The sequence below is a fragment of the Pedobacter nutrimenti genome (assembly GCF_032678445.1).
Classification (GTDB): domain Bacteria; phylum Bacteroidota; class Bacteroidia; order Sphingobacteriales; family Sphingobacteriaceae; genus Pedobacter; species Pedobacter nutrimenti_A.
The window spans coordinates 1-57,671 of the sequence record NZ_JAVTSQ010000013.1; the positions used below are offsets into that span (position 1 = coordinate 1).

31 protein-coding genes (1 of these 31 running past the window's edge) are annotated in these 57,671 nt (G+C 41.7%); 21 read left to right on the plus strand and 10 right to left on the minus strand.

Annotated features, from left to right (window positions below):
• Window positions 1-29: 29 nt before the first annotated feature.
• Window positions 30-2,408 carry a hypothetical protein gene (locus R2S08_RS22620; RefSeq protein ID WP_316837275.1) on the plus strand — a complete coding sequence of 793 codons (2,379 nt, stop codon included), beginning with the start codon at window positions 30-32 and terminating at the stop codon, window positions 2,406-2,408.
• 46 nt (window positions 2,409-2,454) lie between these two features.
• Here R2S08_RS22620 and R2S08_RS22625 read toward each other — a convergent pair whose 3' ends face one another.
• Window positions 2,455-3,261 (minus strand): hypothetical protein, encoded by an 807-nt coding sequence (locus tag R2S08_RS22625; protein ID WP_316837276.1) that lies wholly within the window; start codon window positions 3,259-3,261, stop codon window positions 2,455-2,457.
• Between the two features lie 536 nt (window positions 3,262-3,797).
• On the opposite strand from R2S08_RS22625, the gene R2S08_RS22630 reads away from it, so the two are divergent.
• A complete protein-coding gene (locus tag R2S08_RS22630) occupies window positions 3,798-4,604 on the plus strand; it encodes a carbon-nitrogen hydrolase family protein (protein ID WP_316837277.1) in 807 nt (268 codons plus the stop codon).
• Between the two features lie 290 nt (window positions 4,605-4,894).
• The gene (locus tag R2S08_RS22635) at window positions 4,895-6,145 is read left to right on the plus strand and encodes a hypothetical protein (protein ID WP_316837278.1); all 1,251 of its coding nucleotides are present in this window, start codon (window positions 4,895-4,897) and stop codon (window positions 6,143-6,145) included.
• 246 nt (window positions 6,146-6,391) lie between these two features.
• On the opposite strand, the gene R2S08_RS22640 is transcribed toward R2S08_RS22635, so the two are convergent.
• From R2S08_RS22640 to R2S08_RS22655, 4 genes are all read right to left on the minus strand, one after another.
• Window positions 6,392-8,077, minus strand: coding sequence for a sodium:solute symporter family protein (locus tag R2S08_RS22640; protein ID WP_316837279.1), 1,686 nt, complete (start codon window positions 8,075-8,077; stop codon window positions 6,392-6,394).
• A gap of 36 nt (window positions 8,078-8,113) precedes the next feature.
• Window positions 8,114-10,396 (minus strand): FAD-dependent oxidoreductase, encoded by a 2,283-nt coding sequence (locus R2S08_RS22645; protein ID WP_316837280.1) that lies wholly within the window; start codon window positions 10,394-10,396, stop codon window positions 8,114-8,116.
• A gap of 111 nt (window positions 10,397-10,507) precedes the next feature.
• Complete coding sequence (locus R2S08_RS22650; RefSeq protein WP_316837281.1) at window positions 10,508-12,604, minus strand: RagB/SusD family nutrient uptake outer membrane protein; 2,097 nt, start codon at window positions 12,602-12,604, stop codon at window positions 10,508-10,510.
• A gap of 21 nt (window positions 12,605-12,625) precedes the next feature.
• Entirely contained in the window at window positions 12,626-15,859 is a 3,234-nt protein-coding gene (locus R2S08_RS22655) for a TonB-dependent receptor (protein WP_316837282.1), read from the minus strand.
• A 215-nt stretch (window positions 15,860-16,074) separates the two neighbouring features.
• Between R2S08_RS22655 and R2S08_RS22660 the strand changes: the two genes are divergently transcribed.
• From R2S08_RS22660 to R2S08_RS22680, 5 genes are all read left to right on the plus strand, one after another.
• On the plus strand, window positions 16,075-17,088 hold the full coding sequence (locus R2S08_RS22660) for a LacI family DNA-binding transcriptional regulator (RefSeq protein ID WP_316837283.1): 1,014 nt from the start codon (window positions 16,075-16,077) through the stop codon (window positions 17,086-17,088).
• Between the two features lie 78 nt (window positions 17,089-17,166).
• Complete coding sequence (locus tag R2S08_RS22665; RefSeq protein ID WP_316837284.1) at window positions 17,167-18,465, plus strand: glycoside hydrolase family 16 protein; 1,299 nt, start codon at window positions 17,167-17,169, stop codon at window positions 18,463-18,465.
• A 41-nt stretch (window positions 18,466-18,506) separates the two neighbouring features.
• The gene (locus tag R2S08_RS22670) at window positions 18,507-20,810 is read left to right on the plus strand and encodes a glycoside hydrolase family 95 protein (protein WP_316837285.1); all 2,304 of its coding nucleotides are present in this window, start codon (window positions 18,507-18,509) and stop codon (window positions 20,808-20,810) included.
• A 178-nt stretch (window positions 20,811-20,988) separates the two neighbouring features.
• Window positions 20,989-22,827 (plus strand): hypothetical protein, encoded by a 1,839-nt coding sequence (locus R2S08_RS22675; protein ID WP_316837286.1) that lies wholly within the window; start codon window positions 20,989-20,991, stop codon window positions 22,825-22,827.
• Window positions 22,828-22,855: 28 nt separating this feature from the next.
• Window positions 22,856-24,655 (plus strand): hypothetical protein, encoded by a 1,800-nt coding sequence (locus R2S08_RS22680; RefSeq protein WP_316837287.1) that lies wholly within the window; start codon window positions 22,856-22,858, stop codon window positions 24,653-24,655.
• Window positions 24,656-24,849: 194 nt separating this feature from the next.
• Here the strand turns inward: R2S08_RS22680 and R2S08_RS22685 are convergent, their stop codons facing one another.
• Window positions 24,850-26,163, minus strand: coding sequence for a hypothetical protein (locus R2S08_RS22685; protein WP_316837288.1), 1,314 nt, complete (start codon window positions 26,161-26,163; stop codon window positions 24,850-24,852).
• A 127-nt stretch (window positions 26,164-26,290) separates the two neighbouring features.
• Between R2S08_RS22685 and R2S08_RS22690 the strand changes: the two genes are divergently transcribed.
• The 3 genes from R2S08_RS22690 to R2S08_RS22700 all read left to right on the plus strand — a co-directional run bounded on the left by R2S08_RS22690 (window position 26,291) and on the right by R2S08_RS22700 (window position 33,652).
• Entirely contained in the window at window positions 26,291-29,401 is a 3,111-nt protein-coding gene (locus tag R2S08_RS22690; RefSeq protein ID WP_316837289.1) for a TonB-dependent receptor, read from the plus strand.
• A 105-nt stretch (window positions 29,402-29,506) separates the two neighbouring features.
• A complete protein-coding gene (locus R2S08_RS22695) occupies window positions 29,507-31,204 on the plus strand; it encodes a RagB/SusD family nutrient uptake outer membrane protein (protein WP_316837290.1) in 1,698 nt (565 codons plus the stop codon).
• A gap of 45 nt (window positions 31,205-31,249) precedes the next feature.
• The gene (locus tag R2S08_RS22700) at window positions 31,250-33,652 is read left to right on the plus strand and encodes a hypothetical protein (RefSeq protein ID WP_316837291.1); all 2,403 of its coding nucleotides are present in this window, start codon (window positions 31,250-31,252) and stop codon (window positions 33,650-33,652) included.
• A gap of 65 nt (window positions 33,653-33,717) precedes the next feature.
• Here R2S08_RS22700 and R2S08_RS22705 read toward each other — a convergent pair whose 3' ends face one another.
• The 4 genes from R2S08_RS22705 to R2S08_RS22720 form a co-directional block, all read right to left on the minus strand.
• Window positions 33,718-35,088, minus strand: coding sequence for an alpha-L-fucosidase (locus R2S08_RS22705; RefSeq protein ID WP_316837292.1), 1,371 nt, complete (start codon window positions 35,086-35,088; stop codon window positions 33,718-33,720).
• Between the two features lie 117 nt (window positions 35,089-35,205).
• On the minus strand, window positions 35,206-37,182 hold the full coding sequence (gene hepC, locus R2S08_RS22710; protein ID WP_316837293.1) for a heparin-sulfate lyase HepC: 1,977 nt from the start codon (window positions 37,180-37,182) through the stop codon (window positions 35,206-35,208).
• 54 nt (window positions 37,183-37,236) lie between these two features.
• Window positions 37,237-38,118, minus strand: a complete 882-nt coding sequence (locus tag R2S08_RS22715; RefSeq protein ID WP_316837294.1) for a heparin lyase I family protein — start codon at window positions 38,116-38,118, stop codon at window positions 37,237-37,239.
• A gap of 15 nt (window positions 38,119-38,133) precedes the next feature.
• Entirely contained in the window at window positions 38,134-39,336 is a 1,203-nt protein-coding gene (locus R2S08_RS22720; RefSeq protein WP_316837295.1) for a glycoside hydrolase family 88 protein, read from the minus strand.
• A 278-nt stretch (window positions 39,337-39,614) separates the two neighbouring features.
• Here R2S08_RS22720 and R2S08_RS22725 point away from each other — a divergent pair, with 278 nt between their 5' ends.
• The 10 genes from R2S08_RS22725 to R2S08_RS22770 all read left to right on the plus strand — a co-directional run.
• A complete protein-coding gene (locus R2S08_RS22725; RefSeq protein ID WP_316837296.1) occupies window positions 39,615-40,562 on the plus strand; it encodes an ROK family protein in 948 nt (315 codons plus the stop codon).
• A gap of 209 nt (window positions 40,563-40,771) precedes the next feature.
• Window positions 40,772-41,302, plus strand: coding sequence for a hypothetical protein (locus R2S08_RS22730; RefSeq protein WP_316837297.1), 531 nt, complete (start codon window positions 40,772-40,774; stop codon window positions 41,300-41,302).
• A complete protein-coding gene (locus R2S08_RS22735; RefSeq protein ID WP_316837298.1) occupies window positions 41,302-41,565 on the plus strand; it encodes a hypothetical protein in 264 nt (87 codons plus the stop codon). Before R2S08_RS22730 ends, R2S08_RS22735 begins: the two co-directional genes overlap by 1 nt.
• 219 nt (window positions 41,566-41,784) lie before the next feature.
• Window positions 41,785-44,952, plus strand: coding sequence for a TonB-dependent receptor (locus R2S08_RS22740; protein ID WP_316837299.1), 3,168 nt, complete (start codon window positions 41,785-41,787; stop codon window positions 44,950-44,952).
• A gap of 11 nt (window positions 44,953-44,963) precedes the next feature.
• Window positions 44,964-46,850, plus strand: coding sequence for a RagB/SusD family nutrient uptake outer membrane protein (locus R2S08_RS22745; RefSeq protein ID WP_316837300.1), 1,887 nt, complete (start codon window positions 44,964-44,966; stop codon window positions 46,848-46,850).
• 12 nt (window positions 46,851-46,862) lie between these two features.
• Window positions 46,863-48,227 carry a sulfatase gene (locus R2S08_RS22750; RefSeq protein ID WP_316837301.1) on the plus strand — a complete coding sequence of 455 codons (1,365 nt, stop codon included), beginning with the start codon at window positions 46,863-46,865 and terminating at the stop codon, window positions 48,225-48,227.
• 3 nt (window positions 48,228-48,230) lie between these two features.
• Entirely contained in the window at window positions 48,231-50,912 is a 2,682-nt protein-coding gene (locus R2S08_RS22755) for a DUF4962 domain-containing protein (RefSeq protein ID WP_316837302.1), read from the plus strand.
• Window positions 50,913-50,964: 52 nt separating this feature from the next.
• Window positions 50,965-55,014, plus strand: coding sequence for a two-component regulator propeller domain-containing protein (locus tag R2S08_RS22760; protein WP_316837303.1), 4,050 nt, complete (start codon window positions 50,965-50,967; stop codon window positions 55,012-55,014).
• A gap of 8 nt (window positions 55,015-55,022) precedes the next feature.
• The gene (locus tag R2S08_RS22765; protein WP_316837304.1) at window positions 55,023-56,051 is read left to right on the plus strand and encodes a LacI family DNA-binding transcriptional regulator; all 1,029 of its coding nucleotides are present in this window, start codon (window positions 55,023-55,025) and stop codon (window positions 56,049-56,051) included.
• A 244-nt stretch (window positions 56,052-56,295) separates the two neighbouring features.
• A protein-coding gene (locus tag R2S08_RS22770) for a SusC/RagA family TonB-linked outer membrane protein (protein WP_316837305.1) crosses the window boundary here: on the plus strand, window positions 56,296-57,671 show its start. 1,894 nt of this gene lie beyond the right edge of the window; the window shows 1,376 of its 3,270 coding nt (coding positions 1-1,376); its start codon is at window positions 56,296-56,298; its stop codon lies off the right edge, out of view.

Consider the following 57,671-nt stretch of genomic DNA (forward strand, 5'->3'; position numbering starts at 1 on the left):
ACCTAGGGAAATATAATTTATAAAAATAAATGAAGAAATTACTTACAGTTACCATGGCATTGATCACTTTTTTAGTGATCAATGCCTATCCAGTATCCATAAAACACCCCGGCGGGGATAAATTTGCCCGTCCCCTTAAAAATAACAGCATCAGTAATCAGCTTTTAACAGTAACCTATAATTCAGCATTAAAAGCGTTTGAAGTAACGGCTCAATCTGCTCAAAAGGCATTCCTGAAAAATATGATTCCAAACGGCGTGATCGAAACTGTTGAACAGAAAACAGTAGTTAGTGCTGCTTTTGGTAGAGGGACTGCACTATTGGTCCGTACAGCTGAGGGGAATTTATTTTCGTTTGCATTATATTCTAAGCAACCTTTTTTATTTGTAAGCCACACTGTCAAAAACGGAGGCAGTACAAATATTGATATTCCAAAACTTAATCCTGTTTCCTTCTCTGTTGACCTGGGTAAACCTGCAGATCAGTTGAAAACAATGGGTACGGGGGGATTGCTGGCACCCGATAAAAACCCAGGCAGCTATGTTTTTCTGACAACGGTTGATCCCAGCTCTCGTCATGGGGTAGTTGCAGGTTGGATCACCAATGAGAAAGGTAGCGGGGTTTTGTTTTCAAACATAGAAAATGGTTTGGTCAATATAAAAACGCAAATAGATTATGGACATTTTCTGTTGCCTGCCGGAAGAAATGAAGAAGTCGAAACACTGGCAATTGGCTATTTTAACGATGCGCGTTTAGGTGAAGAACAATTTGCAGATGCTATTGCAAAACAACAGAACATTAAGATGAAGGCCCGCAGTGCGGTATATTGCACATGGTATTCAGAAAAAAACGGAGGGGCGGGCAGTGAAGCCTCCAACATTGAACTGGCAAAGTTTATTGAAGAGAAAAACCTAAAATCCTTTGGATTAGGCGTGATTCAGATAGATGACGAATGGCAGGCAGGTGGTAGCTACAACGGACCCCGTCGTGGTTTTGATCGTGTAGACCCAAAAGGAGGTTATCCCAATGGGATGTCTGCTTCTACCAAAGCGGTTAAAGCTGCCGGTTTGGAGAATGGAATATGGTGGATGCCTTTTGCCCGGAACTTTCAAGATCCTGAATACAAAGATCGCCAACACTGGTTTGCAAAGCGTACAAATGGCAAGCCTTTCGATACGAAATGGGGGGCAACATCTCTTGACCTGACCCAACCGGAAGTGCAAACTCATATTGCGGAGCTTGCTAAAACAATGAAAAACTGGGGGTATAATTATTTCAAAATGGATGGCCTTTATACTGGGACGGTCACCAACCTGGTTTACATTAATGATGGGTACAAAAATGACAGTATTGGCAATGCTGAACCCTTGTTCAACCCACTTAAAACACAAATCGAAGCTTTTAGGGATGGGTTGAGAATTTTAAGGAAAGCCGTTGGCCAGGATGTGTTTTTTTCGGGATGCAGTGCAAGCCAGAACATGCGTTCCTTTGGAGCCTCTATGGGCCTGGTTAACTCCATGCGGATCGGGCCTGATTTTAACCACGATGGGCAAACCATACGCACAGGTGCCATACGTGCTTCAAGACTTTATTTTTTGAATGGGAAAGTATGGTGGAATGATCCTGATCCATCAATGTTGAGGGAAAAGGGTTTGTCTACAGCAGATCCAGGTGCCGGTGGAATTGGCAGTTTGACCAGGGCCCGTTTGCTGCCTTCGTTTGTTGCGATCACGAGCCAATTTTTTCTCAGCAGCGATTGGCTTCCTGATTTGCCGGAGGAACGCCTGGAGATTATGAAACGTTGTATGGCTTCTCACAATGGTATAGCCCGGCCTGTTGATCTGTTTGATAAATTTTTACCATCTATCTGGCGTGCAACTGATAAAAAAACAGGTACTGAACGAAATGTAATTGGCTTATTTAATTGGGAAACTACTACTCATAAAATAAGCACCACGTTGGACTGGGCAGGATTGAGTAGTGAAAAAACGTACTATGCTTTTGATTTTTGGGCGAATAAGCCAATGACTACTATCTCCAATGCCATCTCGGAAGAGCTACCTGCCGAATCGTGTCAAATGATTGCTGTCCGTGCCAGGGCCAATCATCCGGTGGTCGTTTCTACTTCCCAGCATGTTACCCAGGGGATGATTGACCTGCTTAAGGAAGAATGGAAAGACGGAGTTTTATCGGGTACATCCAAAATAATTGCTGGAGATGCCTATGAACTGCGTATCGCGGGTATCAATGATGGTGCAGCCTGGAAGTTAGACAAAGTAAAAATAATTGGTGATGCAAAAAATGTAACGATAGAGGCTTTACCTCAAGCAGAAAAGGGATGGTTAAGGGTGGTTATTAAAAGCAAAGAAAACCAGATGATTAACTGGCAGCTTGTTTTTAGAAAATAAAATCTCTTGGAACCAGATCAATGGCGTTTGGTTCCAATAAAAACATTTACAAGGTTAGATTAAAAATAGGGCTCCATGGAGAGGCTATGGTCTTGTTTCCAATTCTTACCGGTGGAGGAAGGACAAATGTTCCCGGGCTGATCACAGCACCAATAATTCCCGCAGGATTAAAAGCCTTACTGTTGAACGTAGTTCTGATGGAATTGTGTACGGAAAAGTATTTTAGTCCTATCCCGGCAATACATAAACAGCCCTGTGGAACTTCAAAATCAAATTGTCTGGCTGGAACTGTGGTTTCAATTTTGCTAATCTCCAGGGTTTGGAAAGCAGATGGCTTTCGCAGGCATTGTTCCAGAGAGGTAAAACTGACGATGACCATCAATGTGCAGATATTGGCGGCCAGGGGAAATTTTAACTGGGCAGGGATTTCAATTTCAGGCAGGCTTATGGTTAGAATATTTCCATTCAGCTGCATTTCAGGGCTTACCCAAAGGCTGTTGATCAGCGGAGATTTAATGTTGAATTCAAAACCGGCAAGCCGGCTGAAACTGTCTTCTGAAAAATTAAATTTTTGGGTTTCCGGATCGTAGCATTGTCTCAGTACCGCTTTTATCGGGGTATTGAAGCGGTTTACCATTTCACCGTCCTGATTGGAACTGATGATGAGGTTCAGTTCATGCCGAAGCGCAGAAGCTAAAATACTGCCTTTTCCAAAGAGACTTGATTCTTGCTTTGTTGCCTTGGTTTGTTTATATTTACGAGGTGCACTTTGCACAATCGGGCCTTTTTTACCTTTTCGAAGTACAATGTTGCCAACCAGGCCTCTGATCTGTTTTCCATCAAATTTTCCCATATTTTCTTTAGTTTAAGTTGATATCTGGTTCATGTTATGTTCAGTATTGATTTAGTATGCTTGCGGAATGACAGGATCTTCTTAGCGCCATGAGTGCGCCTTTTTACTGAAAAAAGGCGCACTCATGGCGCACTCATTGCGTACTCATGGCGCAAGCATACCAAAGGAATATAGAGCCATTACCTAACCGTTTGGCTCCTCATTCTCAGGGTTTTTATGCTTAAGTGTATTTTTGTGTTTAAATGTTAATCTAAGTTATGTATTTTATTTTAACTATTTGATGATTAGTGTTATGTGTGTTTTTGTTTTTAATTTTAAATTAATTTCAACTGACAATTTGACTGAAGTTTAGAATATAATTTCGTTTTATAGCCATGCTGTAGGGCTCGTTGCAAATAAAGTTCTGTAAAGAGGATGTTCTTCTTTAAATTTTATTGAAATACAGGGGAGGGGTTGATCCTAAGGGTTGATTTTTGAATTTTAGATAAAATGTTAGTTCTTTACTCCTTAAATTGAAATCTGTAAATCAAAATGATATGAAAGTTGCATTAGCCTCACCTCCAATCCCTAGATCTTTAAAGGAAGGTCTGTTCAATTTGGAATATTTGGTTAAAGAAGCTTACGGTCTCCATGCTGAAATCATTTGCTTTCCAGAGTCATATTTACCTGGGTACCCAGGAATGGGATACACATTGCAGGACCGAAGTCCTGAATCTTTAAAAACCGCCTTAGATGAGGTATGCGAGATCGCCCGGAAATATTCCATAGCGGTCATTGTACCGATGGACTGGCATGGTTCATCAGGTTTGCAAAACCTAGCCTTTGTCATATCGCCTGATGGTGAAATCCTTGGACATCAGACAAAAAATCAACTGGATCCGTCTGAGGACGACTTTTGGATTCCGGGTACCGAGCGACAAATATTTGAGGTAAATGGAGTAAAGTTTGGCATTACTATTTGTCATGAAGGTTTTAGATACCCTGAGTCAGTGCGATGGGCAGCACAGAATGGCGCGTCTATTGTGTTTCATCCGCACTTTACTGAAAATAGAGAAAATGGAAAGATACTTACCGAATGGGGTAGTATGGATAATCCATACTATGAAAAAGCGATGATGATGCGGTCTATTGAAAATACAATCTATTTCGCGAGTGTAAACTATGCATCGGAGTATATGGAATCAGCAACATCGATCATTAATACAGATGGAACGCTTAATGTTTATCAGGAGTACAGAAAGAGCGGGATCATCGTAGCGGAGATCGATATGAATAAGGCTACAGGACTGCTTGCTAAACGATTTAATCATCAACTGTATGATAAGTCAAACAGCAAATTATAAAACGTTCCATATGTATTTGCCCTAACGATTACAGATTTATTAGTCTGTGTATTGGTTTTTGTTCCGCTACTTCAATAAGATAAATCGACAATCCTCAGTATTTTGTAATTTTTTATTAAATATTATTCCTTTTGACTCTTTTTAATTTCTTTTTGGAATAATATTTTGTTTCTGAGGTTTTTGATAGCTAATTCAGAATATAATAGCGTCAGACCTGGTAAAGGAATAAAAGTTTATGGATTTTTAGCCTATGGATTGATTTTGAGGTCTGGATGTGAGAGGTTTGCGTCATGAAATCAGTTTTGTTTGTATTGATCATTGCAGCTTTTATTTGCGCCCACGTATCTGCTCAAAGCGTACTTAGAAAAGGGAGTATAGTTTTAGAGGGGGGTGAAAAAAAGACGGGTTGGATTAATTATAAGTCCTGGAACCGCAATCCGGTTAAAATTACGTTCAGGTCGGATTCTTTATCCAAAGAAACCAGCATATATGGGATCAAAGAGATTTTTTCTTTTGAGGTTAACGGGCTGGATTCCTACCGGAAAGCTATTGTTTTGAAAGATATTGCTCCTGTTGATTTGGGGAAGTTGTGGCCGGCAGGGCAGGATTCAGTAGTGAGGGATACGGTGCTGCTCCGGGCAATTGTTAAAGGATCGAAGATCGGGTTGTACAGTTTGGTTGACGAAAAGAACCATTTCTATGTGGAGGAATCCGGAAGTTATAAGGAATTGAACTATAGAGTGGCTTTGGATCGTTACAGTGGTTCAAGAGTAGTGAAAGAGGAGGGCTATAAAACGGAGCTAATCAGTCTGGCTATAAAGTACGGTGTTCTTAACGATTCGTTGGAAAGGGAGATGAACTCCGCTTCTTATACCGACGATAGCCTGGAGAAAATTATTCTTGCTATGAATGGCCGCGAAATTTCTTTTGTGTCGCAGAAATCTAAGCGTAATGTTTTCCGCTTTTTTGCGGGAGCCGGATTCTCTTCGGCCAAATTGGACGTAAGTGGTGAAAATACGACGTTAAATGGGATTTCTTTTAAAAATAGAACAACGTTTTTTCCGATTATAGGTGTGGATTTTAGCGGATCGAGGAATTTGCAGTATCTGATGATCAGGATAGAGCTGAGTTATAAAAGGATCAGATACTCGGGCGTTCCAATAGAGCGGCCTTATTCTACCGGTGGGTATAGTTATGATTTGAAAGGAAGCAGTATTTCGCCTTATTTGTCAATATTGTATAGTTTTTTACGAAAAGAACATTTTAGAATTTATGCGGGAGGAGGTTTAGGGATTAATATATCTTCCTATCAGCAAAATGAGCTTCAATACCATTATGGTTTCGAAGCTCCGCCTGTGCTAGTTTCTGATTATGTGGCTTTGAATAAAGCTTGGTTATCCGGTCATGTGAAAATAGGGGCATTGCTCTATGATCACTGGGATATGAGTGTTACCAAAGGGTTCTTTGGAAAGTTAAATAATAATGCCGGATATGGTTTGGATATGAATGCGCTTTCCTGTGCGCTGGGCTATAGATTTTGATCTTAGGTAACGTAAAGTATGGAAACCAAGCTAAAACATATATTACATAAGGCCCTTATGTAATATATGTGCCAGCCAGGTAATTTTGTTTTCGACTTGCGGAAACCGGGCACTAAGGACCTCTGTTTTATTCTTAAAACAATGACATAATGAGGGAAAACAGGCATTTGAAACCTTTATGTACAATGTTCAGGATTGCCAGGAAACTGATTATTTTAAAGACTTGGAGGCAAGTTCGATCATATCCTAAACCATCACCTTTCGGGATGCCCGGTAAGGAATAAGAGCACAGATTAAAATAATAGCGGAGATGCCGGCCACCATTCCAGAAGCTTTTGTGGTTAGCATACTTAAAATAAATAGCAATAAAGCAATGAAACAGAGTGAAAAGGAGATCATTTGCAGGCCAAAGCGATTTTGTTTTTTTATAGCCATTTGCTCTTCTGGATCAATAGCTATGGTGGCCTCTGCTTTACGTTTTGCATTGCTGGCCTTCATTTCAAGGTATTCTTCACTGACCTTATTTTTTGAGGCCGCAATAATCTCATAGATCAGTAAAAGCAGAAACGGTAAGCCTACACCAAGCAGCATCTCATTTGCCCTACTTAATTTGAATGCAAATAAAGCAGGACCTACAATTTTAAACAACAGGTTTGCAGACAGAGAAATCAGGGTTATGGTTAACGTTGCTTTGCCTGTTAATCTTTTACTGAACAGAGACCAGATGGGCGGTGCCAGCAGCGGGCCGCCTGTTATGGCACCAACAGTTAAGGTGAACTCTACAAGCCCTCCGATCAAAGGCACGATCAAAGCAACGACAATCATACCTATACCGATTACCCAGGATGAAGTTCTCGCGATTCTCATCAGCTTTTTATCAGAAGCGCCCGGATTGATTTTCTCTTTGTAAATGTCGTTGGTAAATACAGCTGAAACTACATTCAGTGCGGTATTGGCAGATGCCGATGTAGAGAAATACATCCCCGTTAACATTAAGCCCATCAGGCCCGCGGGCAATACTTTCTGACATACCATTAAATAAGCATTTTCGGTTTCGATACCGGAAAGGGAGGGGTTTATTGTCCTGTACAACATTGGCGGCAACATCCACAGGACCGGACTGATAATGTACAATGCCGCAAATAAATAAGCTACTTTAGAGGCAGATTTAGGGGAGTCTACACTGGTATACCGTTGGACAAATGTCCAGTTTCCCCCGATATAAAAAATATGATAAACTGCAAAGGCAGCAATAAATGTCCAGGTGTACTCGCCGTTCACTGGCTTGAAAAAATCAGCTGGGACATTTTTGATGAAATTGGGAAAACCTCCAGCCTCGTTCAATGCCAGGGGAATAATCAATAACACTGCTGCGGTAAGGATAACAAATTGCAGAATATCGGTTACCATTACAGCCCACAGGCCGCCCACCGCAGTATAAGCAATCATTAAAATCCCCAGCACGATGGTAACGGGTATCAACGGGAAATCAAGAGAACTGCCCACCAGCCGGGACACGGCATACAATACGGAACCCTTGATGAACAGAGACACGATCATGAAAATGTAAATGTAGCTCTGCTGAACCTTACCGCCAAGCCGTTCGCGTATAAATTCTGCTGCAGTAAGGTTACCCGTGGCCTTCCATTTCGGTGCGAGATAATATCCTGTTATCAGCGCACCGATACACATGGTCCATTGAATGGTAACCGCCACCCAGCCATATTTGTAAGCAATAGACCCCCAGGCGACAAATGTGCCAGAGGAAAAGAAACTCATGAATAATGATAGACCACCGATAGTCCAGGGCACCGCCTCTCCGCCGGCAAAAAAAGACTTCAGGTTGCGTCCGGTTCTGGAAAAGGAGATGCCGATGATCATGATAAATACTGAAAAAATAACAATTACTGAAGTATCAATATGTTTGTCCATTATATAATGCTGATTTATTTTGTTTAGCTATATTACTTAGTTCTCATATGCCCTGATTTCAAAAATTGAAGCAGGTGTCTGTTCCGAGGGGTGCTCCACTTCTATTCTAATAGACGAAGTGTATACTGAATCCTCGAAAATTATTTCATTCCGTGTTTGATGATTACCTGTCTTTTTATACAGTAAATGGCCAGCCTCATCATAAACCCTGTAGTTTCGTACACAAAATGGCATGATGTTTTCGGGATGGGTCATCAATACGGATTCCATGGGATGATCAAAGTCTGAATCGAAGCTAAGGACAAGTCTTTTTATTTTCTTCTTTTCGCTCCAATTTATTTTAAGTGATGGTAACTGATCATCGATATCTGCGACCCATGCATTTACACTGGTGGTTGGACGCGCAATTCCATTTTTAATGTTTGTGGCGCAAAATGCCTCAATTGCACCGTCTAGCCGCATAGCAATATTTTGTCCACCCGGACGGCGCTGCGGACACCAAAATTCAAAACTGTCCATGCCGATTCCCTCAGGAGCTTCCTGTTTGCCAAAATTGGATACTGCGGGATTCACGGTGTTGAAGAGCGATAAAATTCCAGTGATACGCCGATCTGTTCTTTGGATTTTAACGACCGGATTTTTATGGATCAGGATGAATATATATTGGTCTTCGGTTATCGAGGAATTTAGGGGTAGGGTAATTTGATTTTCTCCTACTTGTAAATCAAAATCAAAATGGGCAATTGTTTCATCTGGGGTATAATTTCCCAGTTTGGAAGAAATTCTGATCTCCGTTTCTAAAGTAGTCGCCGTTTCAGCGAATGCTTTAAAGTGAATTTCTGGAAGAATACCCGCTTTAAAGGGCAACATTTGGGCCACCGCAATATCCAGTAGTTGCAGGTCTCCGGCTCCTGGCATTTCTGTCAACCTCAATTCACTGCTCGCAGTGACTTCTGATTGTTGTACTAAATCACTTTCTTCCCTGGCCCGAATATCCGGAATATACTGTCCCGATGCAATCAGCTTTTGTTGCAGGTATTTGATCTTGGGTTCTTCTGTTACATCCGCTGGAAGGCAGTTTTCTGTCTTGCATATAGATGCAGCCATTGCCACCGCCTGGCCAACATAAGCGCTGGTCGCCATTACCCGTGTAGAACCGAACGCAACATGAGATGTGCTGATGATACGGCCCGCTAAAAATAGATTGCTGATGTTCTTCGAATACAGGCAGCGATAAGGTATTTGATAAATACCTTTACTATGCCATTGATTACATCCGGGCAGGGCAGAGTAGATACCATCTGAAGGATGCAGGTCTACGCTCCAGCCACCAAAAGCTACCGCATCTTTGTGCTGGTGCTGTTCGATGATATCTTGCTGTATCAGCATGTAATCCCCCTCAAACCTGCGGCTTTCCCTTTTTCCGGGGATCATGCCAACCCATTCCAATGTTAGGTTTTCGGCATCTGGAAACAGGCCGGAGTTCTTAATATGATTCCAAACGCCATAGACGATTTTCCATAATTCCCATTTGATATCTTCTGTATCATGGACAGTATCCTTTCGGCCGCCATATTCTATCCACCAGAGCTTACATCCGTATTCTTTTGAGTTGAAACTCTTAAAACGGGGAATCTTTGTAATGTCATCCAAAGCGAAAGAAGGTGGGACAAACTTAACTGCTTTACCCGTATCCTTAGTGTAAAAATAGAGCGAGTGACCCAAAAGTTCACCATAGCTCTGATCGGGAGCGAACAGTTCCCCGAATTCAAGCTTATCCTCTGCGCCCATTCTGAAGGCAGCCCCGGCCAAAAAACCCACCACACCATCGCCGGATGCATCGCAAAATAGAGGAGATTTTAATAGATAAGTGGTTTGGTTCTGGCTGCAAAAGGCCTTGATAAGCTTTATTGTCGATGCATCTTGTTTTGTTGTTTCGTAAACAGCAGTGTTGAGTAGCAATGTGATATTGGGCTCGGAGCTTACTTTGTCCAGTAAGATCGCATCGAAAATAACTGGATTACCCTCCGGATTCCGGTAAGTGTTTTCTACCAGGATTTCGTCAATCACACCCCCTTCTCTCGCCCAGCGGTTGTTATTGCCCATGTGAGAGGTGGCTCCCAGGATCCAAAGCCGCACTTCACTGCTGGCATTGCCTCCCAATACGCTCCTGTCTTGTACCAGTGTTACTTTAAGTCCTGCTCTGGCCGCGGTAATGGCGCAGCAAACACCAGAAAGCCCTCCGCCAATGACGGTCAGATCAGCATTTAATGTCGTATTGATGAAATTTCGTTGATAGGTAGATTCCGCGTTTAGCATATATTAATTTTTGTTTAAAAGAATTGTTTTTTTGAAAAGGCCGTATCCATAGTTGGCCAACAGCCGCAACCTAATTATTAAATATACAATGCCTATTCTGGAGATGTCAACTCAGTATCCATCATTTTGACTGAGGTTAGGGTTGTTCAATCTTTCCGAATAGGGAATAGGCAAGAACATCACAGTATTGGTGATGTAACTATAGTTGCTCAAAGGTTGGTTGTACTGTCTGGAAAGCTGTTCACGGAGCACTTCGGGCATAATTCCCCAACGTTTCAGGTCGTACCATCGCTGGGCCTCAAAAGCGAATTCTCTCCGCCTTTCCAAACGCAACTGTTCACGGAGATTGTCCTGGGAGGAATAAGTAAGATCCGCAAGTATCGGGACCGCTGGTGAACCGGATGTTCCGCCATGCGCCCTCCTGATGAGGTTGATCTGCTCTAATGCGATGTCCATATTAGTTGAACCGCCTATTTCTATCAGTGCCTCCGCATACATCAGCAATACGTCGGAATAACGTAACCAATGGAAATCGTCAGCGTTGTCGTTATAGCCCGTGTTAATCTGATCGTTATATTTAACAACACCCAACCTATTGGTTGTAAAATTAAAGGTGACCTGTCTGCGCATATCTGCCCATTCAAATACACCCTCCGGATTAGGAGTGATGGTAAAGATCTGCCCGGGTTGAAAACCTTTTACCGAAGCGCTATAGGAAGTTGGACTATACGCCCAGTTGAAATCCGGTGCGGCCGCGCTGTTGCGAATAGAACAATAGAAAGTTGGCGCCCTGAAACCGACAGCTGTGGCCGTCGAGTTTACCGGATCCCCGGTTTGATTGTATAACATTTCGAATTTTCCGCCCATTTCGTACAATTTTACCTGGAAGCTGATATTGTTGGCGATAGTGGTTCCCGTTTTCCATCTCCAATTGCGCCATTCTATGGTAAGTACGCGGTTTGGCGCGGTACCGGTGGTAGCATACGAAGCCGCTCCGCCTGTACCGTTCAGGTTATCCATCAGCGGGCCGATTAACGGGTCTCTGACGGTACTTATATTAGGCGCTGCATTGCTGCGGTTGATGAAACTGATAAAGCCATTGCTGCTCATGTAAAATTTATCGTACCTGCTGCCGCCAAAGTTGTATGCGAAACCAATCGGCAGAGCTACCGAAATGGCATCGTCAGTTTGTACAGAAGGTACTGGAGTACCTCCTGATAATGCGCTATAAGTTGTGGTACCTGCACTAAAATAATGAGGCAAAAAATCGGAAGAAGCTGTTAATAATGAATATTGGACATAATTGTATTTCATTCTGGTATAAGCCTGCAGGTTTGAGGGAAATCCTGAAGCTCCTCTTATATAAAAGATCCGTTCTTTATCAGCCGCCTTTACGGGTATATCAGCGCTGAAGATATTGGCATAATTCGGATTTAGATCCAGGTTGTAGGTGGCCTTATTATCAATAAGTTCTTTCAGCTTATCTGCTGCCAGCTGATATTTCTGGGTATCCTTAAGCGGAAAGCCGGCCATAGTGAGGTAGACCTTGCCCAGCAGTGCTTTGGCGGCAGCTTTTGTTACCCTGCCGCCATTGGCCGAGGTGTAGCTGTAGGTGTCTTCGAGATTCTTTTCCGCATACTTAAGGTCATCCAGTATCAGTTGATATACTACTTTTGATGAGGAACGGGCGGGCTGCAAATTGTTTTTAGTAACATTTGCAGGTTCTAACATTAACGGCACATCGCCAAACAACTGTACCAATCTGAAATAATAAAATGCTCTGAAAAACTGTGCTTCTGCCCTCACACGGCGAAGCATGGGAGGACTGATTTTTGAGGAATCAGTAGCGTATAAAAGTAAATTATTTGCTCGGTCTATTACCCTGTAGGCCGCAGCCCATACTCTTCTGGTATAAGCATGCTGGGCATTGTATACTACATTTTCCAGATCAAGCCTTTCGCCGGTAACGGTTCCTTCAGGAATGGCATCATCAGAAATAATCTCCGTTGTAGTAAGCGGCCACATCTGTCCATCATTAACATCGGCCCTCATGGCCTGATAGATCCCGTTTGCTGAGGCTATGACATCGGCCTCGGTCTGGTAAAATTTGTCGCTGCTGATCTGTCCGTCGGTTTTTTCCTCCAGGAATTTCTTACATGAGGTGCAAAAAAGCAGGATGTATATCGGTATCAAAAAGATCTTTTTCATCGTTAAAATTTTAAGGAATGATTAAAAATTAGCATTCAATCCAAAACGGATTCCTCTGCCCATAGGGGTAGTACCCCCGTCTACACCGCGGGAAAGGCCCCCCTGGGTATTCACCTCAGGGTTATAACCCGAATATTTGGTAATGGTAAATGGGTTCTGAACATTTACGTAAGCTTTTAGCGAAGCTAGTTTCATCCCCTTTAACCATTTTTCGGGGAAAAGGTAGGAAAGCGTGATATCCCGGCAACGCAGATAAGAACCATCTTCAATGTAGTAATCAGTAGATTCTCTGGGATCAAGTACCGTACCGGCAACCTGTACCATCGTGGTCCGGTTATTTTGCCGGATCTTTTCAGCTTCTTCAGGGCTCATGCCGGGGGTAATGATACGGTAGCGCTTATCGAATATATCTTTTTGAATATTGTTTGTACCGGCCATCGAACTGTAGTTTATTTCATAGTAATTAAAGATCTTGTTCCCCACAGAATAACTAAAGAATGCTACCAGTTCCAGGTTTTTATAAGATAAATTGGTACTGAAGCCACCGAAAAATTTAGGAAGGGCACTGCCCAGATAACTTCTGTCTTGCTCGTTGAGGTATCCGTCATTGTTTAAGTCGGCATAGCGGCGGGTACCTTCTTTTACACCGACCTGAAAGGTGGTGGGTTTGGTAAGAATGGTTTCGTCTGTCCACACACCAATGGTTTTATAGCCGTAAAATTGTCCCACCGGCTCACCTGGCTGTATTCTAAAAAGATAGGAGCTTGCGGCCACATTCGCCACATCAAGATATTCGCCTGTTGCCCCGGCTAATTTCTCTACCCTGTTCCTGTTAAAAGCGATGTTGGCATCAACAGACCAGTTCAGGTTTTTACGGCTGATAATTTTTGCGCTTGCGGTTAACTCAATCCCCTTATTGGTAAGTGAGGCTATATTTCTTGTGTAGGTACTGTAACCCGTGGTTAGCGGTGGAGTTACATTGAAAAGTAAACCATCAGTATACTTCCTGTACACATCGGCAGTTATTGAGAAACGGTTTTTAAAGAAAGAGAGGTCTGCACCAAGGTTAACAGAAGAGGTTTTTTCCCATCTCAATTCGGGGTTGGCTAAACGATTAGGCGCAAAACCGGTATTTATGGTATTGCCAAAGATCACATTGGCTACATCCAAGGTTGAAATGGTTGAATAAGGGCTGATGGCCTGATTTCCCACCAGACCCCAGCTGCCCCTGAGTTTAAGCTCGCTGACCACATCACGTGTTTTCTTGAACCATTCTTCCTGATCTATCCTCCAGGCCCCGCTTACAGAAGGAAAAAATCCAAATCTTTCTTTGGCGGTGAATTTTGAAGAACCATCATATCTTCCAGAAGCGCTGAGATAATATTTCGTCTTATAGTTGTAAGAGCCCCGGAAAATACTTGACACCAATTGGCTTGCGCTGTAAGTGCTGTTTGGAATGCCCGGTGAATTGCCCGACTGGATAGAATTAAACGAGGTGAGGTCTGAAGTGAAACCTTCTGCTGATGCCGTTTGAGTTCTAGATACAAATTTTTCCGCAGAACCGACCAGGACTGCTGAAAAGTTATGATTGGCTCCGAAGCGTTTGTTGTAGTTTGCCTGCACCTGGTATAACACGCTGTTGTTCTGTGAATTGCCCAGACTGGCAACCCCGCGTTGTGTAGACGCTGGTACAATCATCGTAATGGGAACGTAGTTTTCCAGAAGAGCATTATAGGTGGTGATGCCCAACAGGCCACTCAGTTTTAAATCATTAGTGATGTTATAGGACAGGCCAAAATTGGCAAGTAGCTGGGAAGACGGATTGATGTTCTGAACGCCTTTTTTTCCTGAATAGCTGAGCGGATTGTTGGTAGCGGATGCGCCTAAAACAGTTTCTATGGGAAACCTCGGATTATAGTAGATTACTGCCCCTCTGTTGGGATTATAATACTGGGCGCTGCCCGTTCCATAATGGAAAGTCGGGATATAATTAAAGTCACCATCGGGATTTGTCAGGGGAGAGGTAGGTGCCCAGGAGAGCGCTTTTCCGGTCAGGGTGGATGATGGCTGTCCGTTACGTGTCGTATTGGAATAATTCGCGCTCGCCGTAAAGGTAAGTTTGGACGATAATTTTCCTTCGTAGCTGAACTTTCCGTTGTAGCGCTTTAAGGAAGTAGACGGGAGTATGCCATCCTGCAGATAATATTGTCCTGAAATATAAAATTTATTGACATGATCGCCACCAGAGATGCTGAGGTTAACATCTGAGGTAGGCGCTGTTCGTTGTAACTCCTGCTGATGGTTGTAGCTTTTAAGAGAATCAATTTCTGAGGGAAGATAAGGCTGAAGTAAAGTAGCATTAGCATAACCGAAAGCCTGTCTGTAAGCCCATGCTTCATTTACAAAAGTGGCATAATCCTTTGCCGTCAGCATTTCTATTTCCTTGGAACGGTTTACATAAGAGCGGTTGACCCCCAGGGAGATTTTCATTTTGCCGACCCTTCCCGATTTTGTAGTAACCAACACCACACCATTGGAACCACGGGCCCCGTAAATAGCCGTTGCCGCGGCATCTTTTAGGATATCAATGCTTTCTATGTCATTCGGGTTGATCATACTAAGGGGATTGGAAGTACCATAACCACTCAAATTACTGTTGCCATTGTTTAATCCACTCAGTTCCGGGCTGTACAGGGGCACACCGTCTACTACATATAATGGTTGCGTGGAAAAACTGAGTGAGCTTACACCCCGGATCTCTATGCTGACACCACCCCCGGGATCGGCGCTGTTCTCCATTACATTTACCCCTGCGGCCCTGCCGCCGATAAGCTGCTGGAAATTAGAATAGCCACCCTCTGTGTTGTTTTTTGTATCGACTTTTACCGTGGAAGTTGTTATTTCGACTTTTCTTTTACTTTCATAGCCGATGACGACCAGCTCGTCCATATTGAAATCATCGGTTTCCAATGAAACGATCAGGGGTTGGGGAATATTTGCGATGGTATACTCTTTTGCTTTAAAACCTATGTAGGAAACCCGCAGCTTACTGCCCGTGTTTTTATATTCGATTACAAAGCGGCCATCAGAACCAGCGGTAGCAGTTTTGTTTTCGGGGATAATCTGGATCGACGCTCCGGGTAAAGGTCTGCCTGTATTGTCGTTTATTTTCCCGGTAATTTTTTTTAGATTTTGGGACAGCACCGGGAGAGAGAGCAGCATGACACTCACCAAGGGTAAAATTTTTAATCGCATACTTCTTTGGTTTAATATTTGGTGCGGTGAAATTACAACCCGATGTCATCTGCTTTATGATAAAGCTCAGATATTCGTTTCTTGGGAACGCTCCCAATTTCGGGAACGGTCCCAAGAAACGATTAAGCACACGGAAATATTTTTTTGTCAATGTCATATCTATATTAGCAGAAATTAAACCAAATATTTACGAGAACTGCTTCTAAAATCATTTAATGAAAAAGCATCAGGTTACCATCATCGATATTGCCAATAAGCTGGGTATTTCTAAATCAACGGTTTCCAGGGCGCTAACCGATCATCCCAATGTCCATCAGCAGACCAGGGAGCGTATTTTAGAACTGGCAGATGAACTCGACTATCAGCGAAATATGTTTTCTGTGAACCTGATACGGAAATCAACGCAGACTATCGGAATTGTGGTGCCAGAGTTTCACCGTTCTTTTTTTCCGCAGATCATTGTTGAAGCACAAAAAAAAGCTAAAGAACAAGGCTATAATCTTATTATCGCGCAATCGGATGAGAATTATGAAACTGAAGTTGCCAATACAAAAGTTATGCTCGCGCAGCAGGTAGATGGGATGCTGATTTCACTGACAAAGGAAACCAATAATTTTGATCACTTAAGGCAATTTGAACGAAAGGGCATACCAATTGTTTTCTTTAACCGTGTTTGCGATCAGATTGCAGCCCCAAAAGTAATAGTTGATGATTATGAAGGCGCATATGCAGCTGTCGAACACTTAATATCGACAGGAAAAAAACGAATAGCACACCTTTCCGGCCCTGAAACTTTAACTGTCTGCAAAAACAGGAAGGCTGGATATTTTGAAGCACTCAGGAAGAACAACATCCCGAAAGATGAGGATTTAGTTTTGCATTATGATTTGAACCTGCGTAAGGTGGAAATCTATCTGAACCACTTTTTTAGCATGGAGTCTAAACCCGATGCTTTGTTCTGCATCAATGACCCAACAGCTATAGAGGTAATTAAACTGGTGAAAGCGAAAGGACTAAGAGTTCCAGAAGATCTCGCGGTCATCGGTTTTAGCAATGACATGGCATCAACGATTGTAGAACCCCAGTTAACCACTGTAGAACAGCCTATAAAGGAAATCGGAGAGATGGCAGTCACCTTACTTTTAGATCAGATTAAAAGAGATATTAAAGACTGGAAAGCACAGACGGTTATATTAAAAACAAAACTAATTATCAGAGACTCCGGCTAAAAATTCAATCAGATACCAGTGCCATTTACTCCCAGGACAGGTAAACCTTCCCTATCGATCATAATTTGAATAGAAATAATGAAATATAAAACAGCATGGGCATTATGTCTTTTAACGTTTTGCGGCTTAAATAAAACATACGCTCAACCTAAAGCAGCAGATTACCGGTTACTTTTCGCAGATGATTTTGGAAGAGGATCAAAGGTAAATCCCAATGATTGGTTATACCGCAGCAATCTAAAAATGGGTGGTGTGAGCTGGGCCGGAAACGTATCGCAGGGAAAAGCTACCGACGGCAGCGGAAAAGATTGTCTTCTGATAAAATTTACTGTGGATAGTCTGCGGCCCAAAGGACAGCAGTATTTGGGAGGCGGGGTTGTATCGACCCATAATTTCGGATATGGATATTATGAGGCTAAAGTGAAACTGTATGGAGGAGACAAGGAACTGGCCGGGTTGCATCAGTCATTTTGGTCTATGGGGCTTACCGGTACTAACGAGGCAGAGGGTGTGGGTGTAAGAGATTCTTTTGTTAGGGCAGGGCTTATTCCACAAGAGAACAGAGTGCTTGAAATTGATGGTTTTGAACACAATTCCATGAATGGCAGACTTGCGCAGAATTATCATATTTATACGCCTACCCATAAAAGTGAGGCGCCCATGCCAAAAAGTACGGACAGGGATTTGTCAAAATGGATAACGGTGGCATATGAATGGTTGCCGGATAGAATTAATTTTTATTGCGATGGGAAATACCTGTCTACAAAATATTTAGATGGCATTTGGCAGGTGTACGCTCCCCAAAATTTATGGCTAACTGCATTACCTGTTGATGTTGCGGCATGGGGCGGTTTGAAAAAGCCTGTGAAAAATGCAGCGATGCAGGTAGATTATGTACGCTTTTACGCTAAAGTTTTGCCAGGGGCAAACCGTGTCGGTAATGCCGGTTTTGATTATGGAAATATAAAGAATACCTATCCCATTGCCTGGATTGTTGATGATAAAACAGATGGCAAGGCAGTGCGTGTGGTATCAGATACGACATCTTCCCAATCTGGTAAAGGTTATCTGCTTTTTAAAACCGATAAGGCCTACAAAGCTGCGGTAAAGCAAATCATAGAATATATACCAGATGGGAACTATACTTTTAGCGTATGGGTTAAAAGCTCTGGCGGACAGAAAGATGCTTCTGTTGTAGTCAGATCGGGAAGTAAAGAACAAACCATCCTTCTGAAAGAAAAGGCTAACTGGGAAAAAATGGTCATCCCTAAGATCAAGGTGTCAAATCATCAGGCAGTCATTGAGATCAGAACTGATGCAGAAGCCGGGCAGTGGCTGATGATAGATAATGTAAGTTTTACGAATGGTGAGCTTTGATATAAAATGAGCTGTTATTCCAACCAAATATTCATCAAATTATGCGAGTACTAAAACATATTTATTTTCTGTTTTTTATAGTGTTGGTGGTCAATCCAGGCAATTTAAAAAGTCAGATGGTTAAAAGGGCAGCCATGACATTATGGTATAGTGAACCTGCGCAGTCCTGGGGCGAAGCTTTACCTTTAGGCAACGGTAGCATCGGCGCTATGGTTTCCGGAGGAATTCAAAGTGAACATATCTATCTGAATGAATCCAGTGTCTGGTCCGGTCAATATCACTTCAATGAAAATAAAGATATGCCCGGGAAAATCAAGGAGATCCGGCAGTTGTTATTTGACAGGAACTACAGCAAGGCTGAAGAGTTGGTCACTAAATATTGCACCACCGTAAACGATCCCCGCTATGGTGCCTATCAGCCCCTTGGGGATCTGTATATTGATTTTAAGAATATTTCCGGTACGGTAAGTAATTACCGGAGAACATTGGACCTGAACAATGCAACCAGTACGGTCGAATTTACCGCAGACAAGGTTCGTTTTAAACGAGAAGCTTTTATCAGTGCACCTGATCATATTATGGTTTTAAAACTGACCTGCAGTGAAAAAGCAAAGATAAGCTTTGACCTGAAACTAAACCGTGAACGGGGAGCAACTACAGTGTCAAAAGGTAAAGACGGACTGCTGATTACCGGAACAAATGATTTTGGAGGATCAACTTTTTATAGTCAATTAAAAATCATCCCAGTTAACGGCGCTGTTAATTATACCGGAGACAAGCTCAGCGTTACAGGGGCAGACGAAGTCCTGATTCTGCTGACCGCCTCCACTAATTTTTGGGCTGAAAAACCTGAACTAAAATGCCAGCAAACCATAACGGCAGCTGCTAAAAAGAATTATCAGCAAATTCTTGCAGCTCATATTAAAGATTATCGGTACTACTTCGATCGGGTAGCCATTGATCTGGGTTCATCAATCAATAACAACCTCCCGACCAATGAGCGGCTTAAAAAGGCAAAGGAAAGTAATGATAATGAGCTTTGTGCCCTGTTTTTTCAGTATGGGCGTTACCTGCTGATTTCCAGCTCCCGTCCAGGTGGCCTGCCGGCCAATCTGCAGGGCATCTGGAACAAAGATTTTAAGCCAGCCTGGTTTTCTGATTTTACTGTTAATATTAATTTTCAAATGAATTACTGGCCTGCAGAAGTGACTAATTTGTCTGAGCTTACCCAACCAATGTTCAGGCAGATCGAGCGCATGTACCCGGCAGGGAAAAAGTCGGCCAGAGAACGCTATGGCATGCCTGGTTGGGAGTTGTCTACCCGAAGCACACCCTGGGGCGTCAATGAACTCAGGGGAAGTGCTGGTTTACTGTTTCAGGACGGTGCTGCATGGCTATGCACCCATTTATGGGAACATTATCTGTATACAGGTGATCGGGAATTTTTGAAAAAATATTACCCATTGATAAAGGAATCTGCATCGTTTTATGATCAGTTTTTAGTTAAAGACCCGAGAAACGGATGGTTGGTATCGGGACCGTCAACTTCACCGGAAAATAAGTTTAAAGGACCGGATGGTAAGGAGTATAGTGTTGATATGGGGACTACGATGAGTACCCAGATTGTTTATGACATATTTACGATCAGTGCTAAAGCTGCCAGCGTATTGCACCTGGATAAAGACTTTAGTGAACAGCTGATAGAGAAACGTTCAAAGCTTGCACCTATGCGGGTGGGGTCAAAAGGCCAATTGCTGGAATGGATAGAAGAATATGAGGAAACTGAGCCGCAACATAGGCATATTTCACATTTGTATGGATTATTTCCAAGTAATCAGATTTCGTTGGAGGCCACGCCAGCCCTGGCAGCAGCCGCTAAAAAGACCCTGACGGTTAGGGGTGATGGAGGAACAGGTTGGAGTAAGGCATGGAAAATCTGTTTTTGGGCCAGGTTGAAAGAAGGCAACCACGCCTATAAAATGTTAATGGAAACATTTAATGAAAGTACGCTACCGAATCTGTTCAATAACCACCCACCTTTTCAGATTGACGGCAATTTTGGTAACACTGCAGGAATTGCCGAAATGCTGATGCAGAGCCAAAATGAAGAGATTCTTTTATTGCCGGCATTGCCCGCGCAGTGGAAAGATGGGAGTATCCGTGGTCTGGTTGGCCGTGGCGGTTTTGTGGTTGATCTGTTCTGGAAAAACAGCGAGCTGACAAGGGTTAACATTCGTTCTAAAAATGGGGGAAGTTGTAAAGTTAGGTATGGAGATAAGACCGTTAAATTTAGTGCCGTCAAAGATCAGAAATATCAATTAGATCAAAATTTAAGAAAAGTATAGTATAACATGTTCCTGGGTTATCACCTCATGCCGTATATCATTTATACGCGCAGGTAAATACTATTGCCTGAACTGAAGCGAATTCAGATCATTTCTGCAAGGTGCAGGAGAAGGTTTATTAATAGCAATGGCCTCCAGGAATGAATAAGGATAAAAAAACAAATATAACAAAACGAATATGTATAGATTTAGAATTGGCCCCCTGTTGTTATCAGTGGGTATGTTGATGATGTTGTTGCCTGTTGGACAGGTATTTGCTCAAGAAACGGTAAAAAAAACGGTTAATAAAAGTAAGTCGCTGTCTGGTGCGCTTGCCGGATATCAGTTGGCCTACGAAGAAGAGTTTAACGGGAATGCTTTAAGCCAGTCTGAGTGGTTCTATCGGCACAACAGCCAATTGTTTGCCGGTGGGTTTAATCGAAAGGAAAATGTCTCTGTCATCACCAAAGATGGTGTAGGTTATCTTGATATAGCTTATAAAAAAGATACGGATTACAATAAAGACGGCGTATCTGATTTAAGTGGAGGAGGGGTAATTTCCACTAAAACTTTTGGCTATGGATACTACGAAGCGAGAATAAAATTTTACAAAGGATCCAAAGGTTTACACCAGTCTTTTTGGAACCATGGGCTTGGAATTGATGTAAACGAAACAGGAGATACAGCCTATAGTGAAGCAGCAAAACGAGATTTGAGACCAACCGACAATGTGGCAATTGAAATTGATGGCATCGAGCTGGACTCGTACATGAACTACGGCAAAACCAATTATTGGTTTAATAAAAAAGCCTGTGATTGCATCCCGGAATCAACAGCAGCAGCATTTAACAGATTCGACCCTGCATATATGGATTTAGATGGGTGGATCAATGTTGGTTTTGAATGGTTGCCAGGCATGGTAAAGTATTATATTAATGGTGTAGAGCGCTACAGGTACAGTTTTACCACCCCCTCCTACGCCGCGATGGAAGTCTGGCTGACAGCACTTGCCAATAACATCTGGTTTAAAGGGGAACCATTGCCCGGAGCGAGCATGAAAGTAGATTATTTTAGATACTACCATAAACCTCTATATGCTAACCTAATTGGTAATTATAGTTTTGAGTTTGATGGTAGAGCAACTGAAAGTGTGAGGAACTGGATAATTTACGATGGAATTTACAATAATGAAAAGACCGATGGCTGCCGGGTGGTGTACGATGGAACAGCTTATGACGGAAAAGGCTATCTGCAACAGGATGGCAGATCTGATGTGCCTTTTATCGCTTCCAGATATGAATTGAATTATATCCCTAACGGTACCTATACATTAACTGCGTGGGTTAAAAGGTCGGAGGGAATGAAAAAGGCAACCATGAGTGTTTTGCAACCGGGCGCTAAATCATTTGATCTAAGTATCCCTCCAACCAATAATTGGACCAAAATAACCCTTGACAATATCGTAATTAAGTCAAATACGGCCACTGTCGAATTTAATACCACAGGTGCGGATGGCGAATGGCTCAAATTGGATAAGGTAGAGTTATTTGATAAAGCAGTAGATAACCCAACAAAAAAATGGCCTGTAATAGTGAATGAACTGGAACATGGCTATAGTGAATCAGGCCCGTTTAAGGGCAGCTTTAATTTTAGCCCGCATGAAGGCGGTATCTGGGGCAATGCAGTTAAAGGTTACAACAATAGCTCGGTGCGTATGTCTGATGGTAGCGAGGGGCTTTTTGCACAATGGAAACTCCCTGTACAGCCCAAAGGAAATTACGATGTATACATCTACAGAGCCATTTCGAAAGATGCGGATGATCATGCCAAAATTGAGATCAAATACGACGGTGGTACAGCTGTTAAATATCTAAATTACTCTGCAGCTGAGCCTGGATGGGTGTTTTTGGGTAACTATAAATTTGGGGCGGAGGCAACGAATTATATCCGCAATTACGCCAGTGCTAAAGGCAAAAAAGTAATCGCCGATGCGGTTGCGGTTACCTTATCCGGCGGTTCGCCTCCGGTATCACAATAGTTAGCAAAAGTTTAACCAAAATATAAACATGAAACAGAACGATTATTTATTGCAATGCCTCGCGTTGATGGCCTTGTTCGCCGTATCCTGTAAAAAAAACATCCCTCATACGGAACAGGAAACGGCTGGGACATATAAGCTGAACAAAAAGATGAGCGTAAGCACCCCGGCACCTTCCGGATATGTCTTAGCCTACGAGGAAAATTTCAACAATTCTGTAGTAGACCCTAATGCTTGGTATTACCGCGAAACAGGTAAGTATACGGGAGGCTTTAACAAGCGGGAGAATGTGTCGCTGGTTACGCAAGATAGCATCGGTTATTTGAATATAGCTTACCGTGATGATGTGGATTGGGATAATGATGGTAACAATGATATTAGCGGAGGTGGCGTTATCAGTAAAAAAACTTTCGGTTACGGATACTATGAAGCCCGTATTAAATTCTATAAAGGCGCTAATGGTTTACATGAATCTTTCTGGACCCATGGTATGGGCATCACAACAGGAGAGACAACCGGTACAGAATATAAAGAGGCTGCAAAAAATGATCTGGTCCCTACGGATAACAAACTGATCGAAATTGATGGGATTGAATTAGATTCTTACATGAACTACGGCAAAACCAATTTCTGGTTAAACAGGCCCGCTTGTGATTGTCCGGCAGAATCGACATCGGCCGCATTCAACAGGTTTAGTGAAAGCTATATGGATTTAGACCAGTGGATTGATGTAGCTTTTGAATGGCTGCCCAATACAGTAATTTATTATATTAACGGGGTGGAGCGTTTCCGCTACAATTACCAGACAATAGCCTACTCGCCAATGGAAGTCTGGTTATCTGCACTGGCAAATACAAAATGGTCTACAGGAGGTAATCCTGAGCCCGGAGCAAGCATGAAAGTAGATTATTTCCGCTATTACAATAAGCCGATCTTAACCAATATCATTGGAAACAATAGTTTTGAGGTTGGTGGTGTATCTTCTGAACAGGTAGTGAGTTGGGTGGTATATGATGGTATTTATAACAACAGTACAACAGATGGTGTACGTGTGGTTTTTGACGGCACGGCCTACGATGGTAAAGGTTATTTGCAACAAGATGGTAAAACGGGAACAAACGGTACCACTTCTAAACATTTGCTGAACTATATCCCCAATGGGACGTATCGGTTAACTGCCTGGGTGAAGAAAACTTCCGGGATGACCAGTGCAAAAATGGAGGCCACAAATATAGGCGGTACAAATCGATCTGTTGATATACCTGTTGCTGCTGAATGGACCAAAGTGACACTAGATAACATTGTGGTCAGTTCTAACCAGGCCGTAATCGGATTTAGCACCACCGGGCCAGATGGGCAATCGCTTAAAGTAGATAAGGTTGAAATGTATGATAAACGTTTTGCCTTACCGGACGATTCAGGTATTTTGATCAGTGATATGGGGGCTGGTTATAGCGAAGCTGGCACCTGGAGTAACAGCAGTCTTTTGGGGTACCAGCACTCTGCCAGCAGATATGCGGGTGTAAGTGGGCAATATGCTCAATGGAATCCAAATATCCCTTCTGATGGGAATTATGATGTTTATCTTTATAAGATAGTTAATGCAAACTCTGATCCGCAGTCAAAAGTAAATATTACGCATTCGGGTATAGTTACCACTAAGTACGTCGACTTCACAGCGGGTACGTCCGGTTGGGTTTTCTTAGGTACGTATAATTTTATGGCCGGAACAAACGGGTATGTACGGACTTACTATAATACAGCAGGTACTTATGCCAGGGCAGATGCCGTATATTTTGCTTTGCCGGGAACAGGGGCGCCGTTATAAATTGCTATGGGGGTAGGGTAGAGCATTTATAGTCGAAAATTCTGTACAGCTGCTTCAAGACTAACGATATCAGGCGGGCTGAAGAAGCCCGCAGATCTCTGAGGTCTTTCCGCAGCGTACGAGAATTTTCGGTAGCAATTGCAGAGGGGGAGGAGACCGGAGTGGGTGCGAGCTTGGATAGGGTGTTAAAATTGTTAGAATTTTTCCTTCGTTTTCAGGTCTGATAATTGGAAGTTGTCAAAACGACCTATTCCTGAAAACGATATTTTAACCCCCATGATCTTACCAATAGGCTTTTTGTAAGGTTTTGTAAGTACATTTTTGGAGCCAACATATAAATTGATCTGCTGATTTTCTACCCGAAGTTTTACATCTCCTCCATTACTTAAATCGTGACCAAGTTCCCTTAAATCATTTTTTTTGCCTTCTTTATAATTTTCTGAAAATTTATAAGATGTAAATGCCGCACATTCCAGTTTCATGATGTCAAAAGAATGGTAATCAGTTTCGCCAAACACGGTAACATCAGCTTGTGAACACCTCACCCCAGCTCTGTTTTTAGAAGTTGTAAGGTGAGTTGAAAGTTCAAAATTATCTCCGCTGAGATTGGTCGGTTTGATATTGGTAAATGCAATAAAAAAAGTTTTTTTGTTATCAATACCCGCGTTAATAATCTCGTCTTCAGATATTTTTGGAATTTCTTCGATTGTAGTTCCTGTATTTGAAATAGGGTATACCCGTGTGGTATCATATTGCATGGACCCTGTAACGCTCCAGCCTTTTGTTTGAAGATAGACATAACCGGTATCAATTACTTTATTTTTATAATACAACTTTGGATAATACCTTCCCGGAACTTCGTAATAATGGTTAACCAGGCTATCCCTGAAATTGGATCTCTTTAGCCTGCCGTCGCCGAAATCAATTTCAAAGTTTGACATGGAATCGGGTAATTCACCTTTTACATTTAATTTAAATATAGCTGAGTGAGGAGTCTGGCCTTCAGGATTTAAGCAGTATAAATGCACATTTTCAGCAGACTGTTCCGTAGAATGAGGAAACCTTATCAGCAAGATGGCAGTAACGACAATGCAAACTAAAAGTATAGATAGCAAGACTGTTTTTTTTAATGACCTGTCTTTTTTTACAGCTGGAGCAACACTTACAACGGGATCGGGTTTTGATAAGTTTGGGCCATCTGTTATGGGGGTTTTTAATTCAAACTCATACCAATCCCTGCAACCAATAAACTGTGCAAGCGCATCCCGAGTTGCCTTTTGCGGGTAATAACGTGCTGAAGTTTTTGATTTCCCGAATATTCTTTTTAAGGTGCTTTCACTTAAATGGACTTTAGTTTTTCGGGACAGTAAGGCACTCAGTTTTACGTAATCGCTATTGGTCCATTCTGCCACTGGTTTTTCAGTAACCTGTTCAGCTATTTTTTGGCAGCAAATATCCAGCTGTTTAAAGAATATTGAATTTTCAACCTGTTCAGAATGTGTTTCCATTTGTGGCTAACGGTCTGTTGATTAGTGGTTTGGGTTGTTTAAAATATTGACTAAGGCTTTGACTAAGGCATTGTAAGTCTAGTCCCTTATCCTGTGTCTAAATTTAGATAAACCAAACCGAATATAAATGAAAAGAAAATTACTTCTTATTGTCATGTTTCTGGGACTCCAGTACGTGGCACTGGCACAAACCAGAAATGTATCAGGCAAAGTTGTCGATGCAGGTACAAAAATGCCAATCCGGGGTGTGAGTATTATTGTTCCGGGAACTAAAATAGGGACAACGACGAATGACAACGGAGAATTTAACTTTAGTGTTCCGCAGGAAACGAAAAATGTAAGGGTTACATTTATTGGCTATCAGGAACAATTGGTAGAACTTACGGGTAAACTTTTACAGATTGCCCTAAGTGATGCAAGTCAAAACTTGCGGGATGTGGTTGTCGTCGGGTATGGTACACAAAAGAAAAAAGATTTAACAGGAGCCATTTCTACAATAAGCGCTGAAGATATTGTAGGCCGGGCAACTGTACAAGTTTCAGAAGCTTTGCAAGGGGCAATTCCAGGGGTTTCCGTTACCCGTAGCAGTTCGGCACCAGGTGCCGGAGCCACTGTTCAGATCAGGGGAGTTACTTCATTAAATACCAATTCGCCATTGGTGGTGGTAGATGGTATCCCGGTAAGCAGTATGGATTTGGTTAATCCAAATGATATACAAACGCTTACGGTATTGAAAGATGCCGCATCTGCTTCTATTTATGGATCGAGGGGTGCTGCGGGTGTGATTTTGATTACCACTAAAAGAGGCAAAAGCGGAGCTTCGAATTTAGACTATACTTTTGACTATGCCCTGCAAAAACCTACAGCTTTACCAACCTACGTTAACTCGCCTACTTATATGAAATATTTTAATGAGCAGGCTACTAACGATGGGGCGGCAACCGGACCTTACGCAAATGATTATATCGTAAACTTCAATGCGCACAGAGCCGCAACTCCTGACCTGTTTCCATTTGGAAATACCGATTGGCAAAGCCTGATCTTAACCAGGGAGTATGCCCCTCGGCAGGAACATAATTTAAGCTTTACCTCTGGTACAGATAAATTAAAAACAAAAGCTTCATTTGGCTATCAGAAAATAGGTGCTTTTTATAATAACTACGATTATGAGCGTTACCAGTTTAGGGTAAACAACGATATAAAATTAAGCGATAAGTTCAATGCAAATGTCGATTTAGCTTATAGAAGGATTGATGGATTAAGACCGGTAGACAATCCATTTAGCGGGCAAAGTGCTATTTATGAGGCTAGACTAATGCCATCAATCTATGCTGCTACCTATACCAATGGTGCATATGCCATTGCAAAAGATGGACGTAATCCATTGGCTCAATTAAATGAAGGTGGTACTTATACTGCAGGGTTAAACCAGTTACAGGGTAGGTTGGCATTAAATTTTAAACCTCTAAAGGATTTAACCTTAACCGCACAAGTTGCGCCAACATTCGATTTTGATAAGAGCAAGGCATTTTCGAAGAAAATCACCTACACGAATGCAGATGGTTCAGCGAGTTCTTCCAGTAACACTGCATTAACAACCTTAAGAGAAGTACGGACTGAAACTTATCAGTTAAATAGTCAGTTTCTGGCCAATTACACTAAAAGTTTTAATGATAAACACAATTTTAGTGCTTTGGCGGGTTTCGAGAGTATCTATTTTAATTACGAAACACTGGGCGCAGGTAGAGATGGCTTCGCTTTAACCGATTACCCATATTTAAGTGTCGGCTCGCAGCTCTTAAGAGATAATTCCAGTGATGCAAATCAGGAGAGCCTTCATTCTCTTTTTGGGAGGTTAACCTACGATTATATGGGTAAATATTATTTACAGGCCAATTTGCGTTACGATCAGTCATCAAGGTTTGCACCGGGATTTCGTGGTGCTACCTTTCCCTCTTTTTCTGCGGGATGGAACATTTCTGAAGAGAACTTTATGAAAAGTGTTAAATGGATTAGCTACCTTAAATTAAGGGGCTCTTATGGAAGTGTAGGTAATCAACGGATTATTAATCCATATAAAGAAAGTGCGCGTAGTTTTAATCCGGCCCAGGATAGAGATTATCAGCAAAACTACTATCCATCGCAAGCGCTAATTGATCTTTCTAATACTGCTCTGTTTTATCAAAATGGGGTATTGGTACCCTTAACTACTGCTGCACAAACTATCTATGCGATCAATGATATCAAATGGGAAACAACCAAATCATCTGATATAGGTATTGATGCCGCCTTTTTAACTAATCGGTTAAGTGTTACTGCAGATTACTATAAAAAAAGCACCAGAGATATTTTGCTTTCATTGGATATACCCTATAACCTTGGCTATGACAGGCCAATTCAAAATGCGGGGGTTTTAAATGTTTACGGCTGGGAACTCGGCATAAACTGGAAAGATAAAATTGGAGAATTTACTTATAGTGCCGGTTTTAATATTGCTGATGCTAAAAGTGAGATCAAAAACATGAACAGTACCCGTCAGGAGATCAATGGTCAGCAGGTCAATATGGAAGGTAGCCAGTTTAATGAGTGGTATGGTTATTTATCGACGGGTATCTATCAAACCACTGCAGCTGCAAGTGGCGTAGCCAAAACAAGTTCTGCTGTTACGGCTGGTGATATTGGTTATGTTGATGTGGATAAGAACGGAATTATCAACGCCAATGACCGTGTTTTACTTGGTGGTTCTTTACCAAGGTACCAATACGGAGGTAACATCAATGTTGGCTATAAAGGATTCGATTTTAGTGTGGTTTTTCAAGGAGTAGGCAAAAGATTAAGCAGATTAAATAATGATGTGATAAGGCCATTTCAGGAGCAATTTGGTAACTTTCCTACACTATTGGATGGTAATTTTTGGAGCAAAACCAATAGCGCAGATCAAAATCTGGTTGTACAATATCCAAGGCTATCCAACACCAGCAGTACAAACAACTATGCCAGTTCTGATTTCTGGTTGATAGATGGATCATATTTCAGGTTGAAGAATGCTACACTGGGTTATACTTTTAGTAATTCAGAACTATTAAAGAAGATAGGGCTCCAGTCTGTACGGATTTATATTGCAGCCAATGATTTCTTAACCAGCAGCAAATTTCCAAAATATGCTGATCCCGAATCTGGAAATGCAAGTTATCCAATTGTAACCACTTTTTTGGGAGGCGTAGCAGTTAAATTTTAAAAGTCAAATACTTAACAAAATGAAACCATCATAAGCATACCGCTTACAAACAGCAATGAATATGCTTATGATAGCTTCATAACCATTAAAATTAATTATATACTAATGAAAAAATTATTTATCACCATATTGCTATTGGCTTTCTGCAGTTATTCTTGTAAAAAGCTAGATTTAAATCCTTTGTCGAGTCCAGGCTCAAGTAATTTTTATTCAAACCAGAACGAACTGGAGCTTGCCGTAAACGATTTATATCGCTTGGACTTTTGGACACCGGTAAAGGAAAGTACAGGTGCCTGGGAAGAGTTCTTTTCTGATAATTGTTTTTATCGCGGGGGTTCAGGAGGTAATCCGGTAATTGCTGGTAGTTTGTCTTCTTCGGATGGCAACGTGCAAACTTTTTATCAGAATTGCTATAAGGCTATTGCCCGTGCCAATACCTTTTTAGAAAATAAAAATAAGGCTGCATCCAATACGCCGGCAGCTATAATGACCAGACTTGAGGCCGAGATGAGATTGATCAGAGCGTTTCAATACACTAAATTGATTACGCATTTTGGAGATGTGCCCTTAATTTTAAAAACACAAACTATTGAAGAGGCAAGTAATGTTGGAAAGACAACAAAAGCAGATATTTATAATTTTTTGAAGTCCGAATACGATTTTGCTGTTCAAAATTTGCCACAAAGCTACGGTGCTGCAGTTAAAAGATTAACAAAGGGGGCCGCTTTGGGGTTAAAAGCTAGAACGGCATTGTATATGAGTGATTGGGAAACTGCCAGAACGGCGTCGTTGGCTGTAATGGAATTAACGGGGGCGGGAGCATATACATTGAATAATTCTTATTCAACATTATTTCAGAAAGCAGGTGAGCAGAGTACCGAAATTATTTTAAGCATACCACGAGATCAGACCCAAAAAGTATCTTCTGTGCCTGATGATATCTTAACGCGTAATGCGGGCGGATTTGGAGCAACAATGCCAACCAGAGAATTGGTGGACGCTTTTGAGTGCACAGATGGAAAACCGATTAATGAATCTTCTTTGTATAATCCGTTAAATCCTTTTGCAAATCGTGATCCGCGTTTGGCAGCAACCGTAGTCCCTTTCAATACCTATTGGTTGGGTTATAACTATACGCCTCATCCAGATTCCACGCAGGTGTGGAGTTCTAAATTGGGCAGAAAAGTAAACAATAATGATACGCGTTCAGTAGCGCCATTTGCCAGTTTCACAGGTTTTGTTTTTAAGAAAGGAATTGAACAGAGTTGGTCTGATGCTCATGTTGAAGATAATGATGCCATTATTATCCGTTACGCTGAAATATTGATCACCTATGCTGAAGCAAAAGTAGAATTGGGCCAGGCCGATGCAACTGTTTTAGATGCCCTGAATAAAGTGCGGGCAAGGGCTTATGGTGTTCCTGTAACTCAGCTGGCCTCTTATCCTGCCGTAACTACTACTGATTTAACTGAACTCAAAAAAATTGTAAGGCGGGAAAGAAGGGTAGAATTTGCTTTTGAAGGCTTACGTTATATGGACCTGATCAGATGGAAACTGGCCGAAAAAGCATTGACTAAACCTGTAATAGGCTTACCAGATCCTGCCAACCAGAACAGGGCAAAATGGCCATTTCCAGGTGTAACACCAATTGATGCAGATGGTATTGCAGATTATTCAGGATTTGGGAGCGATGTGAAAATTCTATTTACGCGAAATTTTGATAAAAGCAAACAATATGTATGGCCATTGCCTGCGGTTGAAGTGCGCCTGAACCCTAAGTTAACACAGAATCCAAATTACTAATTCATAATGGCCGAAAGTGTTTTTTTCGGCCATTTAACTACACACATGAAAAGAAACCCGATATTAAGATTCAGCGCTTTATTAAGTTCTGTCATCTTTACAACTCATTTGGCCTATGCTCAAACAAGACCGCTGCAAGTAAGTGGTGTTTATCCGCATTTGGCAACATTTAACGAAAGCTGGGATAAGCAAGAATGGCTAAAACCGGGTGTACCCAGACCTAAAGGCTACGGTGATGGTGGTGAAAATGGCATTGGTGCCATTACACCCTGGGCTGGTAAACTTTGGATGGTAACCTACTCGCCACATATGCCAAATGGAAGTTCTGATAAGCTATATAGCATTGATGATCAGCTTAATGTTACAGTCCATCCCGAAAGTATCGGAGGTACACCTGCAAACCGGATGATCCACAAAGAATCCAAACAGTTAATTACCAGTAATTATTTTATTGATGATCAGGGTAAAATAAGGGTAATTCCATTTTCCGTAATGCCAGGCAGGATGACAGCCACTGCACGTCATTTAACTGACCCGGCCAATATGGTCTATTTTTACGATATGGAAGGTAAAGTGTACGAAGTAAACGTACACTCGCTGGCCGTGAAAAAACTTTTTGAGAAACCGGTGCCTGGATGGCATGGTAAAGGGGCTTATACGGCGCAAAATCTTCTGGTGGTTGCCAATAATGGCGAGGATGCGATTTTTAAACTCACAAAAGATATTTTAAAAGTTGGTGATGTACCTCATAATGCTGAAGAAAAAGGCGTTTTAGCAAGCTGGGATGGAAATACCTGGAAAATCATTGAGCGCAAACAGTTTACTGATGTCACTGGTCCGGGTGGTATTTATGGTTCACCTGATGACAAAAGTCCGCTCTGGAGTATTGGCTGGGACAGGCGTTCGGTAATTTTGAAATTATTAGATGCTGGTCAATGGTATTCTTATCGTTTGCCAAAAGCGGCGCATACCTACGATCATTGGGGTGGATGGTATACAGAATGGCCGCGCATCAGAGAGGTGGGTAATGGTAAAATGTTAATGGATATGCATGCCATGATGTATGATTTTCCAAAAACTTTCTCCAGAGTTAATAGCGGTGGCATTAAACCAATAAACAGCCATTTGCGCTATATACCCGATTTCTGTAATTGGAACAACCAGATTGTGATCGCTACGGATGAGACTACTGTTTTAGAAAATCCTATGGCCGGAAGAGCTCAATCTAATCTCTGGTTTGGCCAATGGAATGATTTGACGACATGGGGAGGTGCCACTGGCTGGGGAGGCCCATGGGATAAGGACGATGTAAAAGCAGGTGTGCCTTCAGATCCTTTTTTAGTGAATGGCTTCGATCAAAAAATACTACATCTTGCACAGACGTCCGATAAATCTGTTTCGTTTACCATTCAAATAGATAAAACAGGACGCAACCAATGGGAAGATTATAAAACCATCAACGTAGCCGCCAACGGTTACCAGTATTTTATATTTCCAGCTCAGTTTCAGGCAACATGGGTGCGTTTTAAGACCGACGCAGATTGTAATGCAACCGCTTTTTTCCACTTTACAGGGAAAATGCAGGAGAAGCAAGATCCAATGTTTAGCACACTTGCTGCAATTAAAGACAAAAGTGAGTTCGATGCCAGTTTAATACGTCCTTCTAATTTTAATAAGAACCTGCAGGTGTTCAATATCAACAGTAAGAAATATAGCGAAGTTGATGAAAAACTTACTACAATAACAAATACAGCTGATAGTACTTCCCAAATGCTGCGTCTACTTGCGCTTAAGAAGAGTTATAGCATAGACGAAGCTTCAGTAATCATTAAAGACAAAACAGGGACATTCCGCTTGCCTAAAACCTCAGAGCTATATGAAACCTTTCCATACAGAGACAAACGCGAGGTAGAATCAGAGCGGTTTATGCTTAACATTCAAGGCACTTTTTACGAAGTTGGTCGCGAAGCCGGCTTTTTGGCTATGCGCCCTATTACCACGCATCATAAAAAAATAGTCGATTTTTGTACATGGCGCGGATTGCTGGTGCTTAGTGGTACCCGTAAAAATGCCAAACCAGACGACCACTACTTTGGTAATTCGAGCAATGGTTTATGGTACGGAGGGATTGATGATATGTGGAAAATGGGCAAGCCTGTTGGTCAGGGTGGTGTCTGGAAGAATAGCAGTGTAAAAGCAAAGGATCCGTCACTTCCTTATTTAATGACCGGCTACGATCAGAAGAAAGTAGAGATCACCACAGATAAAGATGTCAACATTACTCTTGAAGTTGATTTCGATTTAGCCGGTTTTCATACTTATAAAACCTTTTTTGTTAAAGCCGGACAAACGCTTAATTACGAATTCCCTAAAGGATTTAGCGCTCACTGGGTAAGGGCAAGCTCAGATAAGGAGTGTAAGGCCACGGTTTGGTTTACTTACCAATAAATCAATTGTATAAAAGGAGAGAGGGTGTCATCGCCCTCTCTCTTTTTATACAAATTTACTGAATACTATTTAGTTGTTATTTTAAACACATATACTGGAATTTCGGTTTTGACTTGGGGCATGCTGATGACTAAACTATCAGCCTGCAACAGCCATTTTACTTTTTCCTTACTGCCCAGCAGTGCAATGCTTTTAATATTTTTGATTTGGGCTAAACTCTTAGATGCCATAGCAGGCGCTGTCCAACTTCTGGCAAAAACATAAATGTTATTTTCCTTCTGATTAAAATAAAGGTCTGGGTTAATTTTTTTCGAGGTAAAATCATTACTCGATTTACCCATAACATCTGCTCTCACATCGGTTACATTCAGGGCATATTCGCTTACTGTGGTCCAGGGTTTGGTGCCGTAAATGGCTTCGTTGTTTATTTTCATCCAGTTGCCAATGGCCGAAAGGTTTTTAAGGCTTTGTTCCGGTAGTTCACCCAGGCTATTTGGACCAATGTTTAAAAGCAAATTACCGCCTTTACAAACAATTTCTACCAAATGACGCACCAGCAATTCGGGCGTTTTCCAGGCTTTGTCAAATTTGTTGAAACCCCATTTTCCACTCATTGTGATACAGCTTTCCCAAGGTTTCAATTCTGCTCCAGCTATAATTTTCTGCTCACTTACGGCATAATCGCCAAACCCGTTGCCTATACGGCTGTTGATGATGCAATTGGGTTGGATGGAAAGGATTAATTTACGCAAGCTTTCGCTTTGTGCAGGTGGGGTGCCTTCGGGGGTGTCGAACCAGATCACACCGATTGGACCATATTGTGTGAGCAATTCCTTCAACTGAGGTTTTACCTTGTTTTCAATGTATTTATTGTTGTCTTTGGTCTGTTCATCAGGGAAATCCCAGGTATTGCCTGCTTTGCTGCCTTCTTTGATCCAGGTAGACTCCGGGCTTGCCCAGTCTCTGCCTAAAGAATAGTAAAAACACATTTTAAGCCCGTACTTTTTACAAGCCGCAGCTAAATCTTTCATCGGGTCGTGATGATAAGGCGTAGTCTTTACAATGTTGTAATCATCACTGGGGGAGTTGAACATCGCAAAACCATCGTGGTGCTTAGCCGTAATAACGATATATTTCATGCCTGCATCCTTCGCGCTTTTTACCCAGAAATCGGCGTTAAAGCTTGTGGGGTTAAAGGCTTCAGCAATTTTGCTGTATTCTTTTAACGGGATTTTCTCACCAAACATGAGGTGTTCGTTCCCAATAGCGGGGTGGCCTTTCCATTCGCCAGCTGTAACCGAATATAAGCCCCAGTGCAGAAAGAGGCCAAATTTGGCTTCCTGCCACCATTGCATTTTATCACTTTGTGAGTAGGTTTTTATGGTATTGAAAACAGTGAAATATAGCAATACGACAAAGATTAATTTTTTATTCATGATAGTATAGATAAGACATGTTATGCGAATCGTCATGCTGAAATAAATTCAGCATGACGACCGCTTTAGCTAATTACCAATGACGATCGTACCTTTTCAGGCAGCTGCATCTTGTGTTTATTTAATTCGTGTTTTAATTTCGCTTTTTTTGCCATCAATCGTAATCGAAAGATTAATGTTGCCGTTTTCAAAATCATTACCAGCATTTTCTTGAATACTTATTTGAGGTGCTTTATGACCTGTGTAAGGATAAACCACACTTACAAATCGTTGTGCTTTATCATCGTTTTTTTGCTTTTCGAACACAAAAGCAGGTCTTTTCAATTCTTTTTGATAAGCATAAGATACTTTTCCCTCTTCTTCATGAAGGGTCACTTTGTCTGTGTTTAAGGATTGAATTAACAGGTTGTTCCCATCAGCATAATTGGTATAAACTTTAGAACCAGTTTGATCAAATACGGGTTTGCTGTCTTCTTTCAGTTGAAAATGCACACCCAAGTTTCCGGTGGCTTTGCCAATGGCTTTATCAATGATTAAAAAATACTTTTGGTTAATGAACAATACACTTCGCTGATGGTTCAGATCCGCGTAACTTGGGTTGGTATAGGTCAGTATATCGAGATTTTTATTGGTTTCCCATTTGTTGAGCTGCGCTTTGGTAATCACCATGTTCTCATTGTTCAATGTAAGTGTACTGTGCACTCTGGTCTGTCTGTACCAGTTTCTCATTTTAGTGATTTCGGCATCTCCGCTGTATACAAAACATCCGGCATCGGGGGTAAAATTGCGGCCATTTACCCAAAGCTCAAATGTACCATTGTCTGGCTGGGCATGAAATTCTCCCGGAGGGCTGGCTTTCAAAATCATGATGGTTGCCTGATCCGTCCATCCATTCCTGAAAGTGTAAAAGCCCGCTGTGGTAAGTCCTTTGGATAAAAAGTCAGGTGTTTTCCCTTCTTTTCCATCCGTGGCAAAATACCTGAGCGCGTCGTTTTTAGGAAAAGCTTCCAGCCAGGATTGGAATTGTTGTATTCTAAATCTTTTTTCGGCCAACCATGAGTCGCCAAACATAGGTTGATTGTAGTTAGGGAAAGTAATGCTGATAAAAGCCATGACCATTCTTTCTACCGTCTGCTTATAGCTTGCAGGAAATTCATTTTCGACATGGGCTTTCTGTGCTGTACGATAAGCCTTTAAAAAGATATCAATAGAACTGGCATGATAAACAGGCGATAGCTCAAATTGTACGCCATCCGGATACACTTGTTTCTTGATTTCAGCATTCAGTACTTCAATACCGCTTTTACGCCATTCAGGAGCATCGTTCAATTCGGGGAAGGAAGTACCTGCAAATAATTCTCTTTGGGCTTCAAAGAGGCGGTGGTTGCCTGCTGTGGCATAATGCGTAGGGATATACTGTGCCTGTTTATGGTAATTATTTAAGAAGTACATCAGAAACTGGGGGCTTACCTCAGGTGAATTTACGAAAATCGAAAAGGTGGGTACCAGGCTTTGCAACCTATCCGATACTTCCAGTGGTCTCCATGCAAACCGGTCATTATCTTCTGAAAGGCCGAAAGGGTTTTTCTTTACCCAGTCTGCAAATTGAAGCATCCACTCCTTTGTATATTTCTCATTTTTGGTGCTGCGATAGGCCAGTGCCAGCGATTGCCACCATTTTACCCGGTGTAGCTGCCAGCGTACCTCATTGTCTTTTACAGGCCATAGTTGCCAGTTGATGTCTTTACCATAATCGAAAAATCCATAGCCTTTTTGCGGTTGAAATTTGTGGAGCAGAGCGCTGTCTGCAGCAGCTCTGTTGGATGGATCCAGCGGACTGTTTGGATCAACGGTTTTTTCTCCATTGCTGAAATCGGGTTCTTTATTGCTGTTTTTTTTGCGATAGTAATTCAGCAGTTCTTGTGCCGCTTCGTTGTATTTGGATGCCATAATGGCATTTTTTACCTTTTCTAATCCGGGATAGTTGAGGTTGATAGAGGCAAAACTTTCTTTAGCAATTGGATGTTGTTGCGCCTGTACTTTAGAAAGGGATAAGATGACCAGTAGAAGGCCATATATGATTGTTCTTTTCATCTATTGTTTACATAAAATGGTTTGATATCGCTTTTTTGCCGTCAATGGTTACATTTATTGTAGGGGAAGCTTGATGATCCTGATATTGTCGTGGTACGCAATGCGTGTAAGACCTTCCTGAGTTCCATAAACACCCCATTTAATGTACCCCAGGTTTCCGATGCTCACGTTTCCGGCAAAGGTGCGGTAATTTGTCTTTTCGTCTACCAGCACATAATCACTTTGTCCAGGCAGTTTCATATAGGTTCTCATATACCCGGTTGGGCCATCGGCCCATAAAACATCAACCCTGAAATCGAGCCATTGGTTCACATAAGGCCGCAAATCAGGTATAATGTCTTTTATAGAGGAGGAGCCTTCGTAACGCAACCGCATCGCGTTCCTTGCCGTGCGGAACTGGAGCGGAACGCCGGAACCACTGGTTGAATTACCGGATACTTTTAGCTGAAAAACGTTGGTTTCATAAGTTGGCCCGGAAACCCAGGGTGTCCAGTCTTTCAACAGGACGCTAAATTCGTACCGGCGTTCATCTCCGGGGAAAAACCGGGCGGAGGGTATGGATACAACATCGCTCTCGCTTCTATAAGCTCCGTCCGAAAAATAAGTAGAGTCGCCATACACAATTTTATGAGCAATGGCATAGTTGCTGCCATTGCCGGCAGGATTAACCATGGAAGCGGCGTCGGCTGCGGTGGCATGTGTAGCCGTTACACCTGTGATACCCGAGCTGAAGGTGCCATTCTCGTAGTTTATATTCAAGATGGTATCGCCGTTATTAAAGGTTAAATTTTGAGCATTAGTCAATTCTTTTTTGGTTAAATTAGAGCTTGGCGATTGTTTTTGGTTTGCTAATACGTTGTCTTCTTTGCTGCATGCGGTTGTTAAAAATAACAGGGCAAAGGTCACATACTTTTGCAGATTAATTGGTGTTTTCATCAGTATATAATTTGGTTAGTGATTTATTTTTTTAATCTCTGCATACCTTTTTAAAGCTTCCAGATAATAATAGTCTGCATAATCAAGTGGCGTATCAATTTCTGAATTATAGAGAAAAGCACCTACGCTATGTTTTAGGATAAAATAGCTATTTTCTCCTGGTTTGGCCAAATAAGCATCAGAAGAAAGTGATTTTAAAATCTGCTCTGCGTAATCAACGTATTTCTCTCCGTTTTTTACCTGCTTGCTTAAATCTAATAAAGCCGAAGCGATAACCGCAGCAGCAGATGCATCTCTTGGCGCACTTTCTTCGGTCTCCAATGCATTGTGCACATCATAGTCCCATACTGGTATTTTATCTTTTGGCGTACGCGGGTGGTTCATAATAAATGCGGCAATATGTTCTGCTTGTGCTAAAAACTTAGGGTCTTTACTGTTTTCATAACACATGGTATAACCGTATAAGCCCCAAGCCTGGCCGCGTGCCCATGCCGACTCGTCTGTTAAACCCTGGTGTGTGGCCTTGCGCAGTACTTTGCCTGTTGCTGGGTCATAATCTACCACATGGTAAGAACTATAATCTTTCCTGTAATGGTTTTTCATGGTTGTAGTGGCATGTGTATTGGCTGCAACAGCATAGTCTGGGTTTTTAAATTCTTTAGCTCCCCAATACAAATATTCCAGGTTCATCATATTATCTATGATTACAGGATAGTGCCACCAGGAGAAATCCCAGGATTTAATTACGCCAACTTTAGGATTAAAGCGGTTATAAAGGTGTTTGACCCCATCGGCAAGAACGGGTAAATAGCTTTTATCTCCAGTTATGCGAAATGCATTGCCATAAGAACAGTACAGCATAAAGCCCATATCATGCGTACTGGTGATGTTGCGTACAGAATCAAGTGCCAATGTGAATTTTTTAGCCGCTTCGGCTAGGTTCTTATCTCCTGTAAGTTCATACCCGTACCATAAACTGCCTGGAAAAAAGCCCGTGGTCCAATCGGTTAATCCAGCAGTTCTTACTGTTCCGTTCGGATTGACAGAACGCGGGTTTTGACCGGGTTGATAGGTTTGTGCAGCTTTATTCAACTGAAATGCAATGACCTCGGTTGTTTTTTTGAACCAATTTAATGATGGGGAATCTTGTGTTGGCGCAGCACCGCAATTGAAAGCCATTATGGCTGCGACCACTACTAAGCAAAAAGCTTTTCTCATAGTGTTTGGATTTGAATCTTAGATATTAATTTGTATTTGTTTTGTAACTGTGAAATTAAGCGGGTATAAACAGAATCACTTTTGATTATGATCTTAAATCGTTTGAAATTGGTTAAAGTTTATTTAGATGTGCAGAATCATCTGGATTTCAGTTTCGATGGTTTTCTCTCTCTGTTTTTAAAAAATTAAACAATAGTGAAAGCTATTTAGCCGAAATCTAATTACAGCTGCTGCACTATAGTTTACTTTAGCGACTGTAAAACTTAAATAATATGAGCATGTACCAGTCATATGCCGTCGGAATTGATGTCGGCGGTTCTTCTCTTAAATGTGGTGTAGTAAATCAGGATGGTGAAATTTTATATTCTACTATTGTATCGCTGAAAAATGCAAAAACCGAGGAGGCAATTATTGTACTTATTGCTGAAGCGATCGGGGCTTGCGCTAAAAAGTTTGAAAATCCTATCCTTGGGGTGGGTGTTGGTTTTCCCGGGATTATTGATAACAATAAGGTTATTGCAGGCGCAGACAATTTACCTGGCTTTGAGCAGCTGGCTTTGGGCGAAATTTTGCAGGATATGACCGGCCATAATATTATAATAGATAACGACGCCAATTTAATGGGCCTCGGGGAAATGACTTATGGAGCTGCAAAAAATTGTAGTGATGTAGTTTTTCTTACGGTCGGTACAGGAATTGGGGGTGCGGTTATGATTGATGGCAAACTTTATGGAGGTTTTAGAAATCGAGGCACAGAATTAGGTCATATTGTTGTGCAGCACAATGGGGTATCCTGTCCATGTGGCGGAAAGGGTTGTTTGGAAGCTTATGCCTCGGTAACTGCTTTACTCAACCATTACCGGTATATTCATCCAGATTTATCTGAAAGGGAAGAGGTAGATGGTAAGTATATCATAGAAAGATATCTGGCAGGAGAAGAATATGCTGTTAATGCTATGGGGGTACATTTTGATTACCTCGCTACGGGTATTATGAGTTTCATCAATATCTTTAGTCCACAAAAAATTGTGATTGGTGGCGGCATAAGTGAAGCTGGGGGCTTTTATACCGGAGAAATAGAGCGGAGGATAAAAACTTTGACCGTTCCGATTACATCACCTGATTCAGAAGTGATTTCGGCCAAATTGGGCAATAAAGCTGGCTTATTAGGCTGTGCAGCTAATGTTTTTCAAAAATTTAAAGCTTTTAATGATGCATCGGAATAATTTTCTTGTAGGGCTGATCCTGGTGATTTGGTTTGTGATCTCTTTTGTTACCAATATTTTAGGCCCATTGATGCCTATCATTATACAAACCTATAAGTTAAGTTTAACGATGGCTGCCTTTTTGCCATTTTCGTTTTTTTTGGCTTATGGTATGATGTCTATCCCCGCCGGGATCATGATTGAGCGTATTGGTGATAATCAATCCTTTAATGCGTACTGCCGGGGGAGAAGAAAATTTTGCCTTTTATTCTGTTATGGCGCAATTGGTTTTTGGCTTGGCTTCATTTATCAGCCCCTTTGTTTTTACAGGCTTGCTTAAAGTGTTAAGACCCGATAACAGTAGTCAATTTGCGTCGATATTTGGTAAGCTGCTTAGCAACGGACTAAACTGGACAGTCATGTACTGGCTGTTCAGCATTATTTTCATATTGATGCTGGTGGTTATTGCTTTGCTTAAAATGCCTGTTGTGAGTTTGAAAGATGATGAAAAGACTGGTACGGCTACAGTATACTTCGACCTGTTTAAAAAACGAGAAGTATGGTTATTTTTCCTCGGCATTATCGCTTATGTAGGTACGGAGCAGTCTATAGCCAATTGGATGTCTCAATTTTTAAAGACCTATCATCAGCTCGATCCGGGCAATGAAGGTGCGGGTGCAGTAGCCTGGTTTTGGGGCTTAATGACCCTGGGCTGTTTGCTTGGCCTGGGTATTTTAAAATTGGTTTTACCATTTCGGTAATGTTTTCCATTGTTTTTTCGCTGGCGCTGAATTCTATTCCTAAAAATCATGGGTCATTCTCGGGGATTTTATGTTCTGGTATTTTTGGCGGGGCTTTGGTACCGCTCATCATCGGATCGTTAGGCGATTGGATTGGTTTACGTTATGCAATGTTATTTCTATACATCACATTGGGTTATATTTTATTTTTGGGTTATTATGCCAGGCCGATCGTAAACAATAAAACAATTGATTTGAAAAAGATTTTCAGCTTCGGTAATTAAGACGACTTCATTCTGCTGGAATCTGTATAAAAAGAGCGAAATAAGGCATGAGTTAGAGAGATTAACCAAATTTGATAGCATTTTAAACAAATTTGAAACTGATATTGGTCAGTGTTGAGTTAAATTCGTTTCATCAAAATAACCAAATTATAAACCAGATAACGATAGGTACCCAACCTAACAACAAACCGAATACTTAACCAACCAAATAGGAAGAAAATGAAAAGAACGATATTGATCTTATTCCTGCTGACCACATCTACATTACTTTTTTCACAGGATATTATTACCGTGAAGGGTGTAGTAAGAGATGGCACAAAACAGCCCATTCCCGGCGCATCAATTTTTGAAAAGGGAACTACAAATGCAGCGGTATCAGCCAGCAATGGTACCTACCAAATCAAAGTAAAGGCAAATGCGACGTTGACGTTTTCCTATTTGGGTACTAAGACTGTAGAAAGACAAGTAAACAACAAAACTGTTATTGATGCTCAACTGGTAGATGATGCCAATAACCTGAACGAGGTGGTGGTGACAGGCTACGGGCAAACCGTTGCACGTAAGGACCTCACGGGCTCCGTTTCTTCTATAAGAGGCGAAGAGTTGGCTAAAGTACCTGTACAAAACATTGCGCAAGCCTTGCAAGGGCGTATAGCAGGGATGCAGGTTACTATGGGAAGTGGAGACCCCGGTGCAGTACCCTCTATTAAAATCAGAGGAGGTACCTCCATTACACAGAGTAACGAACCTTTATATGTAGTGGATGGGGTACCGCAAACAGACGGCCTGGCATTCCTTGACCCAACAGATATAGAATCCATTGATGTATTGAAGGATGCCTCTGCTACCGCCATTTATGGTGCCCGTGGTGCTAATGGTGTTGTTTTAGTAACAACTAAAAAAATAAAGAGCGGAAAAACCACCATTAATTATGATGGTTATGTAGGTGCTAAAACAATCACCCGTTTTTTACCTGTTTTAAATCCTTACCAGTATGCACAGTACGTCTACGAAAATGCGCTGCCAAGTGTAGGTAGGATGGCGACCTTCCTGAAAACCTATGGTTCATTCGACTCCCTGCAAATCAGGTACGCAAACCGCCCCGGAGTAGACTGGCAGGAGGAAGTTTTCGGCAAAACGGCTATGAGTCAATATCATAAAATTGGTATCAACGGCGGATCTAACGAAATCAAGTATAACCTGTTTTATTCCAAAAGTAAAAATGACGGCCTTTTGCTAAATAGTGGTGCCAATAAAGATATTGCCAAATTTTTAGTGACCAATAATATTGGCAAGGATATCACGATAACAGGTATCGTAAATTATTCAGATCAGTTTATACATGGTACCGGAGGTACACAGACAGGTGGAAATGCCCGTCTAAGCTTTTTACAAACCTTGTTGCAGTACCGGCCAATAAACGGTAAAAATAACGGTGATTTGGATTTGCTGGACGATACCGTAGACCCATTAGACAATCAGGGCAGTCCAGCATTTCAAAGTCCTGTAATTGCGCTGAATTCCAGAAAGATAGAAGAGTCGGTTAGAAGCTTAAATGCCAGCGCAACCATCAGGTACAATTTTCTAAAGAATTTATCCTATAATGGATTGGTGAGCTTCGGTAGTCAGACCGATAAAATAAAAACGTTTATTGATGCAACCAATATCCAGGCCATCCGTGCTGGTGGACCAAATGGCGGTATAAGTGACGCATTAACGCAGCGTTTATCCTACAACAACGTTATCACCTATGCCAATACTTTTGCAAAAGACCATAAAATGGATGTATCCATAGGACAGGAGTATATTTATAATTATGGAGAAAACTTTGCCGCCAGTGCAAGTGGCTTTCCAACGGTTAACAATGGTTTTGATAATCTGGGATCCGGAACCATTGCCAATTTCCCTTCTTCATATACAGAAGATGACAAACTATTGTCCTTTTTTGGAAGGGCAAATTATTCCTATAAAAATAAGTACCTGCTGAGTGCGACAATTAGAAGAGATGGCTCTTCAAAGTTTGGTGCGGAGAATGTTTTTGGATACTTCCCATCGGGTGCATTGGCCTGGAAAATTACGGAGGAACCTTTCATGAAACAGTTCAGGGCGATCTCAGATCTGAAACTCCGCGTAAGTTATGGTAGTTCTGGTAATAACCGCATTGCGAACTATGCCGCTCTGGGTACTTATGTAACGGGTAACTATCCGCTCAATAATCAGGTGATCAGTGCAGTGTACCAGGCAAATTTAGCCAATCCTTTCCTGAAATGGGAAACAGTAGTGCAGAAGAATATAGGTTTAGATCTGGGCTTATTTAAGCAAAGGATTATGCTAACTACCGAATTATATGATAATAGGTCAAAAGATTTATTGTACAACACCAGAATTCCAGCTAGCTCTGGCTTTGCCACTCAACTTCAGAATATTGGCGAAACCTCAAGCAAGGGTATAGAATTTACGCTAAGTACGGTAAACATCAGAAACAGTGAGTTCTTATGGAATTCAAATTTCAACATTGCGTTTAATAAAACCAAAGTGCTTAAGTTAAGTAATGAGGAGAATTCTTTGCTAACCAGCAGTTATAATAGTGCTTTTAATGATTATATTCTTAAAGTAGGGCAACCTGTTGGAATGATGTATGGTTATATTAGTGACGGGCTCTACCAGGTAAATGATTTTAATTACAATTCAACAACCAGTACCTACACTTTAAAGCCTGGAGTGGTGAATAATGGCAGTGTGGCCCAACCTGGTTATGCCAAGTATAAAGACATTAGCGGGCCCAATGGGGTGCCGGACGGTTTGATCAATGACCTGGACCGTACAATTGTTGGAAATGCAAATCCAAAGTTTACCGGAGGTCTCAACAACACGTTCAGTTATAAAGGAATTGATTTAAGCGTATTTCTTGATTTTACCTACGGTAATGATATTTACAATGCCAACATACAGAACAATCTGGGTATTTCCGGAGAATTCAATAGTAATTTAGCCTTTCAGGCCAACAGATGGACAAATGTTGGTGCTTCCGGACAGCTGGTTACTGATCCTGCAGAACTTGAGGCCCTGAACCGAGGTAAAAATACCATTGCTTCAATTGGGGGTACAACAGCAGGAAGATTAACTAGTTTCGCGATTGAAGACGGTTCCTTTTTAAGAATAAATAATGTCAGTTTAGGGTATACCTTGCCTAAAAAATGGCTAAGTAAAGTTAAAATCGCAAATGCCCGTATTTACTTCACAGCCTATAATCTGCATGTATTTACCAAATACTCTGGCTATGATCCGGAAGTTAGTGTAATGAATAATCCTTTAACCCCAGGTGTTGATTTTAGTGCATATCCAAGAGGAAAATCTTTTGTTGCCGGTTTAAATCTGTCGCTATAAAAATTATTAAAATGAGAACAAAGCACATACATATCATAAAAATGGCTTTAGCTGGTTTAACGATGCTTACACCACTGATGTCATGCAAAAAGTCCGTTGAAACAACACCATATTCATCCTTTACCTCAGCTAACTTCTTCCAGTCTGTTGGTGAAGCGTACTCGGCTACTCTTGGGGTTTATGAAACAATGAAAAGCCCCAATACCTACGCATGGTATATTCCATTGGTTTATGATGCAGACACCGATGTAGAATTTTTAAGTGCAGGAACAACATCCAACGATTTCAGAGAGGTTTCCCACTATTATTATCTTGCAGGAAATTCATTGTTCTTCAGCACCTGGAGTACATTGTATAGTGGTATAGACCGCGCCAATGTAGTGATTGAGCGCATTCCGAAAATGGGCTTGTATACCACCGGAACAGTAGCAGAAAAGACAGATCTGAACCGGATGCTGGGTGAAGCCAAATTTCTCCGTGGGTTTTATTATTCAGAACTGGTGAGGCTTTGGGGCGATGTTCCCTTTAAAACCAAAAGTTCAGTAACCGGAGATGATTTGAGGTTGCCATTAACGGACCGATTTGCTATTTATGACCATGTTATCAAAGACATGCAGGAGGCGATAGAGGTTTTGCCATCAACGCCCCCAACTGATGAAAGGATAAATAAATTCGGTGCGAAAGCCATGCTGGCACGTGTAGCCTTGTTTGCTGGAGGATATTCATTAAGAGCTGATGGTACCATGCAAAGGGCTTCCGACTATACAAAGTACTATCAAATCGCAAAAACACAAGTTAACGATGTTATCGGGTCAGGAATCTATCAGTTAAACGCCAGCTATAGTCAGGTTTTCAAAAACCAAAGTCAGCAAGTGTTTGAACCAAAGGAAAGTTTGTTTGAGATGTCTTTTTATACCCCTTCTGCTACCAATACCAACAGCTCGAGCTTTGGTACTTTTAATGCGCCATTAACAGCTGTAGGGATTTATGGAAGTACACTCAATCGTACTTTTGTGCCTGCTTCATTTTATACCAGTTTTGCTGATGGTGACTTACGACGTGATTTTGCTATAGCAAGATATGCTTTGGATGCCAACGGAAATAGAATTGCCTTATTAACCGGCAAACAAGATGAACAATGGACACCAGGAAAATGGAGCAGGGAATACCAAAAGAATGGAGCATTGGAAAAATCTTATACCAACATCAATTGTGTATCTATGCGCTATGCTGATGTTTTGTTGATGAAGGCAGAAATTGAAAATGAATTAAACAATGGCCCTACCACAGAGGCATATGATGCAATAAATGCGGTTAGAAGAAGGGCTTACGGTAGCAATGCGTTGGGAAGTGGAATTAAAATTACACTGGGGGCTGCTGGTACAGGTTATAAGGATAACACCACTACAGTGACCAATACAACCATCAGCATCACCGGCGGCGGCGGCATAGATGCCTATGCGATAGCCACAATTGCTTCAGGTAAAGTAACTGCGATAACGATGCTTAATCAGGGTGGAGGCTATACCTCGGCGCCTGTGGTAACTTTTAACGGAGCCGGAAACGGAGCTACGGCTACCGTAACGCTTTTACCAAAAAAGAACAATGTTGATGTCGATTTACCATCTGGATTAAGCAAAAATGAATTTTTACTGAGAATCCAAAACGAAAGGTCCTGGGAACTTTGTTTTGAAGGGATGCGCCGTGCAGATCTCATCAGATGGAATTTGTTAGGAGATAAAATAGTGGCCACACAAGCTGCCGTGAAAGCTATCCGAGCTACATATGGCTACGTAGCAGGTACCAATTTTGTAAAGGGTAAACATGAATTATACCCAATTCCGCAAAATGAAAGAGATGTAAACAAAAACATTACCCGGCAAAATCCAGGTTTTTAAATTCAAAGTCAAATGCTAAAAAATATCATTGTATATCTTGCCGCATTGGCACCTTTACTGGTTACTGCTCAGCAGACTAGTAGGCCTAATATTCTGCTCATTGTAACCGATCAGCAAACTGCTGATGCGATGAGCAATGCTGGTAATAAAGATTTACATACGCCTGGAATGGACAAACTTGCACAAAATGGAGTACGGTTTACCAAAGCTTATTGTGCCCAACCTTTGTGTACACCTTCCCGGACCGCAATTTTTAGTGGAAAGATGCCTTTTGAAACAGGATTTGTGGGTAATGCACCCGAAAAGGATGGTCAATGGCCGGATAGTTTGTTAATGATGGGCAAGATTTTACAAAACGGAGGTTATAAAACTGGTTATGTAGGTAAATGGCATTTACCCGTACCCACCACCAAGGTAAGTCAACATGGCTTTGAATATATTCAAAATACGAATTTTTTAGATTATAACGATGGTGCAACACCATCTTATTGTGCCCGTTTTATTAGGGATAATAAAGACAAACCTTTTTTATTGGTGGCCTCGTTTTTAAATCCACACGATATATGCGAGTGGGCCAGGGGCGAGGCACTCAAAATGGATGTATTGGAAGATGCCCCGCCGGCAGCTCAATGTCCGGAATTGCCAGCCAACTGGAAAATTCCAGTAAACGAACCTCAAATTGTTCGCGACCAGCAAAAGGTAAGTACCCGGACCTACCCAAGTACGAATTGGAATGCTGACCAATGGCGCCAATACCGTTGGGCTTACAACCGGCTGGTAGAGAAGGTGGATAAATACATAGAAATGGTGTTGGGCTCACTGAAAAAATATGGGGTAGAAAAAAATACGATCATCATTTTTACGGCAGATCATGGAGATGGTTATGCCGGACATAGCTGGAACCAGAAACAGATCCTGTATGAAGAGGCTTCAAGAGTACCTTTCATGATCTCGAAAATAGGTGAATGGACACCGCGTACCGATGATATGCTGGTTTGCAATGGAACAGATATGATACCTACTGTTTGTGGGTTGGCTGGCGTTCAAAAGCCCGGGTATCTGAAAGGCATAGACATCAGTAAAAGATTGACCAATCCAGGTAAGAGCCTGCGCGATACTTTAGTGATAGAAACCGATTTTGCAGATAACGAAGATTTGCTGGGAATCAGTGGCCGTGCGGTGATCACCAAAGATTTTAAATACATCGTTTACAATAAAGGGGAGATCAAAGAACAGTTGTTTGATCTGGGCAAAGACGCGGGTGAAATCAATAATCTGGCGGTAAATGCAGCCTATAAAAAGAAGTTACTGGTGATGAGAAATTATTTGAAACTGTGGTGCAGAAGAAATGGGGATAAATTTATAGCGGGGTTATAGATCATGAAGAAAACACTTGCCATAGCATTTTCGGCAATAACGATAAGCACGTTTGCCCAGCAACAACCTGCTGTTATTAAACTCACTGCAGAGAAACTCCATTCACGGGTACGGGAATGGCCTTATCCGGTTAACGGGATTACGGTGCCTACTAATGCACCAGCCCTGCTCTGGCCCGGAACCAACGGTAAAGATATGGTGAAACCAATGGAAAGTGGGAGTGAAGTGCCGGAAGATCCCAATATTGGCAATGTACGCTATAAGATCATGCTGGCCAGCGACCCGGCATTTAAGAACGATCTGGTCATCAGTGCAGAACAGCGCTGGGCGGTTTATCCTTTACATCAGGCGTTAAGGCCCGGCAAATGGTACTGGAAATATGCCTATTCCTTGAAAGGTAAGAACCAATGGGTATGGTCGCCGGTGTACGATTTTGTAGTAGATGCTAAATATGCGAATGAAAAGGTTTCTCCTCCTGTAAGCGTGGTACTGAAACGTAACGAAGGTGCCCACCCGCTGTTGTGGGATATGAACCGCAGTGGAGAAGATTTCTACCGGAACAACTTACAAAATCCTGAAGCCAAAAAGTTTATTGTTTTTGCCGAAAAGCTGATGCGTGCGCCATTGCCCGTGGAAGAACCGCAAAGGGTCATTGATACTACGGGTAAAAACCCCAGGGAGAAAAAAATCATCCTGGAGCGGATGTACCACGGTTTTGGTGATGCTGTGGGTACACCGGTGCGTAATTTGTGTATCGCTTATCAGCTGACCAAAGACAAAAGATTCATATTGGATGCGAAACGAAGAGCGATGAATATAGCGCATATGAATCCGGACGGACTGGCTACAGGCGACGATTTTACCAGTGGAGCTGTGTTAGAGGCTTTGGGCTGGTTTTATGATGCGGGTTACAGCTTTCTGGATCCTCAAGAAAAAGAGTTCCTTAAAAACGTGATTACGCTACGGGCAAAGCGGGTGTACGATCATTTGCCCAACCGTTTTGAACTGCATGTGAGTGATAACCACGTTTGGCAAATTACGTTGCGCAATCTGGCTATTGCTACGGTAGCGGTTATAAATGATGTGCCTGAAGCCAAAGAATGGCTCACCTATATGTATGAAGTCTGGTCGGCACGTTTTCCTGTTCTGGGTACTACCGATGGAGGCTGGCATGAAGGTAATGGCTATTTCAGGGTTAATTTTAAATCGATTATTTACCTCTCGCAGATGTTCGGGGATTTTAGTGGTGTGGATTATTTTAAACTGCCCTGGATGCAAAACCTGTCTTATTATATGTTGTACACACACCCGGTTGGTTCGGCAAGTACGGCCATAGGTGATATGTGGGAAAACATTCCGACGGTCGTTAAGGGAGAAGCCTGGTTTGCTGATGCCTTAACTTTTAGAGAAAACAACCCTTATTTAAATTGGTATGTGGACGAGATCAAAGCCGGCAATCCGGATTACTTTCATGGTACGGATGATTACCTGTTGTTCCGTTTACTGAATTATAAACCCGATAACAAGCTGACTACAATAGTTCCTGTTAAATTACCCAAATCCCGGGATTTTGCAGATGTTGGCGTCGTGGCGATGCATGAAGACCTGGCGCATGCTGATAAAAGCCTGAGTAGTTATTTGTTCAGCAGTCCCTTTGGTTCTTCTGGACATGGACACGCTTCGCAAAATGCTTTTACGATTAATTATAAAGGCAAAGTTATTTTTGGGGGGACGGGTTATTACAGCAATTTTAGCGACAAACACAACCTGTTGTATTATCGCAGTTCAAAAGCTTACAACACGATTTTAGCCGATAGCTTGAACCAGAAAATCGGAGAAGAAGGCTATGGTTGGATACCCAGGGCAATATCGGGCCAGCACATTCAGTATGCACTGGGGGATGCAAGTAATGCCTACGGGGAGATCAAAAGTGAATTTTGGCTGGACAGATTTAAACAAATTAATGTAAAACCCGACAAAGCAAACGGTTACGGTGAAAGTGGTGTAACGCTTTACCGCAGGCATATGTTGCAGCTGGAAGGTGGTTATATTGTGTTATATGATGAACTGGAAGCCAGTAAGCCCGTAAAATGGACGACGCAATTTCATACGCCATACTGTGAGATCGAAGCACAAAAAAGCGGCAATGCTAACGAACAAAGTTTTGAGGTAAAGACCAATTTGGGCAAGGTAAATGCCAGTATTTTTGCCAATGGGCCTTTACATTTAACGGTGCACAACAAGTTTTATGAAACTGCAGTAAACTGGAATAAAGTGACTGATGATAATGGGAATATTAAAGAGTTTAAAGACCAGTGGCATGCAGGGATTACTTCACTTCCATCTCAGAAATTCAGGTTCTTAACCGTAATCCAGATTAAGAATGGCCAGGCCGAAGTGATCAAAACTTTATCGGTGAACAATGGTCTGTATCATTTGCAAGTAGGTGGCTGGGATATTGAGGCACAGCTGGATGGAACGAAAACCGCGGCTTTGCAGATTTCCGGTGAGCAGCAAAAATCTTTATTTAATTATGGTAATTTGCAAATCCATTATCTGGGTAAAAATTATATGCCTCAAATTGCTGGAAGTTCTTTGTTACTGGAAATGGATGGAGCAAAATTAAACAGGAGAGAAGTAGTGGATGAATTGCCAGATGTTGCTAAATTTGACAGGCAGCCATAAATGCTTGAACTTGTGTTGCAGTTGTAAAGGGGGATATTTTAAAAGAGTCTGTATGTGGTATAGAAGTTTGTTTTTAGCTCTTCTGATGATGTTGTGCCTTGCTGGCCAAGCTCAGGTTAAAGAAAGGCATTTTCGGAATATTTCTATTAATAAAGGACTTTCACAAAGTACCATTTTCGCCATTAAGCAAGATACTTTAGGTTTCATCTGGATGGGGACACAAGATGGCCTGAGCAGATATGACAGTAAGGGGTTTAAGGTTTACAGGCCTGAATCGGGAAAAGCAGGCAGCCTGCAGTCTTACGCCATTCGCAATCTGTTCTTAGACCATAAGGGCAGACTTTGGATAGGAGGAAATAAAGGAATCAGTTGTTACAACTATGCCTCGGATGATTTTGTGAATTATAAATTGCCAAAAAGTATTGGCGAATGGTACGTTTCTTCTATAACTGAAGACAGTCAGCATAACATTTGGGCGGCTTCTGTTGTAGGTGGTATATTTAAATTAAAGCCTGGTGATACCGAATTTCGGCAATTGAACTTTGACGCGGTAACAAAGGGTATTAAAAGAATTGCCTATATCGGTAACTGGAAAAACAGCATTTTAATTGGTACAGAGATTGGACTATTTGAAATGGACCGCGCCGGTCATAAATTACTTCAAGTCAAACTCGGTGTTGAAAAGCCCAATATCAATGATGTTTTCATAGATGGCAATGTTTTTTGGATTGCAACCGAAGGTAATGGCTTAATCAGTTATCAGGCGTCAAATGGGAAAGTCAGTACCTTTATCCATTCGCCGGGAAAAAACAGTATTGCTGATAATAATGTACGCGGTGTAGCAAAAGATGTAGATGGAAACATCTGGTTGGGAACCTTTAAAGGCTTGTCTATTTTAAATACCTCTGCTTTAGGTTTTGAAAATTATACCCATCAAATTTCACAACCTTATACCATTAGTCAAAACTCCGTACGCTGCATATTCCAGGACCGCCAAAAGGCGATGTGGCTGGGTACCTATTATGGGGGGGCAAACTATTACCATAAAAATGACATCAAATTTAACCTCCTTAGCCAAAATACGGGCAAGTTATCGCTGAACGATGAGGTGATTAGTGCGATAAAACAAGACGGGAAGGGAAATTTCTGGATAGGGACCAATGACAAAGGTCTAAATTACTGGGACAGGCAGAACAACGCCATGACCTATTTTACTTATAGTGAAAACAACAGCAATAGTCTGGGATCTAATAACATAAAGGCGATTGAGTTTGATGGACAAGGGAAGCTGTTGGTGGGTACACATAGCGGGGGATTGAACCTTTTGGATCCTCAAACGGGTTTTGTGAAGCGGTTCCTCCACAATGACAAGGATCCAAACAGTATAGCAGGAGATTTGGTGTATAGTGTGATACGGGATTACAAAGGGCGGATTTGGGTAGGCACGAGATCGGGCCTGGATCAATTTAATCCGCAAAGCCAATCCTTTACTCATATCCATTTGGATAAGGCTGGTAAAAGGCTCACTTCAGATGACATTACTTATTTGTTTGAAGATAGCCGGCACCGGATCTGGATTGGTACAACCAATGGAGTGACGCTTTTTTACCCGGACAATATGCTGTTCGACAATCCGACAGAGGGAAAATTAAGTGAAGACATTGTAAACTGTATTACGGAAGACCAGAAGCACCGGATTTGGGTGGGTACAAGAGAAGGACTAAGGTTGTATGACGAGAACAGGCAGGTGTTTGTACGTTTCAATACCGCTAAAGACCTGATTAAGGGAACCATTTATGGTCTGTTACCAGATGACGAGGGCAACCTCTGGATTTCTACGAATGCGGGATTGATACGGTTTAATGCGGATACAAAATCTGCACAGATTTTTGATGAGTCGGATGGTCTGCAAAATAATCAGTTCAATGATTATGCGTTTTGTAAGGCCTCTGATGGGATGTTGTTGTTCGGAGGGATTAAAGGTATTTCTTATTTCTATCCTGTCAATGTAAAACAGAAACCGCTGCCCTTATCTCTGAAGTTTACAGGACTGGAAGTATTTAATAAGGCGGTTTCGGCGGGAGATGAAACCCAGTTGCTCGAAAATCACATAGACCAGCTCAGCGAGTTGAGGTTTGTACCGGAGTATAAACAGTTTAGCATCCTGTTCAATACGTTCAATTATGTGTATTCTAACAGGACCCACTATTATTACCAGCTGGTGGGCTATGACACCGATTGGCAGCATACGGATAATTTAAAGGTGAGCTATAGTAATTTGCAGTCAGGAAGTTATCGTTTCCAGATTAAAGCGGCTGGCCCGAACGGAGAGTTTAGTGCAGTTAGAGAGCTCAAAATCGTTATACTTCCTCAATGGTACAACACCACCTGGTTTTACTTGCTGTTGCTTTTGGTTCTTGTTGTTGCTGCCTATATTGCTTACAGGATTGTTTCAGAACGTATCAAGGCTTTACATCAGCTTAAATTAGAGCGTATAGATAAAGAAAAGGTGAGTTATATTAACCAGGTAAAAATGGATTTCTTTACCAATGTTTCCCATGAATTGAGAACGCCGCTTACCCTGATCCTTGCTCCTCTTGAAGAACTGATGCAAAAACCATCTGCCGACAGGGCTTTATCTAAAAAATACGAGATGATGCTGGTTAACGCCAGAAGGTTGTACAATCTGGTGGATCAATTGTTTGAATTTAGAAAAACTGAAACCGGTACCAGGCCGCTCAAAGTGAGTAAAAGTGATGTCGTTAGTTTTATACACGAAATTTATGCTTCTTTTAAACCCTTGTCGGAGAAGAACCAGATCCATTATACCTGCCACTCCGGACATGCTAAACTTTCTTTCTATTTTGATCACGACGCCATAGAAAAAATACTCTTCAACCTGCTGTCAAATGCTTTTAAGTATACCCGGCCGAAGGATAGGATTGATGTTGAACTGACGACAAAAAACGATTTTGCCATCATCAGGATTACGGATAGTGGTGTGGGGATAGATGAAAATGACTTGTCGAAGGTTTTCGATCGTTTTTACCAGGTAAATAATCAGGAAATGAATCTGGGTTCTGGTGTTGGCCTGGCGTTTACCAAACGGCTGGTCGAACTGCACCATGGTTCGATCACTGCAGAAAGCAGTCCGGGTAAGGGGAGTGTTTTTACGGTTACCCTCCCAATGAATGATGCATTTTATGAACAGGATTCCAAAGCAGAAAGCCCTTTGTATGAACTTTCTATTATTGCAGATGAGGAAGCCATAGCAGATAGCCATGAGATGTATCAGGGCTCGGAAGCGGAACCCATTTTGTTACATGAAGATCCCGGACAGAAAAGCAGGATATTGCTGGTGGACGATAACAAGGAGATTCTGGCTTATCTGCAGGAGTATTTTGGGGAACGCTATATGGTTGAAATTGCTTTTGATGGAAAGATGGCGCTGGAGATATTGGAGATCCGGCAGTTTGATCTGATTATTAGTGATGTGATGATGCCGGAACTGGATGGCCTGCATTTTTGTAAGCGGGTAAAACAGAACATCAATACTTCTCATATTCCTTTGGTCTTGTTAACCGCGAAAAATGAAGCCAGCCAGCAGATCAGGGGGCTGGAAATGGGAGCAGATGACTATGTAACCAAGCCATTTTCTACTGCGTTGCTTGCCGCAAAAGTGACCAATTTACTGCGCTCGCGTAAGCGTTTAAAAGAATATTATTCGACCAGTAAAGAGATCGTACCGGAGAACATTGCTTTCAATACGCTGGATGAAGAGTTTTTGAAAGAAGCTATTTCTATTATAGAATTGCACCTCTCAGATTCTGAATTTTCTGTAGATAAGTTTAGTCGGGAAATAGGAATGAGCAGGTCTAATCTTTATTTAAAGTTGAAGGCGATTACAGGGGAGTCTGCCACTGATTTTGTAAAGCGCATCAGGTTTAAGAAGGCTGTAGAGCTGATCCAGTCTAAACGATACACGATTGCACAGATTGCCTATATGTGCGGATTCAATTCGCCTTCTTATTTCTCTACCGCATTTAAGCAATATTATGGTTGTATGCCAACAGAATACCTATCTTTAAATATCAACCAATAGCGTCGGGAATGAATATTGCAAATAACAAGAAAGCAGGCAGTCAAAATATGACCATCAGGAAAATAGCAGAAGATCTTAATCTGTCCACTTCTACGGTTTCCAGGGCTCTTTCAGACAATTACCAGATCAGCTCTGCCACAAAAAAAAGGGTGAAGAAATATGCGGCGGATATTAATTTTACGGTGAACAAGTTTGCCAGCGGATTAAGAGATGGCAAAACGCAAACGATTGGTGTAGTGGTTTGTTCCATTGACAGTTCATTTATTACGCAGATCATCAATGGAATCTATGATCACTGCAGTGATACCGGTTACCAGTTTCTGGTGATGCAGAGCAGGGGATCTTTTGAGCGTGAGCAGAATTGTGTGAAAATGCTGGTAGACAACAGGGTGGATGGTTTGCTGATTTCTCCGAGTTTCAATAGTACGGATCTGACTTATCTGAAAAATATACAGGCAACAGGCCTTCCGGTTGTTTTATTTGACCGGATCAGTGACCAGATCCATACCCACAAAATAGCCATTGATAATTCAGGGGGTGCTTTTAAAGTTAGCGAGTACCTGCTGGATAGGAATATCAAAAGAACTCTGGTGATCAATTGTAAAGAGGATGTTTTTTTAAGCAGGGAACGTTTAAGCGGTTTTCTGGAGGCGATGAAATACCGGGGGCTGGAGCAAAGGGAAGAGTTGATTGCGCATTGTGATCCTTCCAATCCTGAGGTATTGCAAGCAGAGCTCACCAAGCTGTTTACAGAGAATTTTGTAAACCATCAGCATGCCGAAGCTATTTTTACAACAACGGATTCTTTTACGACTACTGCGATTAAGGTATTAAATAAACTTGGCCTGGAAGTGCCGCTGGCTGGTTTTTGCAACAGTGATCTGGCCGATATATTTTCCGGGCATCCTACCACCATTTATCAGCCTGCTTACGAATTGGGCACACTGGCGGCGAAACAATTGTTGTCGCTAATTAAAAACAAGGAGGAAGATTTTGAAACGCTCTACCTGCCGACTAAATTGATTGTCAGAAGCTGATAAAATGTTTGTTATCCTGGAACCTGTGCGTTATTTCTATAAATAGTAGTAGTACCCGGGTTAAATTATCTTTTGTTTCTTTTTGCAACCGGTTCCAAAAATGGGAGCGGTTGCATTACTCTTTTTCATGCTTTTTCAAGTTTTAAAATAGATCTGTGACTTAAGTTTATATCATAAACCAGATATAAACCAACTGTATATTCGCTTTGAGAAGCGCCACCAAATCAAACTAAAACTTTAAGTAATGAGAAAAACTATGAGCCGTGCCAGGTCTTTACCCGGGCACTTAACTTTTAGGTCAACCATCGCCCTACCTTTTTTAACCTGTCTATTGATTGCGCAGCCATTTTTGTCTAAGGCATTTAATGCCGGTGTTTCATCTCATGTTGTCAACTCTGTCAACCCAGCTAGGTTAATACCTATAAAGGGTAAGATACTTGATGCTAAAGGTATACCTATTCCGGGGGTGACCGTTAGAGAAAAAGGAACAACCAATGGTACAACAACAGACAACAAGGGGATGTTTTCCTTAAATATTGTCAACGATAATGCTGTTGTCGTCATTTCTGTAATAGGCTATGAGCCGCGTGAAGTTATAGCAAGTTCGATTCAGAACGGTGTCATACAACTTACCGAATCTAATAAACAATTAAACGAAGTTGTAGTAACTGCGTATGGGAAAGTTAAAAAGAAGAATTTAACAGATGCAGTTGCTTCAATAAGTGCGGAGCAATTACAAAACCGCCCTATAAAATCGTTGGCAGAAGGTTTAAGAGGGCTAAGCCCCGGCTTAAACATCAATATCCCAAGCGGTGCCCCAGAGGCAAATCCTTCTATTAATATCAGGGGGTTTACGGCAATGAATTCTGCGGGCGCTCCTTTGGTATTGGTTGATGGGGTCGAAAGGCCGATACAAGATGTAAACCCCAATGATGTGGAGTCGGTATCGGTACTTAAAGACGGGGCCTCCAGTATTATTTATGGGTCAAGGGCACCTTATGGGGTCATTTTAATCACTACAAAAAGCGGTAGTTCTGGTAAAGTCGCGGTAAATTATGTTTCCAATGTCAAATTCACTACGGCAGCTATGATGCCCAAGCTGCCAAGTTCGTACGACTGGGCAACTTACCTGAACCAGATAAAACTGGCTGCTCCAGACGGAACAGGTGTAAAATTAGTAAACGACCTGACATTAGAAAGGATAAAAGCCCATGCAGCCGGAGACTACGATAATCCTGTTTTTGCAGGTCTTGATAGAAAGTATGTGATCAATGGTTCTTTTCCAGATCCCACTTCAAATTCCGGCTACAGCAGATACAATAGCTTTGGTAACGATGATTACATGGATGCTTATTTTAAAACAGCAGTACCTGCCACAGAACAAAATCTGAGTTTTTCTGGTGGAAGTGACCGTATTAAATATTATGTAGGTCTGGGATATAACAGAACTTCAGGTGTTTTGAAGCCAGTTGATAATCATTATCAACGATACAATGGCTTAACGAAACTGCAATTTAAAGCAGCCGATTGGCTCGATTTAGATGCAAGTATGAGTTACACCCGGGCGAATACCCTGGCGCCTAATATTGCTGGATTTGGAAATAATTATTCGACCTTTTT

Excerpts from the sequence above, each read along its gene's own strand:
- R2S08_RS22620 (WP_316837275.1), top strand. The coding sequence starts at position 30 with ATGAAGAAATTACTTACAGTTACCATGGCATTGATCACTTTTTTAGTG.
- R2S08_RS22625 (WP_316837276.1), bottom strand. The coding sequence starts at position 3,261 with ATGGGAAAATTTGATGGAAAACAGATCAGAGGCCTGGTTGGCAACATT.
- R2S08_RS22630 (WP_316837277.1), top strand. The coding sequence starts at position 3,798 with ATGAAAGTTGCATTAGCCTCACCTCCAATCCCTAGATCTTTAAAGGAA.
- R2S08_RS22635 (WP_316837278.1), top strand. The coding sequence starts at position 4,895 with ATGAAATCAGTTTTGTTTGTATTGATCATTGCAGCTTTTATTTGCGCC.
- R2S08_RS22640 (WP_316837279.1), bottom strand. The coding sequence starts at position 8,077 with ATGGACAAACATATTGATACTTCAGTAATTGTTATTTTTTCAGTATTT.
- R2S08_RS22645 (WP_316837280.1), bottom strand. The coding sequence starts at position 10,396 with ATGCTAAACGCGGAATCTACCTATCAACGAAATTTCATCAATACGACA.
- R2S08_RS22650 (WP_316837281.1), bottom strand. The coding sequence starts at position 12,604 with ATGAAAAAGATCTTTTTGATACCGATATACATCCTGCTTTTTTGCACC.
- R2S08_RS22655 (WP_316837282.1), bottom strand. The coding sequence starts at position 15,859 with ATGCGATTAAAAATTTTACCCTTGGTGAGTGTCATGCTGCTCTCTCTC.
- R2S08_RS22660 (WP_316837283.1), top strand. The coding sequence starts at position 16,075 with ATGAAAAAGCATCAGGTTACCATCATCGATATTGCCAATAAGCTGGGT.
- R2S08_RS22665 (WP_316837284.1), top strand. The coding sequence starts at position 17,167 with ATGAAATATAAAACAGCATGGGCATTATGTCTTTTAACGTTTTGCGGC.
- R2S08_RS22670 (WP_316837285.1), top strand. The coding sequence starts at position 18,507 with ATGCGAGTACTAAAACATATTTATTTTCTGTTTTTTATAGTGTTGGTG.
- R2S08_RS22675 (WP_316837286.1), top strand. The coding sequence starts at position 20,989 with ATGTATAGATTTAGAATTGGCCCCCTGTTGTTATCAGTGGGTATGTTG.
- R2S08_RS22680 (WP_316837287.1), top strand. The coding sequence starts at position 22,856 with ATGAAACAGAACGATTATTTATTGCAATGCCTCGCGTTGATGGCCTTG.
- R2S08_RS22685 (WP_316837288.1), bottom strand. The coding sequence starts at position 26,163 with ATGGAAACACATTCTGAACAGGTTGAAAATTCAATATTCTTTAAACAG.
- R2S08_RS22690 (WP_316837289.1), top strand. The coding sequence starts at position 26,291 with ATGAAAAGAAAATTACTTCTTATTGTCATGTTTCTGGGACTCCAGTAC.
- R2S08_RS22695 (WP_316837290.1), top strand. The coding sequence starts at position 29,507 with ATGAAAAAATTATTTATCACCATATTGCTATTGGCTTTCTGCAGTTAT.
- R2S08_RS22700 (WP_316837291.1), top strand. The coding sequence starts at position 31,250 with ATGAAAAGAAACCCGATATTAAGATTCAGCGCTTTATTAAGTTCTGTC.
- R2S08_RS22705 (WP_316837292.1), bottom strand. The coding sequence starts at position 35,088 with ATGAATAAAAAATTAATCTTTGTCGTATTGCTATATTTCACTGTTTTC.
- hepC (WP_316837293.1), bottom strand. The coding sequence starts at position 37,182 with ATGAAAAGAACAATCATATATGGCCTTCTACTGGTCATCTTATCCCTT.
- R2S08_RS22715 (WP_316837294.1), bottom strand. The coding sequence starts at position 38,118 with ATGAAAACACCAATTAATCTGCAAAAGTATGTGACCTTTGCCCTGTTA.
- R2S08_RS22720 (WP_316837295.1), bottom strand. The coding sequence starts at position 39,336 with ATGAGAAAAGCTTTTTGCTTAGTAGTGGTCGCAGCCATAATGGCTTTC.
- R2S08_RS22725 (WP_316837296.1), top strand. The coding sequence starts at position 39,615 with ATGTACCAGTCATATGCCGTCGGAATTGATGTCGGCGGTTCTTCTCTT.
- R2S08_RS22730 (WP_316837297.1), top strand. The coding sequence starts at position 40,772 with ATGCGTACTGCCGGGGGAGAAGAAAATTTTGCCTTTTATTCTGTTATG.
- R2S08_RS22735 (WP_316837298.1), top strand. The coding sequence starts at position 41,302 with ATGTTTTCCATTGTTTTTTCGCTGGCGCTGAATTCTATTCCTAAAAAT.
- R2S08_RS22740 (WP_316837299.1), top strand. The coding sequence starts at position 41,785 with ATGAAAAGAACGATATTGATCTTATTCCTGCTGACCACATCTACATTA.
- R2S08_RS22745 (WP_316837300.1), top strand. The coding sequence starts at position 44,964 with ATGAGAACAAAGCACATACATATCATAAAAATGGCTTTAGCTGGTTTA.
- R2S08_RS22750 (WP_316837301.1), top strand. The coding sequence starts at position 46,863 with ATGCTAAAAAATATCATTGTATATCTTGCCGCATTGGCACCTTTACTG.
- R2S08_RS22755 (WP_316837302.1), top strand. The coding sequence starts at position 48,231 with ATGAAGAAAACACTTGCCATAGCATTTTCGGCAATAACGATAAGCACG.
- R2S08_RS22760 (WP_316837303.1), top strand. The coding sequence starts at position 50,965 with ATGTGGTATAGAAGTTTGTTTTTAGCTCTTCTGATGATGTTGTGCCTT.
- R2S08_RS22765 (WP_316837304.1), top strand. The coding sequence starts at position 55,023 with ATGAATATTGCAAATAACAAGAAAGCAGGCAGTCAAAATATGACCATC.